Origin of the sequence: Reinekea blandensis MED297 (assembly GCF_000153185.1) — a bacterium.
GTDB lineage: Bacteria > Pseudomonadota > Gammaproteobacteria > Pseudomonadales > Natronospirillaceae > Reinekea > Reinekea blandensis.
This window is the reverse complement of record NZ_CH724149.1, coordinates 1,004,071-1,061,741: the sequence shown is the minus strand read 5'-3', so window position 1 is coordinate 1,061,741 and position 57,671 is coordinate 1,004,071. Positions and strand designations below refer to the sequence as shown.

The 57,671-nt window shown below is 52.6% G+C and carries 48 protein-coding genes and 2 tRNA genes (1 of these 50 running past the window's edge); 17 read left to right on the top strand and 33 right to left on the bottom strand.

Annotated features, from left to right (window positions below; all coding sequences use genetic code 11):
* The 4 genes in view from napA to MED297_RS04895 are tightly spaced (at most 17 nt apart) and all read right to left on the bottom strand, a layout consistent with a single transcriptional unit that may run on beyond the window.
* On the bottom strand, window positions 1-154 hold the beginning of the coding sequence (gene napA / locus MED297_RS04910; protein WP_008042858.1) for a nitrate reductase catalytic subunit NapA. Its footprint begins 2,342 nt before the window's first position; 154 of the gene's 2,496 nt are visible here — the first part of the coding sequence; the start codon lies at window positions 152-154; the stop codon falls past the left edge of the window.
* Window positions 155-171: 17 nt separating this feature from the next.
* Window positions 172-504: a chaperone NapD gene (locus MED297_RS04905; protein ID WP_008042856.1), complete on the bottom strand. Its 333-nt coding sequence runs from the start codon at window positions 502-504 to the stop codon at window positions 172-174.
* Window positions 488-1,036 carry a ferredoxin-type protein NapF gene (gene napF / locus MED297_RS04900; protein WP_008042855.1) on the bottom strand — a complete coding sequence of 183 codons (549 nt, stop codon included), beginning with the start codon at window positions 1,034-1,036 and terminating at the stop codon, window positions 488-490. The genes MED297_RS04905 and napF overlap by 17 nt, the downstream gene beginning before the upstream one ends.
* Window positions 1,037-1,049: 13 nt before the next feature.
* Entirely contained in the window at window positions 1,050-1,190 is a 141-nt protein-coding gene (locus MED297_RS04895; RefSeq protein ID WP_008042854.1) for a periplasmic nitrate reductase, NapE protein, read from the bottom strand.
* Between the two features lie 155 nt (window positions 1,191-1,345).
* Between MED297_RS04895 and MED297_RS04890 the strand changes: the two genes are divergently transcribed.
* The 5 genes from MED297_RS04890 (at window position 1,346) to MED297_RS04870 (ending at window position 7,563) form a co-directional block, all read left to right on the top strand.
* Window positions 1,346-3,034: a type IV pili methyl-accepting chemotaxis transducer N-terminal domain-containing protein gene (locus MED297_RS04890; protein ID WP_008042853.1), complete on the top strand. Its 1,689-nt coding sequence runs from the start codon at window positions 1,346-1,348 to the stop codon at window positions 3,032-3,034.
* Window positions 3,031-3,672 (top strand): two-component system response regulator NarL, encoded by a 642-nt coding sequence (gene narL / locus MED297_RS04885; RefSeq protein WP_008042852.1) that lies wholly within the window; start codon window positions 3,031-3,033, stop codon window positions 3,670-3,672. The genes MED297_RS04890 and narL overlap by 4 nt, the downstream gene beginning before the upstream one ends.
* Window position 3,673: 1 nt before the next feature.
* Window positions 3,674-4,903 (top strand): molybdopterin molybdotransferase MoeA, encoded by a 1,230-nt coding sequence (moeA, locus tag MED297_RS04880; protein WP_040556453.1) that lies wholly within the window; start codon window positions 3,674-3,676, stop codon window positions 4,901-4,903.
* Window positions 4,904-5,010: 107 nt separating this feature from the next.
* The gene (locus MED297_RS04875; RefSeq protein WP_040556660.1) at window positions 5,011-5,652 is read left to right on the top strand and encodes a hypothetical protein; all 642 of its coding nucleotides are present in this window, start codon (window positions 5,011-5,013) and stop codon (window positions 5,650-5,652) included.
* A 186-nt stretch (window positions 5,653-5,838) separates the two neighbouring features.
* A complete protein-coding gene (locus tag MED297_RS04870; RefSeq protein ID WP_008042849.1) occupies window positions 5,839-7,563 on the top strand; it encodes a putative bifunctional diguanylate cyclase/phosphodiesterase in 1,725 nt (574 codons plus the stop codon).
* Between the two features lie 29 nt (window positions 7,564-7,592).
* On the opposite strand, the gene gap is transcribed toward MED297_RS04870, so the two are convergent.
* Window positions 7,593-8,588: a type I glyceraldehyde-3-phosphate dehydrogenase gene (gene gap, locus MED297_RS04865; RefSeq protein WP_008042848.1), complete on the bottom strand. Its 996-nt coding sequence runs from the start codon at window positions 8,586-8,588 to the stop codon at window positions 7,593-7,595.
* 285 nt (window positions 8,589-8,873) lie between these two features.
* Between gap and MED297_RS04860 the strand changes: the two genes are divergently transcribed.
* Window positions 8,874-9,116 (top strand): hypothetical protein, encoded by a 243-nt coding sequence (locus MED297_RS04860; protein ID WP_040556452.1) that lies wholly within the window; start codon window positions 8,874-8,876, stop codon window positions 9,114-9,116.
* Window positions 9,117-9,132: 16 nt separating this feature from the next.
* Here the strand turns inward: MED297_RS04860 and MED297_RS04855 are convergent, their stop codons facing one another.
* The 7 genes from MED297_RS04855 to MED297_RS04825 all read right to left on the bottom strand — a co-directional run bounded on the left by MED297_RS04855 (window position 9,133) and on the right by MED297_RS04825 (window position 18,525).
* Window positions 9,133-11,142: a methyl-accepting chemotaxis protein gene (locus tag MED297_RS04855; RefSeq protein WP_008042844.1), complete on the bottom strand. Its 2,010-nt coding sequence runs from the start codon at window positions 11,140-11,142 to the stop codon at window positions 9,133-9,135.
* Between the two features lie 96 nt (window positions 11,143-11,238).
* The gene (locus MED297_RS04850) at window positions 11,239-11,850 is read right to left on the bottom strand and encodes a carbonic anhydrase (RefSeq protein ID WP_008042842.1); all 612 of its coding nucleotides are present in this window, start codon (window positions 11,848-11,850) and stop codon (window positions 11,239-11,241) included.
* Between the two features lie 126 nt (window positions 11,851-11,976).
* On the bottom strand, window positions 11,977-13,158 hold the full coding sequence (gene prpF, locus MED297_RS04845) for a 2-methylaconitate cis-trans isomerase PrpF (protein WP_008042841.1): 1,182 nt from the start codon (window positions 13,156-13,158) through the stop codon (window positions 11,977-11,979).
* Window positions 13,155-15,770: a Fe/S-dependent 2-methylisocitrate dehydratase AcnD gene (gene acnD, locus MED297_RS04840; RefSeq protein ID WP_008042840.1), complete on the bottom strand. Its 2,616-nt coding sequence runs from the start codon at window positions 15,768-15,770 to the stop codon at window positions 13,155-13,157. The genes prpF and acnD overlap by 4 nt, the downstream gene beginning before the upstream one ends.
* Window positions 15,771-15,782: 12 nt before the next feature.
* Window positions 15,783-16,907, bottom strand: coding sequence for a bifunctional 2-methylcitrate synthase/citrate synthase (gene prpC, locus MED297_RS04835; protein ID WP_008042838.1), 1,125 nt, complete (start codon window positions 16,905-16,907; stop codon window positions 15,783-15,785).
* Window positions 16,908-16,995: 88 nt separating this feature from the next.
* The gene (prpB, locus tag MED297_RS04830; RefSeq protein WP_008042837.1) at window positions 16,996-17,865 is read right to left on the bottom strand and encodes a methylisocitrate lyase; all 870 of its coding nucleotides are present in this window, start codon (window positions 17,863-17,865) and stop codon (window positions 16,996-16,998) included.
* 12 nt (window positions 17,866-17,877) lie between these two features.
* Complete coding sequence (locus tag MED297_RS04825; RefSeq protein ID WP_008042836.1) at window positions 17,878-18,525, bottom strand: GntR family transcriptional regulator; 648 nt, start codon at window positions 18,523-18,525, stop codon at window positions 17,878-17,880.
* Window positions 18,526-18,811: 286 nt separating this feature from the next.
* Between MED297_RS04825 and MED297_RS04820 the strand changes: the two genes are divergently transcribed.
* Window positions 18,812-19,126, top strand: a complete 315-nt coding sequence (locus MED297_RS04820) for a helix-hairpin-helix domain-containing protein (RefSeq protein ID WP_008042834.1) — start codon at window positions 18,812-18,814, stop codon at window positions 19,124-19,126.
* 535 nt (window positions 19,127-19,661) lie between these two features.
* Here the strand turns inward: MED297_RS04820 and MED297_RS04815 are convergent.
* The 3 genes from MED297_RS04815 to MED297_RS04805 all read right to left on the bottom strand — a co-directional run bounded on the left by MED297_RS04815 (window position 19,662) and on the right by MED297_RS04805 (window position 20,541).
* A tRNA-Pro gene (locus MED297_RS04815) sits at window positions 19,662-19,738 on the bottom strand.
* Window positions 19,739-19,742: 4 nt separating this feature from the next.
* Window positions 19,743-19,832, bottom strand: a tRNA-Ser gene (locus MED297_RS04810).
* Between the two features lie 115 nt (window positions 19,833-19,947).
* A complete protein-coding gene (locus MED297_RS04805) occupies window positions 19,948-20,541 on the bottom strand; it encodes a nitroreductase family protein (RefSeq protein ID WP_008042832.1) in 594 nt (197 codons plus the stop codon).
* A 97-nt stretch (window positions 20,542-20,638) separates the two neighbouring features.
* Here MED297_RS04805 and MED297_RS04800 point away from each other — a divergent pair, with 97 nt between their 5' ends.
* Window positions 20,639-22,096: an adenylate/guanylate cyclase domain-containing protein gene (locus MED297_RS04800; protein WP_008042830.1), complete on the top strand. Its 1,458-nt coding sequence runs from the start codon at window positions 20,639-20,641 to the stop codon at window positions 22,094-22,096.
* 3 nt (window positions 22,097-22,099) lie between these two features.
* On the opposite strand, the gene queF is transcribed toward MED297_RS04800, so the two are convergent.
* The 3 genes from queF to MED297_RS04785 are packed head-to-tail and all read right to left on the bottom strand — an operon-like array spanning window position 22,100 to window position 24,668.
* Window positions 22,100-22,927 carry an NADPH-dependent 7-cyano-7-deazaguanine reductase QueF gene (queF, locus tag MED297_RS04795; protein ID WP_008042828.1) on the bottom strand — a complete coding sequence of 276 codons (828 nt, stop codon included), beginning with the start codon at window positions 22,925-22,927 and terminating at the stop codon, window positions 22,100-22,102.
* 34 nt (window positions 22,928-22,961) lie between these two features.
* Window positions 22,962-23,732: an ABC transporter permease gene (locus tag MED297_RS04790; RefSeq protein ID WP_008042827.1), complete on the bottom strand. Its 771-nt coding sequence runs from the start codon at window positions 23,730-23,732 to the stop codon at window positions 22,962-22,964.
* Between the two features lie 12 nt (window positions 23,733-23,744).
* Complete coding sequence (locus MED297_RS04785; protein WP_008042825.1) at window positions 23,745-24,668, bottom strand: ABC transporter ATP-binding protein; 924 nt, start codon at window positions 24,666-24,668, stop codon at window positions 23,745-23,747.
* Window positions 24,669-24,740: 72 nt separating this feature from the next.
* On the opposite strand from MED297_RS04785, the gene MED297_RS04780 reads away from it, so the two are divergent.
* On the top strand, window positions 24,741-25,628 hold the full coding sequence (locus MED297_RS04780) for a TIGR01777 family oxidoreductase (RefSeq protein WP_008042824.1): 888 nt from the start codon (window positions 24,741-24,743) through the stop codon (window positions 25,626-25,628).
* Between the two features lie 8 nt (window positions 25,629-25,636).
* On the opposite strand, the gene MED297_RS21770 is transcribed toward MED297_RS04780, so the two are convergent.
* The 6 genes from MED297_RS21770 to glk form a co-directional block, all read right to left on the bottom strand.
* Window positions 25,637-26,344 carry a DUF4032 domain-containing protein gene (locus MED297_RS21770; protein WP_154650836.1) on the bottom strand — a complete coding sequence of 236 codons (708 nt, stop codon included), beginning with the start codon at window positions 26,342-26,344 and terminating at the stop codon, window positions 25,637-25,639.
* Window positions 26,345-26,419: 75 nt separating this feature from the next.
* Window positions 26,420-26,866 carry a hypothetical protein gene (locus MED297_RS21765; protein WP_008042821.1) on the bottom strand — a complete coding sequence of 149 codons (447 nt, stop codon included), beginning with the start codon at window positions 26,864-26,866 and terminating at the stop codon, window positions 26,420-26,422.
* A gap of 146 nt (window positions 26,867-27,012) precedes the next feature.
* Window positions 27,013-28,107, bottom strand: coding sequence for an ABC transporter ATP-binding protein (locus MED297_RS04770; protein ID WP_008042820.1), 1,095 nt, complete (start codon window positions 28,105-28,107; stop codon window positions 27,013-27,015).
* 287 nt (window positions 28,108-28,394) lie between these two features.
* On the bottom strand, window positions 28,395-30,590 hold the full coding sequence (gene malQ, locus MED297_RS04765) for a 4-alpha-glucanotransferase (RefSeq protein ID WP_008042819.1): 2,196 nt from the start codon (window positions 30,588-30,590) through the stop codon (window positions 28,395-28,397).
* Window positions 30,591-30,831: 241 nt separating this feature from the next.
* Window positions 30,832-34,065: a glycoside hydrolase family 15 protein gene (locus tag MED297_RS04760; protein WP_008042818.1), complete on the bottom strand. Its 3,234-nt coding sequence runs from the start codon at window positions 34,063-34,065 to the stop codon at window positions 30,832-30,834.
* A 61-nt stretch (window positions 34,066-34,126) separates the two neighbouring features.
* Complete coding sequence (gene glk, locus MED297_RS04755) at window positions 34,127-35,125, bottom strand: glucokinase (protein ID WP_008042816.1); 999 nt, start codon at window positions 35,123-35,125, stop codon at window positions 34,127-34,129.
* 456 nt (window positions 35,126-35,581) lie between these two features.
* Between glk and hexR the strand changes: the two genes are divergently transcribed.
* From hexR to aceF, 4 genes are all read left to right on the top strand, one after another.
* Window positions 35,582-36,442 (top strand): transcriptional regulator HexR, encoded by an 861-nt coding sequence (hexR, locus tag MED297_RS04750; protein ID WP_008042814.1) that lies wholly within the window; start codon window positions 35,582-35,584, stop codon window positions 36,440-36,442.
* 116 nt (window positions 36,443-36,558) lie between these two features.
* Window positions 36,559-38,007 (top strand): pyruvate kinase, encoded by a 1,449-nt coding sequence (pyk, locus tag MED297_RS04745; RefSeq protein WP_008042812.1) that lies wholly within the window; start codon window positions 36,559-36,561, stop codon window positions 38,005-38,007.
* A 258-nt stretch (window positions 38,008-38,265) separates the two neighbouring features.
* Window positions 38,266-40,926, top strand: a complete 2,661-nt coding sequence (gene aceE / locus MED297_RS04740) for a pyruvate dehydrogenase (acetyl-transferring), homodimeric type (protein ID WP_008042811.1) — start codon at window positions 38,266-38,268, stop codon at window positions 40,924-40,926.
* A 21-nt stretch (window positions 40,927-40,947) separates the two neighbouring features.
* Window positions 40,948-42,882, top strand: a complete 1,935-nt coding sequence (gene aceF / locus MED297_RS04735) for a pyruvate dehydrogenase complex dihydrolipoyllysine-residue acetyltransferase (protein ID WP_008042809.1) — start codon at window positions 40,948-40,950, stop codon at window positions 42,880-42,882.
* A gap of 603 nt (window positions 42,883-43,485) precedes the next feature.
* On the opposite strand, the gene MED297_RS04730 is transcribed toward aceF, so the two are convergent.
* Together MED297_RS04730 and galU are read right to left on the bottom strand one after the other, a co-directional pair.
* Window positions 43,486-44,466, bottom strand: a complete 981-nt coding sequence (locus MED297_RS04730; RefSeq protein ID WP_008042806.1) for a hypothetical protein — start codon at window positions 44,464-44,466, stop codon at window positions 43,486-43,488.
* A 237-nt stretch (window positions 44,467-44,703) separates the two neighbouring features.
* Window positions 44,704-45,543, bottom strand: a complete 840-nt coding sequence (gene galU / locus MED297_RS04725; RefSeq protein WP_008042805.1) for a UTP--glucose-1-phosphate uridylyltransferase GalU — start codon at window positions 45,541-45,543, stop codon at window positions 44,704-44,706.
* Between the two features lie 292 nt (window positions 45,544-45,835).
* Here galU and MED297_RS04720 point away from each other — a divergent pair, with 292 nt between their 5' ends.
* The 3 genes from MED297_RS04720 (at window position 45,836) to MED297_RS04710 (ending at window position 47,867) form a co-directional block, all read left to right on the top strand.
* Complete coding sequence (locus MED297_RS04720; RefSeq protein WP_040556450.1) at window positions 45,836-46,645, top strand: DUF1338 domain-containing protein; 810 nt, start codon at window positions 45,836-45,838, stop codon at window positions 46,643-46,645.
* 91 nt (window positions 46,646-46,736) lie between these two features.
* Entirely contained in the window at window positions 46,737-47,102 is a 366-nt protein-coding gene (locus tag MED297_RS04715) for a VOC family protein (protein ID WP_008042797.1), read from the top strand.
* An 18-nt stretch (window positions 47,103-47,120) separates the two neighbouring features.
* Window positions 47,121-47,867, top strand: coding sequence for an NRDE family protein (locus tag MED297_RS04710; protein ID WP_008042795.1), 747 nt, complete (start codon window positions 47,121-47,123; stop codon window positions 47,865-47,867).
* A gap of 15 nt (window positions 47,868-47,882) precedes the next feature.
* On the opposite strand, the gene MED297_RS04705 is transcribed toward MED297_RS04710, so the two are convergent.
* The 7 genes from MED297_RS04705 to MED297_RS04675 form a co-directional block, all read right to left on the bottom strand.
* Window positions 47,883-48,698: a carbon-nitrogen hydrolase family protein gene (locus MED297_RS04705; protein ID WP_008042793.1), complete on the bottom strand. Its 816-nt coding sequence runs from the start codon at window positions 48,696-48,698 to the stop codon at window positions 47,883-47,885.
* Window positions 48,695-52,570, bottom strand: coding sequence for a YhdP family phospholipid transporter (locus MED297_RS04700; protein WP_008042792.1), 3,876 nt, complete (start codon window positions 52,568-52,570; stop codon window positions 48,695-48,697). Before MED297_RS04700 ends, MED297_RS04705 begins: the two co-directional genes overlap by 4 nt.
* A gap of 28 nt (window positions 52,571-52,598) precedes the next feature.
* On the bottom strand, window positions 52,599-54,059 hold the full coding sequence (gene rng / locus MED297_RS04695) for a ribonuclease G (RefSeq protein ID WP_008042790.1): 1,461 nt from the start codon (window positions 54,057-54,059) through the stop codon (window positions 52,599-52,601).
* A gap of 13 nt (window positions 54,060-54,072) precedes the next feature.
* Entirely contained in the window at window positions 54,073-54,675 is a 603-nt protein-coding gene (locus MED297_RS04690; protein WP_008042788.1) for a Maf family protein, read from the bottom strand.
* Window positions 54,675-55,160 (bottom strand): rod shape-determining protein MreD, encoded by a 486-nt coding sequence (gene mreD / locus MED297_RS04685; RefSeq protein ID WP_008042786.1) that lies wholly within the window; start codon window positions 55,158-55,160, stop codon window positions 54,675-54,677. Before mreD ends, MED297_RS04690 begins: the two co-directional genes overlap by 1 nt.
* Window positions 55,157-55,984, bottom strand: a complete 828-nt coding sequence (mreC, locus tag MED297_RS04680; RefSeq protein WP_083779334.1) for a rod shape-determining protein MreC — start codon at window positions 55,982-55,984, stop codon at window positions 55,157-55,159. Before mreC ends, mreD begins: the two co-directional genes overlap by 4 nt.
* A gap of 71 nt (window positions 55,985-56,055) precedes the next feature.
* Complete coding sequence (locus MED297_RS04675) at window positions 56,056-57,093, bottom strand: rod shape-determining protein (protein ID WP_008042784.1); 1,038 nt, start codon at window positions 57,091-57,093, stop codon at window positions 56,056-56,058.
* A gap of 250 nt (window positions 57,094-57,343) precedes the next feature.
* On the opposite strand from MED297_RS04675, the gene gatC reads away from it, so the two are divergent.
* A complete protein-coding gene (gene gatC, locus MED297_RS04670) occupies window positions 57,344-57,631 on the top strand; it encodes an Asp-tRNA(Asn)/Glu-tRNA(Gln) amidotransferase subunit GatC (RefSeq protein WP_008042782.1) in 288 nt (95 codons plus the stop codon).
* Window positions 57,632-57,671: the final 40 nt, after the last annotated feature.

Here is a 57,671-nt window from a genome sequence, read left to right as displayed (position 1 = left end):
CGCAGAACCGGCACGGCGCCTTATCCCATTGGATCCGGTTATCTTCACTGCTGGCAATCAGGTTAGTGGCCTGAGTTGGCAGTGAGATACCGGCGACCGAGGCAGCAGCGGCAGCGGCCTGTGCTTTTACCACGTCTCGACGGGTCAGTTTCATATCTGTTTCTCCTGTTATTATTGTTCCGCGACCTGAACTGTCAGGCCCTCGGGTGTCTCAATGGTTTCGTTCAGGGAATCGGCTGATTCGGTGTGATGGGCGATCATGGCGGCGCTCAACACGCCGTCCATCGCCTGGATGATTTCAATCTGGACCATCACTTCTCGGGCGGTCGGGGCGCTGATCAGCAAGACACTTTTGCCTTGCGCGTCGTCCGCGACAATTTCAACACCAGTGAGCTGCGCCATGCCCTGTATGACGGAGAGCCGATGCTCGGGTAACACATGCACAATGACACTGACGATGTGTTCCTCCTCCTGGCGGGGCGTGACCTTAACGGCATTCTTCATGTTGCACTCTCTCATTAGACGTTTGGTTAACGGGTTGAATGGCAATCGCATCGGTTGGGCACACCGAGACGCAAGCGCCACAGGCTGTGCACTGGCTGGCATCCAGTTCCGGACTGGGCACCGCGCTGGTCATCGGAAAGCGGATGGCGCTGGTTTCACAGGCATCCTGACAAGAGCGACAGCTGACGCCCTGCTGCGGCAGGCATTGGTCATTGACCTGCCATTGGCCGACCGGCCAGGGGTCTGCATCTGACTGCAATGCACCCGGTTCACAGGCCTCCACGCAGTCGCCGCAGCCAATGCATGCATTGTTCTGAAAAGACAGTTCGGGAAAGCCGCCATCTCCACGTACGATGATGGCTTCCGGGCAGGCAACCTGGCACTCGCCACAGCGTGTGCACTGGTCAACAAAGGCGCTCTCAGGCAAGGCGCCCGGCGGACGCAGCACCGGTGTCGGCGACGCACGGCCGCTGGCCTGTGACGCCAAGGAGCGAAACAGGCCTCGTCGACTGGTTGCGGTCTGTAGTCCCATAGCGCGCGTCCGATCAACCAAACAGTAGCTGTGACATCCAGATGGCAAAACCGTAACCGCCAACCAGAACCACAGTCAGAAACGGGAACAGAAACACCACGATAAACAGAAACATCTTCAGCTCACTGGATTTTTCACGCTGAGAATCAGACATATTTGCCACCTGTTTTATGTAAAGGAATTGTTATGAGGCCATAGTAGTCACCCCGGAGAACGGTTGCGTACCACTGAGGAGGTACCCCCATTGTTCAGCATCAACCTCAGATGAGTTACGCTGAAGCGGCCCTTGGATTAGAGTAAACTGAGTGCATGTTGAAATTTGCCCGTTACCCTGTTGCCAGCTTGCTGATCATCGGACTGATCACCCTGGCCGCCCTTGCGGCGGTGTCCGGTCTCTATACCCTGTGGATGACCACTGTGTTGTCGGGCGATGCCAAAGCCGTAAACCTATCGGGTTCTTTGCGCATGCAGTCCTATCGCATTGCTTATCTGCTTGAACAGGATGCGCCTCAGGAACACATCGCCTCGCTGCTGGACACCTTTGAAGAACGCTTAACCTCCGCGGCATTGAAGGGACAGATTCCATCCGATCACCCACACTTAACCGCCGCGTTTTCCACCGTTGAGCAACGCTTTGAGCAAATGCATACAGCGGCCATTGAAACACCGGAGATCTACCTGCAAGAGGTCGATGCCTTTGTTGAAGACATCGATACCATGGTGGCGCAACTGGAAAGCTGGTCGGAAAACAAAGTTCAGAACCTGCGCGAACAACAAATCCTGATTACTCTGCTGTCTCTGTTGGCCGCCATCCTGTTTGCCATCATCATTAACCGTCGGGTGGTGTTGCCTTTACAACGCTTAATCAGAACGGTGCATCGCATTGGCCGGGGAGACCGATCGGCGCGGGTAGATTTTCAGGGGCGAGATGAGTTCGGGCGCCTGGCCTCGACGTTGAACCGCATGGCCGATGAAATTTCCCAAGTGCATGGATCGTTGGAGTCCACCATTCAGGAACAGACTGCGGAACTGTCCCGAAACAATCGGATTCTGGAATTCCTGTTCACTCTCAGCCAACGACTGAGCACGGAAAAACCCGACATTACGGCGCTGAAACACCAGTCCGTCGAAGAGCTGCGGTTGATCTGTCCGGAGCATTCGATCAACTGGCATCAGCAAATGTATGAAACATCGCCCCAAGGCTATGTCGTCCGTTGCGACGCGGATCAATCTTATCTGATTTGCGAACAACGTAACGGTTTAACCGCTTGGCAAAAACAACTCCTGCAAACCGTCAGCGACCTGTTTGACAATGCCATCAGCCGCATGGGGGCTTATGACCACGAGAACCGAATCGCCCTGTTAAACGAACGCTCTTCCATCGCCCGAGAACTGCACGACTCGTTGGCACAACAACTCAGTTATCTGAAAATTCAGGTGGTTCGACTGGTCAAACTGCGTGAGCGACAAGCCGATGAGGAGACACTGAACAGCATCATTGATGAACTGCGCGACGGGCTGAACTCCAGTTATCGCAAACTTCGGGAACTGTTGGTCACCTTCCGATCACAGCTGGACGAACCCGGGCTGTTGCCGTCGGTCAAAGCCGCCATTGATGACGTGAACCGGATGTCGCCCAACTGTCAGATTCATCTCTACATCGAAGATAACTGGCCGGAAACCCTGACACCCAGTCAGGAGATTCACTGCATGCACGTCATTCGCGAAGCCATAACAAACGTCGTAAAACACGCCAAGGCGGAGAACGCTGTTGTGTCGATGAAACGGCTGCCATCGAATACCCTTCAGGTAACGATTAACGATGACGGCATCGGTTTCGGTGAGACGCTGACTAAACCCATGCACTACGGTTTAGACATCATGGCAGAACGCGCTATTCGAATTGGCGGTAACATTGACTATAAAAACCTGAATCACGGTGGCGCCGGTGTGACGCTCACCTTTCCACTTAACGCTTCTGAAGAAGACCGCTTATGACTGACATCATCATCATCGACGATCACCCCATGTTACGTAAGGGGCTGTCTCAATTACTGGACCTTGAAGACGACTTGCATCTGGTTGCCGAGGTAGGGGAAGCTCAGGACGCTGTGCGTATCGTCACCGAGCACGAACCGGATCTGATTCTGCTCGATCTGAATATGCCCGGGCAAGACGGACTGCAAACACTGAACAAACTGCGAGATGCCGGCGTCGATGCCCGGATCATCGTATTCACCGTATCCGATGATCAGGCCGATATTCACCGTGCCATACACAACGGTGCCGACGGCTATCTGCTAAAAGACATCGACCCGGAAGAGTTTCTCGAATCCATCAAACGCTGCATGCAAGGTGAACAGGTTGTCAGCCCCGGGATTCAGGATGTGGTGCGCAGCGCCCTTTCCAAGCGTCTGCCGGAAAACCTGCACCCGGCGTTGCGGGATTTAACGGATCGGGAAAAAGATGTTTTACGTTTGATTGCCGCCGGTTTGCCCAACAAATCCATCGGCCAGAACCTGGATATTGCTGAAGGAACCGTCAAAGTTCACGTCAAGCGGGTACTGTCTAAACTCGGTCTGCGGTCTCGGGTTGAAGCCGCGATTTTTGCTCACGAACATGCGAGGGAGCTCTGATATGGGATGCTGTGATCAACCGGGCCTTATGCCCTTAAATGAGGGCCTGGAAAAACTGCTGGCCGGCGTCATCCCGGTGACAGAAACCGAATCGGTCGCACTGGCCGACGCGGCCGGGCGCGTGCTCGCCGAAGATATTCGCGCGGATTCCTCCGTCCCCGGGTTTGATAACTCCGCCATGGACGGATACGCCATTCGTCTCGACTCGATCGCTGTGGACCAGCCCATTCCCGTTCAAGGAAAATCCTTCGCTGGTGCTCCGTTCCGGCAACCACTGGAACCAGGCAAAGCCGTTCGCATTATGACCGGTGCGGCCATCCCCGACGGAGCCGACTGCGTCATCATGCAGGAAAACACCCTAGCCGAGAGCGATACTATCCGGTTTCTCAAACTGGCTGAACCGGGCAACAACATCCGCCGGGCAGGAGAAGACATTGCGATTGGCGATACCGTCCTAACTCGCGAAACCCGACTGAACGCGGCCCACATTGCACTACTGGCGGCCACTGGCCGCGAGCGTGTCGACGTTTTCCGTAAAACCCGGGTGGCGTTAATCTCTACCGGTGACGAACTGAAGACGCCGGGTGTGCCATTAGGTTTCGGTGACATCTACAACTCCAATGGGCCAGCTCTGACGACTATGCTGAACCGACTCGGCGTCGAACTGATCGACTATGGCATTCTGCCCGATGACCGGGAGACCTTCGTCACCACCTTTTTGGAGGCGGATCGGGCCTGCGACTTTGTCATCACGTCCGGAGGGGTTTCGGTTGGTGAAGCCGACTACACCAAGGATGTGCTCGAAGAACTCGGTGATATTCGTTTCTGGAAACTGGCCATCAAACCGGGTAAACCCTTTGCGTTTGGCAAATTGCCCAACAGCGTGTTTATCGGCTTGCCCGGCAATCCGGTCTCAGCCATGGTGACCTTCCATGTGCTTGGCAGCCAGGCCATTCGTCAACATCAGCATGTTGGTTATCGCCCCATGCAACAACTGAAAGCACGGAGTGTTGATGACATTCGCAAAGCACCGGGGCGCATGGATTTCCAACGGGGTCACTGGCAACTGTCTGAAACAGGTGTCGACGTCCGTCTGACCCGTTCCGATCAGGGTTCGCACATTCTGACCAGTCTGGCCAATGCGAACTGCTACATCGCACTGGAAAAAGAACGCGGTCAGGTTCTGTCTGGCGAAGAGGTGACTTTGTGGCTGTTTGACGACCTGATTTAACGATAAGACCTGAGCACGCCAAGACGCTTTCAACAGGCTGCTAGTGGTGACTGATCCATTCAACGTTGACGTCTCGTACCAACGGGACGTTTTTGGATCTGAGCACCATGAAATACAGCAAACTCCCCCTGATCATTCTTACTATCTTCATCGCCTTTACGGTGGCCAGTGAACAGGGCTTAATTCCCAGCGGGTTAACGCTGCTGGAACAACTGCGCGCACAAGTCGGCGAAAACTGGTTTTGGTTAGTGGTGTTCTGCATTTTCCTGGAAGCGCTGGTGGTCATCAGTCTGTACTTCCCAGGACAATACATTGCGGCATTGCTGGTTATTTTATCGGGACCCTCATGGCAGGATATCGTACTGCTGAGCGTCGCGATGGTGATAGCGACGACCCTCGGTTCCGTGATCAACTATGTTGCTGGCCGACTCCTGTCAAACGTCGATCAGGATCAGGCAAAACCAATGTCCTTCAAAGCCTTACTTCCGGCACTGATTCATTCCAGTGGTCTGGCCATCTTTACATTTAACTGGGGACTGCAAAAAGGCACGCCCAAGCTATTGGTCGCAGCATTCCTGTTGAACCTGCCCTACTACCTGCTCATCGTGGTCACGACCGTTGCGTTCGGCGAGGAGATCATTGCGGCCACCGACAACCCTCTGTTGCTGGGCAGTGCACTGACTTTATGGCTGTTGGTATCACTTTGGCGCGACTTTGGCCGCAAACCTCGGCAGACGGTCAATCCTTGAACGTCTGACGACTCATCGGAGACACTGAAAATTCCTTAACGTTGACCACTTAGCCATTCACTGTTTGAGATTCATAACGCGCGCACACTCGACCGTTAATTTCCGTGCAAAACAGTGCAAACGCACTATCCTCAGAATGATTTTATTCTCTTTTTGATAAGGAAACGCTCAGAGGAAGGTCTCACTTTGGATATTTCAGATACCGCACAGTTCCAGGCATTCATCGATGCTATTCCCAGTCCGATTGCACTGAGCGATGCACGACGAAACGTTGTTATGATCAATACAGCGTTCAAGCAGGTATTTGGCTATGAAATGTCAGACATCCCTGATCTCGAACAATGGTATCAACAGGCCTACCCCGATCCGGCTTATCGCCAAACCGTGGAAAGCCGCTGGCAACACCGGATGGAAGACTCCATCGGCAAGTCCAAACCGTTCAAACCCATTGAGCTGAAAGTCCGCTGCAAAAGCGGAGAAACCAAAGCAGCAAAAGTCAGCATGACGCAACTCACTCAAGGCGATCAAACGCTGAACGTCGTGTCGTTTGATGATCGATTGGAACAGGTTTATTTTCATCAACGACTTTGGCGACAAGCCAACTTTGATGGTCTGACAGATCTGCCTAACCGTCAATACTTTACGGAACGTCTGCACCAGGAAGTACTCACAAGCCGCCGGGCACAAAGAGCGTTTGCGCTTGTGCTTCTGAACATCGACAGCTTCAAGTCCATTAACGAAAATCACGGACAAAGTTGTGGTGATGCACTGCTGGTCGAAACCTCTTCTCGCCTGCAGGCATCAGTTCGTAATAGCGATGTGGTGGGTCGTATGAGCAGTGATGAGTTTGTTATTCTGGTTCGCGACATCGACCCTGATAAGCCCGATCAACTGCAAACACTCGCGCAAAAGTTGGCCAGTGCTATTGAGGCTCCGTTTTACATTGCTCAGGAAACGCTGACCATCACCTGTTCAATGGGCATTTCGATCTACCCGAACGACAGCGACTCACCGGATATTCTACTCAGCCATGCTAATCAGGCTCTGTCCCGTGCAAAACAGACCGGTCGCAGCGCCATTCATTTTTTTACCCAAGAACTGCACAACGAAATTCAGCGCACCCGTTATTTGAAGACCGCCATGCAGCAAGCTTTGCGTGATCACTCATTTGAAGTCTTTCTGCAACCGATCGTGCGCTGCTCTGACAGCCGCTGTGTCAAAGCTGAAGCACTGGCACGCTGGCGATTGCCAGAGGAAGGTTTTATATCTCCGGCGGAGTTCATTCCCATTGCAGAGGATAATCAGTTTATTCACGAGCTTGGTCACCAGGTGTTCACGAAAGTGACTCAGATGCTCAACCAACTGACCAAATCCGTTGACCCTGACTTTCAGATCTCCATTAACAAATCTGGAGCGCAGTTTGTTCAGGGCAGTTTGCCGACGCATCGGTTGTGGCCAATGGCCATGAAAAATCTGCGCTTACACAACCAGAACCTGGTCATTGAAATTACTGAGTCGGTTTTGCTGGACACCGCTGAAGAGGTCAACAATCGGATCAATCACTTTCAGAAGGCCGGGTTTCAATTTGCCATCGATGACTTTGGCACGGGATACAGTTCGTTTGCGTATCTGGCCCGGTTTCCGGCCAGCTTTCTGAAGATTGATCGACAGTTTATTCAGCAAATCCACAGCGACCAACAAATGCAGGTCCTTTGTGAAGCGATGATTGCGATGGCGCATAAAATGGATATGGAGGTCGTCGCTGAAGGTGTTGAAACCAATGAACAGTTTAAGTTACTCAACAGCCTTGGTTGTGACTATTGTCAGGGTTTCTATTTTTCAAAACCACTGGCTTTTCACGAGTTCGAAGACTGGCTGGAAAAGTCTGCGAACAAAAAAAACCGCGCCTAAGCGCGGTTTCTTACGAACAATGTAGCGGATTACTTGCTGATGTGTGCAGCCAGGTCCAGAACTTTGTTTGAGTAGCCGATTTCGTTGTCGTACCAAGATACAACTTTAACGAAGGTGTCAGTCAGAGACAGACCCGCTTCAGCATCGAAAACCGAAGTCTGAGTTTCACCGATGAAGTCCTGAGAAACAACCGCATCTTCAGTATAGCCCAGTACGCCTTTCAGCTCGGCACCAGAAGCGCGCTTCATTTCAGCTTTGATTTCGTCGTAAGTGGCTGGTTTTTCCAGGTTAACAGTCAGGTCAACAACAGAAACGTTCGCTGTTGGGACACGGAATGCCATACCGGTCAGTTTACCGTTCAGTTCTGGAATCACTTTACCAACGGCTTTAGCAGCGCCAGTTGAAGATGGGATGATGTTCTGAGAAGCACCACGACCACCGCGCCAGTCTTTCGCAGAAGGACCATCAACAGTTTTCTGAGTTGCAGTCGTTGCGTGCACAGTCGTCATCAGACCGTCTTTGATGCCCCACTTGTCATTCAGAACCTTAGCAACCGGTGCCAGGCAGTTTGTGGTGCAAGATGCGTTAGACACGATGTCCTGGCCGGCATAAGTTTCGTGGTTAACACCCATCACGAACATTGGCGTTGCATCTTTAGAAGGACCGGTCAGTACGACTTTCTTAGCGCCTGCTTCGATGTGCTTACGCGCAGTTTCGTCAGTCAGGAAGATACCTGTTGCTTCAGCCACGACATCAACGTCCAGATCGCCCCAAGCCAGGTTCGCTGGGTCACGCTCTGCCGTTACACGTACTTTCTTGCCATTGACAATCAGGTTGCCATTGTCAACTTCGACTGTACCGTTGAATCGACCGTGAGTTGAGTCGTATTTCAGCATGTACGCCATGTAGTCAACATCAATCAAGTCGTTGATACCAACAACTTCGATATCGTCACGCTCTACAGAAGCGCGGAAAACGAAACGACCAATACGGCCAAAGCCGTTAATACCTACTTTGATAGTCATGGGCTTTGTATCCCCTGTGGTGTGTGATTTGGATTAAGCTGTTACGTAGTAAAATTACAAAATTACCGCCAAAGGTCAACCGGTTACCCGCCTTTAATTGCCCTGAATCAAGTAAATATATGAAAGTAAACTACAAAACAGCCATTTTCTGACTATTTTCCGACCACCCAGTGTAGTCAAAGTTCCGCAAAACGCGATTCAAGGTTAAAAATGAAAACCCGATCGCTTAACCGTGGTTTGATCACGGCTACACTTTGCAATAAATGGATTTGTGGAGACTTAACGATGCCAGCACGTGATCCGCGAGATCCCCGCCACTTCAGTGAGTCGTTTCAGTTCATTCAATCACTGTTCCAGCAACCGGAGCCCAAGCGATCCCGATTCGTGGCGCTGCTTGGACACCTGCTGCGAGGTGTTTTCGTTCTGATCACACTGTTTGGTTTGGGGGTCCTGTTGTGGTTAGTACTGACCTTTCAACTGGAACATGCAGAGCTAACCGAAGCAGGACTCTGGGTTCCACGTCGATAAGCGCCTTAATGCGTCACTATTCGGAGTCCCGCTGTAGTCGGTATTGAGAAATCTCACGATTCACATCAGCAAAGCCACTGACCAGGTCAGCCACCGACCGATCATTGTTTTCGGTCGCTTCCAGAATGGTCTGTGAGCCATCCGCGACACGTTGCACATTACGGTTGATGTCCTCGGACACCTGTGACTGCTCCTCCGCGGCCGTGGCGACTTTTTCAATGGACTCATTCAGCCGATCCACCGATCGGAACAACTCCTGGATCATTTCCGAGTTTTCCGTCACTTTGGAGGCGGTGGAATCGGTTAACGCCTTGCAATGATCCATGGAACGGATGGCACGACCGCTACTTTCCAGCAAACCTTCAATCATCTCGCGAATTTCAACTGTTGAGCCTTGAGTGCGACTGGCCAGAGAGCGAACTTCATCGGCAACCACGGCAAAACCCCGACCCTGTTCACCCGCACGGGCGGCCTCAATAGCGGCGTTCAATGCCAACAGATTGGTTTGCTCGGCAATCGATTCAATGGTCTGAAGAATCTGATTAATTCCCGACGTTTTCTCAGACACCTCTTCAACAATACGAAACGTCTGATTAATTTCTTCATCCAGTTCACCCATGGATTTGGTAATCTGCGTGATTCTCGCCGAGCCTTGCTGGCCATGTTCCTGCACGGTCTTCGTTTCTTCGGCCGCCATTTGCATATCGGAAGCAATGACATGGCTGGTTTGAGACATTTCAGCCATAGCCGTCGCAATCTGATCGGTGTTGCCATATTGCGCCCGTGCGTCATCCAGAATGTGCACGCTGTTCTCTCGGATGGAGTCCACGACATGGCTCGACGAGAGTGCCTGCTCCTGAATCTGCATCAACGATCGGCTGATTTCCTGTACGTGAGCGTTCAGGGCACGAACAATCTGACTGATTTCATCGTGAGCATCGTCTTCAAGAAGATGATCAAATGACTTCTGATCAGACACATTATCCAGAAACTGTTGAATGGCATCGACACGCTGTGTGATGGACTGGCGCACCTTTCGTCCCAGCCAAAGGACTGGCAACATCACCACCAGGAATAACACCACCAGGCCATTTCTGAGCCACAAGGCCTCACTGGTATGCACTTGCGCCTGTGAAACCAGATCCGATCCGATGCGATCACTGAGCGCTTTGATATCGCCTATGCGCTGAGTCGCCATTTCAAACCAGTTCTGCGGCCCCTGAATGTTGGTCAGATCTTCCGCCGACTGAAAGGCTTCGGTCGCATTGGCGACCTGTGTCCAGGTGGGACTGGATCGCAACTGACGTAACGCATCAGCATCAGCAGGTCGGGCTTCGGAAAGAAAAACCTCTAAGCGGTTCGCCTCGTCCGCAATGTAACCGGACACGGCTTGTTTCCGCATTGCATTGGTCTGCCCGGAACTGAAAATGCCATTCAGTGCACCACGATACTGCCCGGCCCGTTCTTTCATCCACAGTAGCTGCAAACGGGAGTCCATCAGTACCCCATCTTCGGCGTTCGTAATCTGCACACCAAGGCGTCCAATTGCCGTCAGGGCGCGGCGATTCAGCTCACTGTAAAAAGCGAAAGCCCCATTGTCGGGGGACAGTTGATCCACTGCGTTGCGCACGCTCGATTTCTCCGCCAACTGCTCGCGGATGGGCTCGACTAACGCCTCAAACTCTTCGGCAGAAAAGGTCTGCAATTGCTGCGTATCAAACTCCAACAAGGCAACAGACGCCTGATCGGCAACCGCTCGCTGTGTGTTAACCCGATCCCGGCCATTGGCGCCATTGCTGCCGAGAAAACCGGCGGTGAGCCCTCGTTCCACAGCATGATTATGGGCCACGGCATCAAACAGTTCCGAAACAGTCACGATGTCTTCGACTAGCCGTGCACTGCGGACGCGATCGTTCAACTCAAACAACAGGATTACGAGCAGAACCACGGCCACCAACATAGGCAACAGTGTTGACAAAATCAGGGCGTGAGACACCTTCAGACGCTTAAGAAAGGACATCATCATCTCCAAGTTGACCAGTTAACAACTGACTATAGCTCATATCGACTGTTTTATAGCCAACTTGAGTCCGCTGAAGTTTTTAGCCGGATTGGAGAGAGATCAGCAAAAAAACTCGACTTCGCCCGAAGCGAGAGAGTATTGCGCGCCGACGACTTTGAGTCGACCGCTCTGTACACGCTGTTCAAGCATGGGAGAGGAATGACGAATCTGACTCACCGACGTGCGAACATTGGCCCGCATGGCTTTCACCGCCAGCGTTTCAGGTTGATCCACCAGGTCGGTTTCCATCAGCGTTTCAACAGACGGACGTATGCGAGAAACAATGGAGTTCAGATTGGTCGAGGGGGCCTGTTCCGGATGGGCGAGTGTGTCCAATGTCGCTTGAATCGCACCACAGTTCGTATGCCCAAGCACGACCACCAACGGCGTACCGTAGGATTCAACCGCAAACTCGATACTGCCCACACCCGATGGAGCCACGACATTGCCGGCCACCCGAATCACAAACAAATCGCCCAACCCTAAGTCGAACAGAATTTCTGCAGGCGCTCGGGAGTCACTGCAACCCAGAATCACGGCCCAGGGGTTTTGCCCGGTGACCAGTTTCTCCCGCCGTTGCTCGTTGACCATTTCGGAAAATAACGAGCGTCCCTCGACAAATCGGCGATTGCCGGTTTTTAATCGATCGAGGGCTTCGGTGGCAGTGATCATCTGAGACTCCTGAGTTTTTCTGCACAATTGGTGGCGTTACCGTGAGAGAACCTTATTCACGGCACGCAAAAACTCAAGCCCAGATTACTCAACAGTCTGTTGAATTAAACCAAACAACGACAACCATTAACCCGGAACACGAATCGTACCGGTCATGAGTAAACGTGCACTTCGACTCATCCGAACACGCTCCACCTGCCATTGATCACCATCACGATGCACCACCGCACCGACCCGAAGCGTGCCTGAGGGATGCCCGAAGACGACACTGTCGCGCTCGCCCGAACCGGCGGCCTCGTTCACCAATGTGCCCGGAATCACGGATGCTGCAGCGATCGCTACAGCGGCAGTGCCCATCATGGCGTGATGTAACTTACCCATTGATACGGCCCGGACCTGCAAATCGATATCGGTAGCAGCGATAGACTGACCCGAGGCACTGACGTAATCGCTCGCGGATGCGACGAATGCAATTTTTGGCGTGTGAGCCCGACTCTTGGCTTCATCAAGGTTTTGAATCAAACCCATTTTCAGAGCACCAAGGGCTCGCAAGGTTTCCAAACGAGCCAACTTGGTGGGGTCCTGATTGATATCAGCCTGATGTTCATCGCCCCGGAAACCGATGTCTTCAGCACGCACAAAAATGGTGGGAATACCGGCATTAATCAACGTGGCATCAACACGGCCCGTCTCTGCAATGTCAGTCGGAACCTCCAGTACATCCACCCGATGTCCGGTCGGAAACAAAGCGCCTTCGCCATCAGCCGGATCGAGAAACTCAATGGGGATTTCAGCGGATGGAAAGGTAACGCCATCCAAATAAAAATCCCCGGTTTCGACAACCTCGCCATTCGCAATGGGCACATAGGCAACGATGGTTTTCTGAATATTCTGTTGCCATATCCGAACCTCGGCGACACCTTGATCCGGAATCCGCGTTTTGGGAATCAACCCCTGCTCGATCGCAAAACTGCCGACTGCCGCCGTCAGGTTGCCGCAGTTACCGCTCCAATCGACGGCCGGCTGATCGATACTGACCTGACCGAACAGATAGTTCACATCGTGCTGTTCATCTTCTGCCGTCGAGAGAATGACCACTTTGCTGGTGCTGGATGTTGCGCCACCCATGCCATCGGTATGCTTCTGATAGGGGTCAGGAGAGCCGATAACCCGGAGCATAAGTTGGTCGCGTTCAGTACCCGGAACCTGTGCGGAAGCCGGCAAATCATCCAGACAAAAAAAGACGCCTTTGCTGGTACCTCCACGCATATAGGTGGCGCGAATCTGTTGCTGTCGTAGACCCGTCATGCACTCACCTGTTCGTTATCCGATAAAAAATCTTCCGCGAAACGTTGTAATACACCACCGGCAGAATACACCCTAACCTCTTCGGCCGTGTCAAGACGGCAGATGACGGGAACGTCCACCCGATCACCCTGCTGCCGATGAATGACCAAGGTTAACCACGCGCCGGGAGTGATGTCCCCGATCACATCAAAGGTCTCTGTGCCATCGATACCATAAGTATGGCGAGTATCACCCTCTCGGAACTGCAATGGTAAAACGCCCATGCCCACTAAATTGGTGCGATGAATGCGCTCAAAACCTTCAGCGACGATGACTTCAACGCCGGCCAGCCGAACCCCTTTGGCCGCCCAGTCCCGCGACGAACCCTGACCATAATCAGCGCCGGCGACAATAATCAGGTTCTGTCCCCGGTTCATGTACGACTCAATGGTTTCCCACATGCGCAGGGTTTTACCTTCAGGTTCCAATCGGGCGAGTGAGCCTTGAATGATCTCACCCTGTTCGTTCCGACACATTTCATTCAACAGTTTCGGGTTAGCAAAGGTGGCACGTTGCGCAGTCAGATGATCGCCACGATGCGTGGCGTAAGAATTAAAATCTTCTTCAGGCAATCCCATGCTCGCCAGATACTCACCGGCGGCACTGTCCGCCAGTATTGCGTTCGACGGTGACAGGTGGTCGGTGGTGATGTTGTCTCCGAGAACCGCTAACGGACGCATCCCCGTGAGCGTTCTGGGTTTAGCCAATGCCCCTTCCCAGTAGGGCGGGCGCCGGATATAGGTGCTCTTTTCCCGCCATGGGTATAGAGGGTCGGTGTCAGTGTCGGTCCGGTCGAGATCAAACATCGGAATGTACACATCACGAAACTGTTGCGGTTTCACAAAGCGCTGCACTATGTCATCGATTTCTTCATCACTCGGCCACAGGTCCGCCAGCCGGATATCGCGCCCTTGTGCATCCTGCCCGAGAATATCCCGTTCAATATCAAACCGCACGGTGCCAGCCAAGGCATAGGCAACGACCAACGGCGGTGACGCCAAAAACGCCTGTTTAGCGTAAGGGTGGATGCGACCGTCAAAGTTACGGTTTCCTGAGAGTACGGCCGTGGCATAAAGATCGCGGTCGATGATCTCCTGTTGGATGACCGGATCCAGTGCGCCACTCATGCCATTACAGGTTGTACAGGCATAGGCGACGATTCCAAAGCCCAGTGATTCCAGCTCCGACAGCAACCCGGCTTCTTCAAGATACAGACGCGCCACTCGTGAACCGGGCGCAAAAGATGACTTAACCCACGGTTTTCGAATCAACCCCAGTTCATTGGCTTTTTTGGCCAGCAACCCGGCGGCAACAACGTTGCGTGGATTGGATGTGTTTGTGCAGGACGTAATGGCTGCGATGATGACCGCACCATCCGGCAGCAATCCATCGGCTTCCTGTTGTCGTGCCAGTTCCAAACCGGTCGCCGGTCCTTCGGTTGCCAGCGAGCGCGTAGGTAATCGGCGATGTGGGTTCGAGGGGCCGGCCATCGTGCGCTCCACCGATGACAAATCAAAAGTTAAGACACGCTCATAGCGAGCCCCCGTCATCGCATCGGCCCAAAGCCCCATCTGCTTGGCATAAGTTTCAACCAACGCGACCTGCTCAGGTTCACGGCCGGTCAGGGTCAGATAATCCAGCGTTTGTTCGTCGATATAAAACAGGCCTGCCGAGGCACCAAACTCCGGCGTCATGTTAGAAATGGTGGCGCGATCGCCAATGGTCAGATCCCGAGCGCCCTCGCCGTAGAACTCCAGATAGGCGGAGACAACCCGCTCTTTACGCAAAAACTCCGTCAAAGCCAACACAATGTCTGTTGCCGTAATACCGGGCTGTCGCTTACCCGTCAGTTCCACACCGACAATGTCGGGCAACCGCATCATCGATGGGCGTCCCAACATAACAGTTTCAGCTTCTAACCCACCCACGCCAATGGCAATCACACCCAGGGCATCGACATGCGGGGTATGCGAATCGGTTCCGACACAGGTATCCGGAAACGCCACACCATCGCGTTGTTGAACGACCGGTGACATTTTCTCCAGGTTAATCTGGTGCATGATGCCGTTCCCGGCCGGAATCACATCGACGTTTTTAAAAGCGGTCTTGGTCCATTCAATAAAATGAAACCGATCTTCATTGCGACGCTCTTCAATCGCACGATTCTTATCAAAGGCATCCGCTTCAAAGCCGGCGTGTTCCACCGCCAGGGAGTGATCCACAATCAGCTGCGTCGGCACCACCGGGTTAACTGCTGCCGGATCACCTCCACGTTGTGCAATCGCATCCCGAAGCCCGGCCAGATCCACCAGAGCCGTTTGCCCGAGTATGTCGTGGCACACCACACGCGCTGGGTACCACGGAAAATCCTGGTCACGACGTCGTTCAATCAGTTGCGTCAACGCCGTGTTCAAATCCGTAGCGTCACAGCGACGAACCAACTGTTCAGCAAGCACCTTTGAGGTGTAGGGCAGCTCTGCCCAGGCACCGGCAGAAAGCGCATTGACGGCGACTTCGGCATCAAAGAACTCAAGTTCAGTACCTGGCAGCGGTTTTCGGAAATCAGTGTTCATAAAGACTCCTGCTTATCGATCATCCAAAGCAACAAAGGCGCGCGGCTCGGCACCAACGTAACCGGCACTGGGTCGGATGATGCGGTTATTGGCACGTTGCTCTTTAATATGGGCTGTCCATCCGGAGACTCGTGACATCACAAAGATGGGCGTGAACAAATCGGTTGGGATGCCCATATGGTGGTAAGTCGATGCATGATAGAAGTCGGCATTTGGAAACAGTTCTTTTTCTCTCCACATCACTTTTTCGCAACGTTCAGAGATGTCGTATAGCCGGGTATCCCCGACGGCCTCCGAGATTTTTTTAGACCATTGCTTAATCACAACGTTTCGTGGGTCACTGGTGCGGTAAACCGCGTGACCAAAGCCCATGATTTTATCTTTGCGTTCAAGCATCCCCATCAGCTTCTGTTCCGCATCGTCTGGCGATTCAAAAGAACTGATTAGTGCCATGGCCGCTTCGTTTGCTCCACCATGCAGTGGTCCTCGCAGCGTACCGATGGCAGCGGTAACCGCGCTGTAGATATCCGTCAACGTGCTCGCAGCAACACGGGCAGCAAACGTCGACGCGTTAAACTCATGTTCCGCGTACAGAATCAACGAGGCGTGCATGGTATCGATATGAAGCGACTCTGGTGACTTCTGAGTCAGTAGCGCCAACCAGTGCTCAGCAATCGATTGTCCATCCGATGTGGTGGCTATGCGCTGGCCGTTGAAGTGAAAGTGATACCAGTACGCCATAATGCCGGGAAACTTAGCGAGCATGTTTACGATGTGATCATCCTGCTCGTCGAAGCTCATTTCCTGCTCAATGGTGCCCAGTGCTGAACAACCCGTGCGCATCACATCCATTGGGTGAGCATCTTTCGGTATACGCTCCAGTATCTCGCATACCGCAGTTGGCAGTTCTCGCTTGGCCTGAAGTTGTTCGTGATAGCTGGACAGTTCCTGCGAAGTCGGCAGTTCACCGTATTGCAACAGGAACGCTACTTCTTCAAAACTCGCGTGTTCTGCGAGATCGGCAATGTCATAACCGCAATAGGTCAAACCGCTGCCGGACTGACCTACGGTACATAAGGCGGTGTCGCCCGCGACCTGACCGCGTAGCCCCGCGGTATTCGTAGACTTGGCTACCATAGTACTCTCCTTATTCTTGTTTTCTTATACTGGAACCGGTGACGTTCTCATTGCTGTTGTTTTTGACGCTACCGGCTTTGCTCAATGCTTATTTTTTGGCAAATAAGGCATCGAGTTTTTCTTCAAAATCGTGGTAGTTCAGCACATCGTAGAGATCCATTCGGGTTTGCATGGAATCGACAACGGCTTTTTGATCGCCATCTCGTTTGATGTGCTGATAAACGTTAAGAGCCGCCTGACTCATCGCCCGGAACGCACTCAACGGATACAACACCATGGCGCAACCCGCGTCAGCCAACTCCTGCTGATTAAACAGAGGCGTCTGACCAAACTCGGTAATGTTGGCCAATACCGGGACGTTCAATGCGTCGGTGAATGCACGATAATCTTCTAGCGTGTGCACGGCTTCGGCAAAAATGCCATCAGCACCGGCTTCAACACAGGCATTGGCTCGTTCAACGGCCGCCTGCAGGCCTTCCTGCTGGAAAGCGTCAGTGCGCGCCATGATAAAAAACTGATCATCTTTACGGGCATCAACGGCGGCTTTCACCCGATCGACCATCTCATCCTGGCTGACGATCTCTTTGTTCGGGCGATGACCACAACGTTTCTGCGCCACCTGATCTTCAATATGCACGGCCGCAACACCAGCTCGTTCCATTTCCATGATGGTCCGGGCAATGTTAAAAGCGCCGCCCCAACCCGTATCAATGTCCACCAGCAACGGCAAATCGCAGGCGGCGGTAATTCTGCGCGCATCTTCGACAACGTCGTTCATGGAGGTCACACCAAGGTCAGGCAGACCGAACGAGGAGTTTGCAACACCGCCTCCGGACAGATAAATGGCGGCATGACCGGCTCGCTCTGCCAGCATGGCACTGTAAGCGTTGACAGTGCCAACAATTGGTAACGGTGTGTGATCTTTCAGGGCTTGTCGGAAGGCTTTACCTGCGCTCATAGCGGCTCTCCATTATTGTGTGTTTGCGATGTAGCGAATGAGGTTTTCCCGAGCCGTTGCAATGTGGCGTCGCATTAACATAGCCGCCAGCTCGCCGTCTCGATTACTGAGGGCTTCGAAAATCTGAGTATGTTCTTTCATGGCACGTTCAGGCCGGGCTTTCTGATGTGCGGACTGATACCGATACATGCGCACCCGATGATACAGTTCATCGCACAGCAACTGTGTTAACCAGGAATTTCCGGCGCCCTGAATAATGTGGAAGTGAAAATCCAGGTCCGTGTCCTGCTGAATGTAGGCTTCGCCACTGTGCTTTTCGACGAACTGGCGATGCGTGGTCAACAACTCGCCCAATGCGGCAAGGTCATCGTCTGACATCCGTTCTGCGGCCAGTTCGCACGCCATGCCTTCGAGCCGCTCACGCAGTTCATAAATTTCAATCATTTCTACCGGATTAAAGTCCACCACCTGGGCACCGACGTGTGGGACTTTATTAACCATTTTCCGGCTTTCCAGCCGATGCAAGGCGTCGCGCAAAGGTCCACGACCCAACCCCAGTTCGCGGCTGAGGTCAGCTTCGCGCAACCGGGTACCCGGTAAAATGTCGCCTTTAACAATGGCTTCCAGCAAATGATGGTATGCCTGTTCAGTTTGAGTCATATTTTGTTAACAATACCTAAGTAATTGGCGTGACTTTACTGAGATTACTCGGAATATCAATCTATATTGTTAACAATTAGCCTAAGATGTAGTCAAACCCGAAGCTATCCCCTATCGCTTATACATAAACCCTACCAGCGACGCGCTACTCAAAAGATACTATAATTATACTTTTTATATTTATCTAAAACATAAGAATAATTTTGGTAACTTAGCTGCATCCAAGGACAAAGGATTTGTCAGCAAGTCTGGATCTAAACTTTTAACTCTTTTGAAAAGGATATTTATGAAGGCTTTTAACATCTTAGTCGCCACCGCTATTCTGACACTCATCGCTCCCGTCTGGGCCGAAAGCGATACCACCACGGAAACCGCACAGGCTGAAACCGTCCTGCTGTACGTCGACATTAACGGTGATGACGCCGAAAAGCTGGCAGACCTGATGAATGGAGTCGGTTTGAAAAAAGCTGAAGCCATTGTCAGCTACCGGGAAGAAAACGGTGCCTTTACCGCGGTTGAAGATTTATTGATGGTGCCCGGCATTGGACCGGCGACGCTTGAGAAAAACCGCGCGATCATTCGGCTCAGCGAAGTAAACTGACCGACAGACATTTCCGCCTGCCTCCCCAAGGCAGGCATTCCACTAGCTCTCTCCTCCTCCCTCTGAAAAACCTCGTTTCTCGAATAAACTCGCCGCAAACAGGTAAGCCGTTACTGATATTTCTCAGCCGGAGATTGGCCTACAGAAAAACAACGCACATACGTCATGGACTTAACCTTTATAAGGTAGCCACCGAACTGACAGTCATTCTGAGATATAAGAAAGTGATCGAAGCAAACGGACCCGACCCTGTAATGGGCGATACTAAGCTGACAAAACAGGAAGTTGGTCGGAGCAGAGGGATTCGAACGGGGCCGCCTTCGGACACGACCCTGAAATGGACGATACTAAGCTGACAAAACAGGAAGTTGGCCGGAGCAGAGGGACTCGAACGGGGCCGCCTTCGGACCCGACCCTGAAATGAGCGATACTAAGCTGACAAAACAGAAAGTTGGTCGGAGCAGAGGGATTTGAACGGGGCCGCCTTCGGACCCGACCCTGAAATGGGCGATACTAAGCTGACAAAACAGAAAGTTGGTCGGAGCAGAGGGATTCGAACCCCCGACCCTCTGGTCCCAAACCAGATGCGCTACCAAGCTGCGCTATGCTCCGACGTTGGCGGTGAGTGAGAGATTCGAACTCTCGATACGATTTCTCGTATACACGCTTTCCAGGCGTGCTCCTTCAGCCACTCGGACAACTCACCGAAGAGGCGCGCACTTTAATGGATAGTTTTGAAGATTTCAAGGTTTATCTTTCAAAAACAATGATTTAGCGAGTGTTAACTCTGAGTCAAATCCTCATCTGTGTCGAAAAGAATTTTAAGTCAGATCGACCTGTTCAGACAAGGTCGTTACGAAATCGGCGCGCTCTAACTCCGGCACTTTCTTTACATCTCCGACGGGACTGCCCACATAGAGCATGCCGACAATCTGCGATGACTCATCCAGGTTCAAACGCTGTCTGACCCCGGAAGAAAATGCCGGATGCCCGCTCCGCCACACCGCCGCATAGCCTAAACCATAAAGCGCCGACACCAGATTATTGGCGGCACACCCAGTCGCGATTTCCTGTTCCAAGCGGGGGACTTTAACGTGGTCAATGATCCGGGCGTAACAGACAATCACGAGCGGGGCTCGCAAGGGACCTTTGCGGATTTTCTCCAGTTTATGCTCTGGCAATGAAGTGCCATCAGCCAGTAATCCTTCCACAAACATCTCACCTAAACGCTCACGTTCGTCATGGCGGCATTCAATAAACCGCCACGGCCTTAACCACGCGTGGTCCGGCGCCCTAAATGCGGCCTGATAGGCTGTGGCCAGTTCCTCGTCGCTGGGCATCGGTTCCGACAGCTTCGGGTGCGAAACCCGAAACCGCAGGCCATCAACCAGCCCGGGATTCTGTTTAATTGTCATGATAATCCCATGATTTACAGTCTGTTTTGCAGTACATTATCATATCGATAACGTGCACCCCATTCATCACCGTTGGAAATACAGGTAACCAGTTCTTATGGCGACACGGCCGGCCAAACGACAACAACAAAACGGGAAGACACCCTCAGCGAAAAGCCGCAATCACTCAGCCACCCAAGAGCTTGAGTTGTTCGATGACTTTACCGTGCTGTCGATTTCAGCAGAATTCAACTCCAGATCCATCATTTATCTGACCCTTGCCGGAACACTGGTCAGCAGTATCACCTATGGCGGTATCTCTCAGTTTTACTCGCTGGTGGTCGCCTTTTGTCTTGCCTACCCGACATTAGTCCGCTTTGCCAGTCTTAGGTTGCGTCGTCGCTACCCGAAACAAGTCGGGTACACGCTGATTCTGTTTGATGCCTTCTTCATCGGTACGGTTTTGGTGGTCATGGGACTGCCCATCATACCGACCATCTTCATACTGATTATGGCCAACGCCAGTTTCATTGCCATGGGGCAGGCCCTGGCCTACATGCTGTGCCTGAGTTTCATGTCTGCAGGCGCCTTCCTGATGTTCTATTTCATTCCGAACTTTCAGATTACCGAACCGCCGCTGCTGACTTCACTGATTGCAGCCTTTGGTACCGGCTTGTACGTCGCCATCACGGCCTTCTATACCAATCAATCGGCCAGACGTCTGAAAGCGGCGCGTTTGGAAATGTATAAGCAAAATGAAAAGTACCGATCCTTATCGCGCAAGCTATCCAAATATTTATCGCCCCAGGTCTGGGAAAACATCTTCAGCGGGAAACAAGACGTTAAGCTGGAAACCAAACGCAAGCGTCTGGTGATCTTTTTCTCTGATATTAAAGGTTTCAGCGAACTGTCCGAGCAGATGGAATCCGAATCATTAACCGCGCTGATTAACACCTATCTGACTGAAATGAGTAAAATCGTCATGAAGCACGGTGGCACCATCGATAAGTTTATTGGTGATGCCATTATGGTGTTCTTTGGTGACCCGGAAACCAAAGGCGTAAAGCAGGACGCCGAAGCCTGTGTTGCGATGGCGATCGAAATGCGCAAACACATGAAGGTATTGCGCCAGCGCTGGCGCGCCCAAGGTATTCAACAGCCTCTCGAAATTCGCATGGGCATTAATACTGGATACTGTACGGTCGGAAACTTCGGTGCTGAAACAAGAATGGACTACACCCTGCTCGGCAAGGAGGTCAACCTCGCGTCGCGATTGGAGTCCTCCGCAGAACCTTCCGAAATTCTGGTGTCCTATGAGACCTTCTCACTGATTAAGGATCGCATTTTGTGCCGGGAAAAAGGACAGATCCGGGCTAAAGGGTTCAGCCGACCTATCCCCGTTTATCAGGTGGTGGACTTCCGCAAAGACCTGGGTGCCCGTCGCTCATTTACCGAGCTGGATCTTGAGGGTTTTTCCATGTCCATGGACATGGAAAAAATCCGTCAGTATGACAAAGATAAGATCATCGACATGATCGATAAGGTAAAAAGCACCCTGACGGATAAATCGATTTAAAGCCTACTGCCGGACCAATCGTTCGTTTTCCGGGTATGCGTCTGGCCGGTTCGATCGATAGGGATTAATATCGAGACCGCCGCGACGGACATATCGCGCGTACACCGTCAGTTCCTGGCAATCACACTGAGCCATCAGATCGACAAAAATCCGCTCCACGCACTGTTCATGGAACTCATTGTGCTGCCGGAAAGAAATCAGATAGGCGAGCAACGCGTCGTGATTGATTTTCGGCCCCCGATATTCGATCAGCACGCTGCCCCAATCCGGCTGGCCGGTGACCAGGCAGTTTGACTTCAGCAGATGAGAACACAGCCGCTCGTGAACCGGTTCACCATCTTCAATGCTCAAGATACTCGGATCGGCATGATACTGAGTCACGTCGATATCAAGATCATCAATGCACTGTGCATTCCATTGGTAAATATCGGCACTGTGTCCTGCCTGACCAAGCTCAACGACCGTCACCTTAACCGGAGCCTGAGCCGCAGTACTCAGATCTTCCGTTAAACGGTCCTGTACGTCTCGTGCAGAGGCAAATCGTGTCTGATTAAAGGTGTTCAGATACAGTTTGAATGACTTGGATTCAATAATATTTTTACTGTCCGCCGGTATGAAAAACTCGGCCAATGCCACCACGGGCTTACCCCGTTGGTTTAACCAAGACAGTTCATAAGCGTTCCAGATATCAACCCCCTGGAACGGCAGATCACCCGACACACCAATCTCATCGCGCTTATCCTGACGGGGGATCGGGAATAGCAATGAAGGCGTGTAAGTGTCAACATAAGCACTCTGTTTACCCAGTGGGGACTGTTCTGGCAAGGCCATATATACTCCGAAATCGTTAATTATCAGCCACAGATCAGCTACGCAGACCTCGACCTGTATTCAGCAGGTACATCGCCCAGCCACCTAACACCACGACAAACACAAACAGCATAAAATAAGCAAAGCCGATGGGAATGTCCGATACCCCGATAATGCCGTAACGGAAGGTGTTCACCATATACAAAATCGGGTTCAGTTTGCTGATCCACTGCCAAACGTCGGGCAACAGACTGACCGAGTAAAACACACCTCCCAAGTAGGTCAGCGGCGTAAGAATGAAAGTAGGCACAATGGTGACATCATCAAACTTAGTCGCAAAGATGGCGTTGATCAAACCGGCGATGGAAAACACGACCGCGGTCATCAGAATCACCGAGACGGTGATGGCCAGGTTCGAAATCGGTAAATGCGTAAACCACAGGCTTAACAGCATAACAATCAGTCCGCAGGCCAACCCTCGGGCGACACCGCCGACGACAAAGCCCGACAAGATAATCCAGTTTGGTACCGGCGAGACCAACAGTTCTTCAATCGACTTTTGAAACTTGTTGGAAAAAAAACTGGAACTGACATTGCCGTAACTGTTGGTGATGACCGTCATCATGATCAAACCCGGGACAATGAACTGCATGTAGTCGAAACCGCCCATGTCTCCGATACGGCGACCAATCAGGTTTCCGAAAATGACAAAATACAACACCATGGTAATGGCGGGCGGCAGCAACGTCTGAGGCCAGATGCGCAGAAATCGGCGTACTTCTTTATAGACAATCGATGTAAAAGCGACCCAATATGGATGCGTCATAGATACCTCGCGTTATTCAGATTCGGTTGTCAGGTCAACAAACAGTTCTTCCAGCCGATTGGTTTTAGGCCGGATGCTGATCGCTTCCAGGTCATGCTCGTTAAAGCAGGCGAAAACTTCGTTTAAGGTTTGTCCCTGACGGGTATGAAACTCAATACTGCCGCCTTCGACCAGGGTCGCGCCATAGTCCGATACCAGCGTCGGTGGCAGCTCAGTAATCGATGCCGTGAAATCCGCGACAAACGTCGATCGGTCTTTGTCTTTTAACAAGGCCTTGGTCGGCCCCTGAGCAATAATATTGCCTTTACCGATGATGGCCAGATTCGGACACAGGGTTTCGGCCTCTTCCAGATAGTGCGTCGTCAGAATGATCGTCGTGCCCTGCCGGTTCAGTTCATTCAGAAAGCGCCACATAGAGCGGCGGATTTCGATATCGACCCCGGCTGTAGGCTCATCGAGAATCAGTATCTTCGGCTCATGAACCAACGCTCGGGCAATCATCAAGCGTCGTTTCATCCCACCGGACAGCATGCGCGCTGCCGTGTCCCGCTTCTCCCACAGATCGAGCTGCTTCAGATAGGTCTCTGCGCGAGTCAGTGCCAGCTTACGAGGTAATCCATAATACCCGGCTTGTTGAACAACGATGTCCAGCACTTTCTCAAAAGCATTAAAGTTAAACTCCTGAGGCACGACACCCAGCGAGCGTTTCACCTGCTCCCGCTGGGAATCCAGATCGAACCCGTTAACTTTGACGGTTCCTGAGGTTTTGTTCACCAATGACGATACAATCCCCAGTGACGTCGACTTGCCTGCGCCATTAGGGCCAAGCAACGCGAAAAAGTCCCCTTGGGGGACGGTTAGATCGATACCATTGAGTGCTTTAAAACCGTTGTCATAGACTTTCACCAGATTGGATATTTCCAGGGCATTCGCCATATCGATATAGCCTTACTATTGAGATAATTTGCCGTCAGGCCCGTATAGGTATGTGCAAACAGGAGAATTTCAATGTCAAAACGTTATGCACTGGTCACCGGCGCGTCAGGGCTGTTGGGCACGCAACTCATCCCGGTACTGAAAAACCGGGGTTACACAGTCATTGGACTGGCGCATCAGCACAGACCCGACACCGATGTCGTGATCAACGACCCTGCTGAAGTGGCTGACATCAGCCAGCATTTGCACCTGGTCGTGAACCTGGCCGGCCTGCCCATCATGGGGCGACCATGGACCCGGGGTTACAAATCCCGCCTGCGTGAATCAAGAATCGGGTTGACCGAGCATCTGATTGGCGCGTTACACCAACAAGGCATTACTTGCGACCATTTCATTTCAGGATCAGCCATTGGTTATTATGGCGCTACCGAAGAAGACTGCCACGAGGATCAACCTGCCGGTGACGATTTCAGCGCCCGACTGTGCGCCGATTGGGAACAGGCAGCTAAGACCGCTGAAAAGCTGGGGGCTATCGTCACCATCGTCCGTACCGGTCTAGTCTTATCCAAAACCGGAGGGTTTCTGGAACCCTTTCGACTGCCAACCCGATGCGGGATGCGTATGGTCTTTGGCGACGGACAACAATGGCTGTCCTGGATTGATTACCGGGATTGGCTCTGTGCCCTTGAGTTCATCATTGAAAAACACGCCCGCGGCACCTTCAATCTGACGGCTCCGGAACCGGAGCGACAGGCTGGCTTTAGTAAGACGTTAGTGGCAAATCGTCCGGTTGCCATCCCCATTCCCTTACCGCGTTTTGTGTTCTACCCCTTGGGTGAAATGAAAACGCTGCTGATCGATGGCCAAAAGGCCGCGCCCAGCCATTTGCTCAAACTCGGGTATGAGTTCCAATACCCAACCTTGAATGCATCGCTGGCAGACCTGCCATTTCCAGCCTGATGTTCAGGTCAGTGATGACGTTGACGCAGGACATTATCGACATAGGACTGGGCGGCATAGGGCATCCCCACATCCTGGTGGCGTTCTTCACTGAGATACCATCGATGCTCAAGAATCTCGTGGAAGAGTTCGGCGTCGTCCAGCCCACCCTTCAAATCATGAGGGATAATCTGTACTGACGGGTTAAACACCTCTGAAATCCATCGGTAGGCGGCGACTGGCAGTGGCACATCACGTCCTTCTTGTTCAGAAAGGATAATGCGATAGCGGTTAAGGCTGTTTAACAGACGACGCGCCTGGTTTTCCTGAACCTGCAGCCCTGTCAAAGAAGCCAAACGACGTTTGTGATGCCAATGTTCCACCACCCGCGGCACCATCTTAACCTGCTTACCATTATCAACGGTGGTAATTTCCATTTCTTCAACGTCAAATCCCAGTTCATTCAATCGACCGATGCGTTTTTCGATCAGATACTGATCTTCAGGATCAAACACATCCGAACGGGTCAGTTCTGCCCAGAGATTTTCATATCGAACTAACAATGAATCTGCCAGATCAATAGGATCCAGTTGTCCTGGCAATCCCACAGAGGCATCAAGGTCCATCAAATCCCCGGCGATATTGGTGTGCGCCAGTTCCAGATCAAACTCTCGGCGGTGATCCGTCAAATCGTCCAATAACTCACCGGTTTCGGCATCCACCAGGTAAGCGGCCATCAGTCCGGCATCACGGCGGAACAAGGCGTTGGAAAAGGAACAGTCCCCCCAGTAAAACCGGATAAGTGAAGCGCACTAACAGCTCAGCCAAGGCATCCAGCATCTGGTACATCTGCTCTTTGGAAATCCCTGCTGGATAATGATCCGATATGGCAGCGCACCGACCATGTAGTTCGTTATCAATAAGCCGCGGTTTTCCATGCTCATCGCGTCATCGTTCCGGTCTTTTTGCGCCGCACCGACGTTTTCATCCCGATGAGTCACCAACCCAACCGGTTCCACCACCGGCAATCCGAGCTCTTCCAACTCTCGTAACACGCGATACTCTTTTTGAGCAATCGGTGTCGCCAGCTCTTTTAACGCATACACCTGATCTCTGTGCGAAATAAACTTAACCACATTGCGGTGAATACCGCGGGCTACTTCGACAAAGTATTCTTCCGGCCATTCATTTAAATGACGCGACCAGGGAAGACGCAAATCGGTGAAATAGTGACTCGGAGAAGCAATCTGAAATTTCATAGCTGACTCATTAATTTACAATCCGACTAGTGTAACGGCGGCAACCATAAATACCGATGGGTATTTCTCAGTTTTTTACCACTCGAGCTGATCGCGCGCACAAAAAAGCCGGCATAAAGCCGGCTTTTAACGGTAACGCCCTAAGTTTACAGACGTTCCTGAGTTTCACCGTCAAAGATGTGCAACTTGTCGGTATTGATGTGCAGATTAATGGTGCTGCCAATCTGAGGCGTCTTATGCACGTCCATCTTCGCGATGAACTCTTTCTGCTCATGATCCAGAGCCATGTGCACAACCACTTCGTGACCCAGTGTTTCAACAATCTTAACAACACCAGAAATATCAGCGGTATTTGTCCATTCATGCTCTTCCGCTTCGCGGACATGTTCTGGACGGAAACCAACAAAGACTTCTTTGCCCTTACGCGCATCGATGCCTTCTTTCCACTGAGCTGGAGTCGCAATGGTGATATCCGGGTGTACCAGCTGCTGACCATCGTCAGAGATCGTCATTTTCACCACGTTCATGTTCGGCGTACCGATGAACTGAGCCACAAAAACGTTGGCTGGCGAGTCATACAGATCCAGAGGAGAACCGACCTGACGCAGCTCACCGTCATGCAATACAGCAATCCGGTCACCCATGGTCATCGCTTCGACCTGGTCGTGCGTCACGTAAACGGAGGTAATTCCCAGACGTTTCTGCAGGTTTGCAATTTCCGCACGCATTTGAACACGCAACTCGGCATCAAGGTTTGACAACGGTTCGTCAAACAGGAAGACCGAAGGCTTACGTACAATGGCTCGACCCAGGGCTACACGCTGACGCTGACCACCGGACAGTGCTTTCGGCTTACGATCCAACAGATGAGCCAGACCCAGAGTCTCAGCAGCTTCCGTTACCAAACGATCAATCTCGTCTTTGGCCATCTTGCGCAGGCGCAGGCCGAAAGCGATGTTTTCATAAACCGTCATGTGCGGATACAGAGCATAACTCTGGAACACCATGGCCACATCGCGGTCTTTCGGGTGAACGGTGTTAACCACGCGATCGCCGATATAGAGTTTACCGTCGGTAATTTCTTCGAGGCCGGCAATCATGCGCAGCGTGGTGGATTTACCACAGCCTGATGGGCCAACCAGAACCATGAATTCCTTGTCCTGGATATCCAGGTCAAGACCTTTGATGATATTCACATCACCATAGCTTTTAATAACTTTATCGAACTTAATACTAGCCATTCGCTTCCACTCGTTTAGTCATAATCGTAACTTAAACCCCGAAACCTCAGTCACGGGACCTTCAGATGTCGCCCTTTCAGGGTCTTTTCATCTGTCCTGCTGCAGTTGTAGTTTTATTACAGCTCTACTCTGGAAATCAGTCGATCACCTGCATTATACGCGTAATTATGCAACCAATGTCCAGTGAAAATTCGGTTCAGATGACATACATCAGGCCGTATAAGTGAAAATCCGGCTAAACGCCGGACTTTTCCATATTTGCATTCAACGGTTCAACCCGTCGGTTTTCACACCGACTGGCGCACGCGATTGATGCTTTGACAGAAAGCCTGGATATCCTCGCGCTTGAACAGCGTTTTGCTGCTTTCGTTCAACTTCCGGCGCCAGTTCGGATACTCATCGCTGGTTCCGGGGATATTGACCGGTTTGTTAATCAACATCATATCTTCCAGCTGCACCGCGATAATCTGCGAGCGGCTGGCCGCGAGATGCTCGTGAATCGCAAAACAAAGGCCCTGTGTCATCTCCTGCAGATCATCCGGATTCGTCGATAATCCGACGGGCAGACGGCCATGGCGTTTCAGCGCCTCAAGAATCAGTCCTTTGGCTTTTTCACGGGCCGCGCATTCACTGAAATAATCATCATCGCTGGCAAACATGTTCAGTTGGCGGCGAAGATCCAGATCACTCTTGTTCCAGTAAGCCACCACGGTCGGCATGTCATGGTTACAGACGATGGCGAGCGCTTTTTCAGCGTAATCCTGAGGTTCGGTACAGCCCTGCTCCCCGATTTCAAAATAAAACACCTTGTTCGAGTACAGCTCGGCTTCCGGGAAATACCGGGTCACCTCTTCCGGAACGGTTCCGAGGTCTTCGGCAATGACCATACATTCATTCCGCTGAGACTCGAGGTTCAAAATACCCAGCATGTCGAAGAGGTCGTTGTACACGTAAGCGCCGAAAGCCGCACTTTTACCCGGCGGACACCACCACAAGCGGAGCAAGCCAAGCGCATGGTCGATGCGTAAGGCACCGCAGCCTCGCATGTTATTGCGCAAGAGGGTTATAAAGGTCTCATAACCTTCATGCTTGAGCTTCACCGGGTCCAGTGGCGGCAGCCCCCAGTTCTGGCCATTCGGCCCTAAGGCATCGGGCGGTGCACCAACGGCGGCATCGAGACAGAAACTCTCGCGATTCCCCCACACTTCCGCACCACCGCGATCGGCGCCGACCGCCAGATCGCGATACAGGCCAATCTTCATGCCCAGCTCCTGACAGAGCTGGTGAATGTTTTGCAACTGTTCGTCCGCAATAAACTGCAGATACATCCAATAATGGATGGCATCCGGATTGTCACTGGCGAACTGCGCCACGGCTTCAGATTTGTGATCCTGATAGGCTTCCGGCCAAACCGGCCAACCCCAGGCATTGATATCCTGAGCCTTGAAGTGAGCCAGCAAAGCGTCAAACAATGCCTGGTTGTAAAGTGGCTCGCCCTGCTCTTCAATAAAGGCTTTAAACGCCTGATCCCGTTCAGTGCCCTGATTAAGATGGTTCTTTCTGAACACTGAATACAGCATTTCAAAGCATTCAAACTTCAGCGCGCTGACACCCGGATAATGCACGTCGTCGGTCGCCCTGAGCTGCTCGACCCGGGCTGCAAACGTTTTACTGCCTACTTTGCGCTTCAACGCCGGCGATTCCTGAAACTCCGGAACAGCCTCGACATCCGTATAAAGCACATTCAAAAAACTGCGGTTGGAAGGACTGTAAGGACTGCAATGCTCCGGGCTGATTGGATACAACGCATGAATCGGGTTCAAACCGATCACATCGGCACCTTGCGCCGACATATCCCGGATCAACTGTGCCAGATCAGAAAAGTCACCCATGCCCCAGTTACGTTCAGAGCGCAAGGTATAAAGCTGAATGGCGGTTCCCCAGGTTTTATCACCACGGGTCATCGGTGCGTTGTGATAACTGGTTTTCGGCGTACAGATCAGCGGTGCCGACATCTGACGCTCGCCTACCGTGACGGTCAGTTGGTGATAGCCGAGCGGCAAGGTTTTAGGCAGCGGCAGAATACGGCGAACATGCTGGGTTTCACCCATCCAGTAATCACCGGTCTGCGTCAAGAAATCCAGATTAAACTGGCCTTCAATCTTGTCACCGGTTTCGGTGGTAATGACCCAGGTCCCGGCCTGCCAGAGTTCCTCAGTGGTGACATAGAGGTTAACGCCCCAGTAATCCCGCAATGGCGACAGAACCGTAATCGGCTCCAGCAAAACATGCCACTGATGTGTATCCAGTGCCCAGGCGTCGTGTCCCAGTTGATCGTCATTATCCAGATCGTATCCCATGGCCCGGAGGATCAATTCAATGTTTTCGAAAGGCACTTCAGCCTCACGACCAAGATAGTCGATGAAGCTTCGCGATATCTTCCTCAGATGAGCGACTTTAGACGACAGCTCATAGTTCGCCATTTAGAACCCCTTTAACGTTTCGACCAGACGCAAACCTGATCACCAGTTTATGAATCTTTACATTACCGCACAGTGTAGTGGAGCCCATGCGTTTAGACGCATTGGAAAAAGCCGGTGCAGGAAGGATTTTAGGGAGGGTGGAAAGTTCCACCCTCTGGGCGCAATGGTCCTCACTGCACAGGTGAATAGACCCAGACCTTCGTAATCCCAGACAAAAAATCTTACACTGCTCAGTTAACGATCAATGAACCGGCTCGCCCAACCCACCATCGGACAGCTGCTCCTGACGTCCCTGCTGCAACAGGTAGTTCAGTGCTTCGCCAATCCGACTGGCCACTCGCTGCGGCGGGTTCTGATAAAAGGCTTGCCAGGCCTGCCCACGAAACTGGTTGTAGTGGCTAGCCCGAGCAGGAAAGTTTTCAATCCAGTTCAAGCGAACCGCGTGGGAAATGATCACTTCCACGATCAGATAATCGTCCACCCTTAACTGCGGATTGGCCTGCGCTAACGCCATGATGGCGCGGAGGGCTTCAATCGTCATCTGGCGATAAGACGGTGATTCAATTTTGTTTAACAGTCGCTCAATGAGCAACGCAAACTGGGGCTCGCCCGCGGTCATGGCACTGAGTATGTGGTCAGACTCAATACGACTGCGCGAGTCGAAACGATCGCCAACGACAACGCCACGGCATTGCTTAAGTAGACGCCAAAGTTGTTCGTAAAAATCATCCTGAAGCCGTGGCATAACGCCTTGCTGCTCACGCCATTGCAACCAGTTATGCGCCCCGTTCAGAGTAGAGGACTCCTGGGTAGACGCATCAAGCGTCACGAGACTTTGTTGTGCATGCAGTGACTCAGTATTGAACAGACGATCAACTTCAGATTGGTAGTCAGACAGAATCCGCCGGACACGCGATTCAATGTCAGACGGGCATAGCGCGGTCAGTTCAGCAAACGCCACATCCGGCTCGACCGAGCGTTCGTGTGCAAGCTGCCCCATCATCAACATGGCCAGATGCCCCGGACGGATGCTTTTCATACCGCTCAACAGTTCGGGTTCACCTCGCATTAAGGAGGCAATCATAATCAGGATTTCCTGATTGAGAATGCCCTCTCGGGGATCGCGTGCGGTGTTTTGGCGAATCAGCTGTAGGATCTCTCGATTCTGCAGCGGTGTAGTTATCATCCCCTGATCAGAAAAGGCCCGCCCAACGACAATGATCCGCTGACGGGTAAGAATTTCGGCGACGCTGTCTTCCAACCCACTCCAGTGTTTGTCCAACAGTCCCGCACAATGTCGCATGACGCTCCACAGTTGATGCTCGGTTGCGGTTTCATACAGCTCAGTCGACAACAACCGCACACTGACTAATGGCGCCAATCCGGTTTCGAAATCCAACCCATAACGTTCTTTTAGGCGGGCCAGGCAATCCACCTGCTGATAAGGGTTCGCCGATTGCGCCAACGTCGCAACAAGTTGCTCAGTCGTCCAGTCCGGCTGCAGTAACGACAGAACTGACTCCGCTGAACTGACCGTCACCTGTTCATCAAAAGCCAACCATTTACGGCGGCGCCCTCCGATGACCAATCCGTGAGGCGGTAATTGATAGTCCCGTAAGTCGTCGATCTGCTCCATCGCCAGCTCGTTCAGCTGCTCAAGAACATGGACGCTTCGGGACTGCAGACCGGAAAGTCGATTATTCTGAATATCGCTGAGCAACTGCGTTAACCGAACCGAGTCATCAGCCGACAGCATCGCATGTGTAATATCCAGAACCATGACCGGATCTTTTGGTGATTGCCAATGGCGGGAAATGTACGCAAGCTCCGACTGCAACAGTTCGCACAACAGCGCGTTGTCACTGGCAAGATAAAACCGATCGCGATTGCTGAACTGCGGCAGGAATACCACCGTTTCCCCAGACAGTCGATACAGTTGAGAGGTTGCCAACACTCTCGGGTTCCGCTGGGGTCGACCGGTCAACCCGAGCTTCGGGTTCTGACCGACGGCGTGAAACACCCGACTCAGTTCGGTGGCATCAAAGACACGAATCGGTTCAATATCACGTGACAGACAGGACTCAACCCCCTGCTCAGCCAGCGCACGCTGAACGTCCGCATCCTCGGCTAAAATCGTCAGACCGATGTTGGTGACCGGTTGTTTTCCGATTCGGGCAAAACTGTTGATCGGGTCAATGTCCGAAGGGGACAGAACCCCGGCATCCAGCAGGCAACCCAGGGTATACAGAGACTGAGTCCAGACCAATGGCACATTATTGTTGGCTCGTCGTGGCTGCGAACCCGGCGCGGCCTTCTCGGCCTCAATGTGTTCCGCATCCACAAAATACAGTTCCGGCAACAGCATCAGGCCATCTTTTTCGACACGTAAACCATCCAGCAACGCCCGATAATGTCGAATCTCGTCCTGATCGACACGAAACAACGCATCCAGATACAAAAAGGCATAAAACAATGGCCATTGTGATTCGATGTTTTCGAAATTCTGCAGTTCATGACTTTCGTAATGCAACCGATCATGATCTTCCAATACGGTCTGATGGCCATCGCGTAAAAAGCGAGCACAACCGTAGGGTCCGGCTAACTTATCCAGCACCCGCGCGCGGGTCTGCTCAATGACCTCGGTTTTCTCAACGGCAAACGCCGGAAAACCGATGATCGAGAGACAGGCTGCGTCGACTTCTTTAGACAGGGATTCACGTGGCAATAAGCTTTCCAACGTCGAACGACAGCGGGCAATCTCATCGTCCATGACATGAATGGTGCCGATCTGCCCCTCGCTATCGGGTAACAGATTAAGACCCTGCATCGCCTGCAGTGCGGCTTTCACCATGCCAACGGATGACGCATTAATCTCCACCCGCCCGTTGTTGATTTTGTTGCCACGCTCCCAAATGCCATAGTCCGGCGTGCGATACCCGCGTCCGATATACCACACCAGATTCTGCACAAAGCTGACTTCATCAGGTTGTGAAACAATGGACAAACCGGACCGGGACATTTGGGCCAGCATCAGCAGGAACAATGAGGTTGCGTCCAACTGCAGATGCCCCCATTTATCGTCGTCTACGACAACCTCACCGGATTGTGTGTCGTATTTAGCATGCAGAGCATCCAGAGGGTTTTGTGTGTATTTGAATCGCTCGACCTTATGCGTCTGCCGCATCATGGCAGTCAGCAGTCCGCGCATCAGCCGATGCACACTGTCAGCTAAGCGCTGGGTGCGTGATGGAAAATGATCAAACTTCTGATACCCGACCCATAACCCCCAGACAGCCATGATGGAATACACATTGTCCCGGACCCAGGCATCGGTGTAGTCGCCATGACCATTGACATCGGTGCTGGCAGGAAATAATCCGGACACCGGATCCTGTCGGCAGAGAATGGTTTGCTCGGTCAGCTCGTACCACTGATCCAGTTCGGTCGTGAGGGTCTCGATTTCACTGCGGGACATGGATATTCCTAAGGGATTGGGTTTCGCAGCCGTTCATCGGCTGCGAAGAAACGGATAACAATTAATGGTTCAAGCGATGATTCAGCACAGCCGCTGAGCCAAGTAGACCCGGTTGCTGTGAAACCACGACATAGGTGGGAATGAGTTGCACAAACCCGGCCAGTCGAGCCTTATCTTCGAACCGAGCTCTGAACTCACTGGATTTAAAGTACTCAATGAACCTCGGCACGATTCCGCCGGTAATGAAAACGCCGCCTTTTGCGCCCAGCGTCAGGGCCACATCACCGGCATAGCTCCCCAAAATGGCGCAAAAGCGAGCTAACGCCGCACCGCAAAGTTCATCGCTGCCATCAAGTGCGGCCTTGGAAATCTCCGGCGCGGACAACGCTTTTTCTTCGCCAGCCATTGAAGACAATGCACGGTAGATGTTTTCCAGACCCATTCCGGAAATCAAACGCTCATTGGATACCCGATCATGTTTGGTCAGCAGGTACTGTAAGATCCCGATTTCAGTCTCATCGGTGGGTGCGAAGTGAGCATGTCCACCTTCGGTTTCCAGGGTGACCGGTTCATTATCGTTGAACGCCAATGCCGCAAGTCCAAGCCCGGTACCCGGTCCGGTCACAGCAATCGGCATACCGACCACCGGCTCACCACGACCGATCTTAATCAAGCCATCATCATCCAGTTGAGGAATCGCATTGGCGAGCGCATTGTAATCGTTAATAAAGGTGAGTGTTTTGAATCCCAGTGTCGCCTTCAGTTCGGACACTTTGAACGACCAGGTGTGGTTCGTCATGGTGATCTGATCCTGATCAGTCGGACAGGCAATCGCCATGACTGAGTGTTCAGGACGCGGATAGTCTGCCGCAGGGCCGGCCAGATAGGCTTCGATCGCATCCGCAATGTTAGCGTACTCCGCACCGTTCAGAGCGGTCGGAGCAATCAGATCGGCCTCCGTTAACTTGAGCGCCTCACCCGGCGCAATGGTGCGAATGGGTGTCAGGGCGAAGCGGGCATTCGTACCACCAATGTCTGCAATTAACCCGAGCTGTTCCATGATTGATGTCCTCATAACTTTTTAACTATTGTTGTTGCGTTCTAGTACCGGGTCCCGAAAGCGTCCAGTCACCGACCATCGGTTCGCATAATGCCGCGCCAGCGGAAACCGGAGCTTGCTACGGATCAAATGAACCGGACCCACACCGCCGCACCGGGAAATATTCTGACATTTAGGATGATTTTTCCGGTTGAAGCTTTATTATTGAGTAACTTTACTACAAAAAAGACAAAACCAAGAGACGGTAAGGGTTGGAATTGAGGTTGAATCAGCCTTAAAACTGCGTCACTTTCAAGATCTTAGCTGATCTGAGGATTAGCCCCGACCGGGATAGAGTCTCTACCGGGGGCGAATCGCCGAGAAATCTGTCAATAAGTTAAGCCAGATCACTTTACCGTTGAGTTGTGAATTTCCTACAATCTCAACGCAACGACACTATTCTGGAAAAAAATCACAATGAGCACCAACATTTTAGATCGTTTAAAGTCCAACCCCAGCTGCCTGAGCAAGAGTGAACGTAAGGTTGCTCAGGTGATACTGAACGATCCAAACAAAGCGATCCGCTCATCGATTGCCAGTCTTGCCAAGGCCGCTGACGTTTCAGAACCCACGGTTAATCGCTTCTGTCGCAGCCTTGAATGCACCGGCTTTCCGGATTTCAAACTCAAACTCGCACAGTGTCTGGCTACCGGCACGCCTTACGTCAACCGCAATGTTGAACCGAACGACCGGGTTGAGGATTACACCAGCAAAATTTTTGAAGCCACGATGAGTGCGGTTAGTGACGCCAAGCGCTCCATTGATGTCAATGCGCTGAGCCGAACCGTAGACGCCCTGTCGCAGGCTCGGCGAATCGGCTTTTACGGTCTGGGCGCCTCCGGCAGTGTCGCTATGGATGCTCACCATAAGTTCTTCCGACTGAATACGCCCTGCGCGGCCTACACTGATGCCTTACAACAGCGCATGGCCGCCGCTGCCGCAAAGCCGGGCGACGTAGTGGTCATCATTTCCATCACCGGACGTACCATTTCGCTGGTAGAAACCGCCAAAATTGCCAGAGAATCCGGGGCAACGGTGATCGCGTTGACAACACCTCACTCTCCTCTATCGGAGAACTGCCATATTCTGTTGGGTGTGGACAGCCAGGAAAACACCGACATCTATATTAATATGACATCCAGAATTGTGTATCTGACGATACTGGACGTTCTGGCAACGGGAGTTACACTGAAACTCGGCCCTGAGTTTCAAAGCCATTTGAAGCGGATAAAGTCGGTACTGTCCGAAATGCGATTCAGTACCAGCAACAACGAGTAGCAACTGACATAAAAGCCCGCCACGGGCTTTTATTGTTTCAGTCCGCCCTAAAAGGGTTTCGGCTCCGACTGAAGCCCAAAACAGTAACGCCACCCTAATGAACACACAGGTTGACCATGAGAAGAACCAAAATTGTTACGACTCTGGGCCCGGCCACTGACCGGCCCGGCGTATTGGAAGAACTGATTCTCGCCGGTGCTAATACCGTCCGGCTTAACTTCTCCCATGGAGACGCCGCCGATCACCGGCGACGGGCAGAAGCCGTGCGAGAAATTACCGAACGCCTGGGATTACCTCCGGTCGCCATCCTTGCCGACCTGCAAGGTCCCAAAATTCGTATCGCGCGCTTCAAGGACAACGCCAAGGTTGAACTTCAGGATGGTCAGTCGTTTGTCCTGGACGTTGATTTTGACAAAGCCTCCGGCACTGCAGAACGCGTGGGCATCGACTACCCGGAGCTGGCCAAGGACAGTAAACCGGGTGACGTATACCTGCTCGATGATGGCCGGGTTCGGGTGACGGTAGACTCCGTTGAAGGCAATGCCGTCAACACGACCGTCACTCAAGGTGGTGTGTTATCAAACAACAAAGGGATCAACAAGCTCGGCGGCGGACTTTCGGCGGCGGCGCTGACCCCCAAAGATAAAGAAGACATTCGTATTGCTGCAGACATCGGCGTGGATTATGTCGCTGTGTCGTTCCCAAGAAGCGCTGAGGACATGCACCAGGCTCGTGAACTGTTGCGCGCTGCCGGTTCGACCGCTGAGCTGGTCGCAAAACTCGAACGTGCCGAGGCGGTACTGGATCACGATAATCTTGACCGAATCATTCTGGCTTCCGACGTTGTCATGGTCGCTCGTGGCGATCTGGGGGTTGAGATTGGAGACCCTGAACTGATTGGTGTCCAAAAGCACATCATCAAACGTGCCCGAAGCCTCGACAAAATTGTCATCACGGCCACTCAGATGATGGAATCGATGATTGCCAACCCGTTCCCAACACGTGCAGAAGTCTTTGACGTTGCGAATGCGGTTCTCGATGGCACCGATGCCATCATGTGTTCTGCGGAAACGGCCGCCGGCCAGTACCCGATTGAAACCGTCAAAACCATGAGCGACATCTGTCTCGGGGCTGAAAAACATAAATTGACGACCGAATCGAAGCACCGAATCGGATCGGAGTTTAAGCGCATCGACGAGGCCATGGCCATGTCGGTGATGTATGCGGCGAACCATCTGCGTGGCGTTAAAGCCATACTGTGCATGACCGAATCCGGTTCGACACCCAAATGGATGTCGCGCATCAGTTCGGGGCTGCCGATCTACGCGTTAACCCGCCATGCGGCTACTCAACGACGCGTCTCACTTTACCGTGGTGTGGAAGCCATTGGCTTTGATGACACCAGCGAACCGCTGAACCAAATTAACAAACTGGCCGTAGACGAAGTGAAGCGTCGGGGTATTGTCCGCGATGGTGATCTGGTGATTCTCGCGTATGGCGATCACCAAGGTGTTCATGGCGGCTCAAATACATTTAAGATTGTAAGTGTCGGTAATATCCTGTAAAAAGGCGCCACAATTTATAAATCTCACGAAACGGCAGCCTATGGGTTGCCGTTTGTCGTTTCAGGGCCGGAAAAAAGCGAAATTTCGCCAGACAGGCCAACATCGCTGGATGATGGATCCATGCTGGAAACGAAAAAGTGACAGAGTTTTGTTGAACCAAATTCAACACAGAAAGTTTCAATATAGCCTGCTAAGCTTGTTTGAATTTTTTAACACTTACTAACGGTTACATATCCGTTATCAGTTGGGGAAGTCTTTATGGAACACGATATAGATCCTATTGAAACACAGGAATGGCTGGATGCACTGGCTTCCGTGCTTCGTGAGGAAGGCAATGACCGTGCGCAATTTCTGCTGAAGCGCCTTTCAGATGAAGTGTCCAGTTCGGGCGAAGATGTACCTTTTGCCATCAACACGCCTTTCCGCAATACCATCCGTTTAGATGAAGAGCCCAAATACCCTGGCGATAATGAGCTGGAACGCAAAATCCGCGCAATGATTCGCTGGAACGCCGTTGCCATGGTGGTTCGAGCCAACAAGTCCGGCGACGATCTGGGCGGACACATTTCCAGTTTCCAGTCATCTGCGACCCTGTACGATATCGGCTTTAACCATTTCTGGCGCGCGCCAACCGCCACTCACCCGGGAGACATGGTGTACTTCCAGGGTCACATTGCGCCGGGCATCTATGCTCGCTCGTTTGTTGAAGGCCGCCTGACCGAAGAGCAGTTGGACAATTTCCGCCGTGAAGTCGATGGCAAAGGTCTGTCCTCCTACCCTCACCCATGGCTGATGCCGGATTACTGGCAGTTCCCAACCGTTTCCATGGGTCTGGGCCCGATTCAGGCAATCTATCAGGCGCACGTCATGCGCTACCTGGAAAACCACGAAAAAATTGAAAAAGGCGGTCGTGTCTGGGCCTTCCTCGGTGACGGTGAAATGGACGAACCGGAATCGCTCGGTGCCATTTCCCTGGCCGGCCGTGAACACCTCGACAACCTGAACTTCGTGATTAACTGTAACTTGCAGCGGCTGGACGGTCCGGTTCGCGGTAACGGTAAAATCGTTCAGGAACTGGAAGGCATGTTCCGCGGCGCTGGCTGGAACGTGGTCAAAGTTATCTGGGGTCGTCATTGGGATAAGCTGTTTGCAGCGGATAAAAAAGGTCTGTTGCAGAAGCGTATGGATGAAGTGGTTGATGGTGAGCTGCAGGCCTATAAATCCCACGGCGGCGCGTACACGCGTGAACACTTCTTCGGTAAATACCCTGAACTGGCAGAGCTGGTCAAAGACCTGTCCGACGAAGATATCTACCGTCTGAACCGTGGTGGTCACGATCCTTACAAAGTCTACGCGGCCTTCCAGAAGGCGGTAAGCGACAACAACGGTCAGCCAACCGTTATTCTGGCTCATACCGTTAAAGGTTACGGCATCGAAGCCGGTGAAGCGAAAAACATGACGCACTCACTGAAAAAGCTGTCGGTTGACGATCTTAAAACCTTCCGTGACCGCTGTGGTGTGCCGATTTCCGATGAAGATCTTGAAGCCGGTAAGATTCCATTCTACCGCCCGAGCGAAAACAGCCCGGAAATGCAGTACATCCGCAACCACCGCAACAACCTGGGTGGCTACCTGCCAATGCGACGGGCCAAAGCGGAAGACAAACTGGAAGTACCGACATTGGAAGACTTCAGTGCCGTCACCAAAGACTCCGGTGACCGTGAAATCTCCACCACCATGGCGTTCAACCGCGTCCTGACGCAGTTACTGAAAGATAAGAAAATCGGTAACCGTATCGTGCCGATTGTTCCGGACGAAGCCCGTACCTTCGGTATGGAAGGCATGTTCCGCCAGTTCGGTATCTATTCTCCGTGGGGACAGACCTATATCCCGCAGGATAAGAACCAGGTCATGTGGTACAAAGAAGATGTCAAAGGGCAGATTCTGCAGGAAGGTATTAACGAGTCCGGCGCCATGAGCTCCTGGATTGCCGCGGCAACGGCCTATTCCACCTACAACTATCAACTGGTGCCGTTCTATGTGTACTACTCCATGTTTGGTTTCCAGCGTATCGGCGACCTGGCTTGGGCTTCTGGTGATTTACAGGCTCGCGGCTTCCTGATCGGTGCGACGTCGGGTCGAACGACCTTGAACGGTGAAGGCTTGCAGCACCAGGACGGTCACAGCCACATTCTGGCCGGCACGATTCCGAACTGCGTTACCTACGATTGCAGCTATGGCTATGAACTGGCAACGATTGTTCAGGACGGTTTGAAGCGTATGGTTGAAGATCAGGAAAATGTCTTCTACTACATCACCACACTGAACGAGAACTATCAGCACCCGGGCCTGGTTGACGACAAGATGGCCGACGGCATCAAGAAAGGCATGTACTTGCTGGAAGATGGCGTGAAAAAAGGCAAAAAGACCGTTCAGCTGATGGGGTCTGGCTCCATCATGCAGGAAGTTCGTGCCGCCGCTGAAATGCTGCGCGACAACTGGGGCGTACAGGTCGATGTCTGGGCTGTGACCAGCTACAACGAGTTAACGCGTGAAGCACTGGATGCCGATCGTGAAAACCTGCTGAACCCGGAAGCCAAACCACGTGAATCTTACGTCACTGAAGTCATGAAAGGCCGTCGTGGTCCGGTAATTTCAGCCAGCGACTACATGAAGAACTATGCGAACCAGATTCGCAAATGGGTTCCTCAGGAATATCACGTACTGGGTACCGACGGTTTCGGCCGATCCGATTCCCGTGCACAGCTGCGTCACTTCTTCGAAGTCGACCGCAACTGGATCACTGTCGCGGCTCTGAAGGCTCTGGCTGATGAAGGCACCATTGAAGCGAAAGAGGTCACCGCCGCGTTCGAGAAACTCGGTCTGGATACCAACAAACCTAACCCAGTGACAGTGTGATAGCAGAATTAGGAGTTTTTCATGACAACTGAAATTATCCGGGTACCCGATATCGGTATGGATTCTGCCACCTGTATTGAGGTGAGCGTTAAAACCGGGGATACCATCGAAGTCGATGACACCATCGTGGTACTCGAATCCGATAAAGCCTCCATGGACGTACCCGCCCCAATGGCCGGAAAAGTCGTCCAGGTGAAAATCAGTGAAGGTGACAGTGCGGCTGAAGGTGACGAACTGATTTACATTGAAACCGCAGACAGTGGCAGCGATGACAACTCGCAAGACGAGTCCGAGGCCAAGCCTGCTGCCAAGGAAGAGCCTAAACCAACCCCGGCTGCATCAAAACCAGCGGGTGCAACCGGTGGCGGCGTAAAACCGGTCAAAGTACCGGACATTGGCATGGACAGCGCCAGCGTCATCGAAATTGCCGTCAGTGTCGGAGACACCATTTCGGAAGAAGACACCCTGATCGTTCTGGAGTCCGACAAGGCCTCAATGGACGTCCCGTCTCCGGACGCAGGTGAAGTCGTTGCGATCAAGGTTAACGAAGGTGACTCCGTCTCAGAAGGGGATGTCATCATCGAACTGAAAGCTGCCGGCGACAGTTCAGAGGAGGCTCCTGCGCAACCGGCCAATACAGAGTCAGCTCAGGCGGCCCCTGGGGCAACATCACCCAAAGCTCCGTCGGCGCTGGAAGAGGTGAAAATACCGGATATCGGGATGGACAGCGCCAAAGTTATCGAAGTCTCGGTTAAACCCGGTGACGTTATCGCCGAAGAAGACACGATTGTGGTACTGGAGTCAGATAAAGCCAGTATGGACGTCCCCTCCCCGGCCGCCGGTGAAGTGATCTCAGTCTCGGTCAACGAAGGCGATGATGTCTCCGAAGGCACCCTTGTACTGACGATTAAAGCCGAGGGCTCTGAACCAGCGGCACCGGCAGAAGCCGCTGATCAACCCAGCAAGTCATCGTCACCAGCGCCAGCACCGGCTACTGAGTCATCTCAGGCACCCGTTATTTCGAATGCCTACGAAGACGCTCCGATCCGACCAAGCAAAAATGTACACGCCGGTCCGGCCGTCAGACGCCTGGCTCGTGAGTTCGGTGTCGACCTGGCTAAGGTGCCTGGCAGCGGTCCACGCAATCGCATTCTGAAAGACGACGTCGCGGGTTGGGTGAAGAAACGCCTGCAAGAGCCTCAGCAGCCTGCGGCCGGTGCCGGTTTACCAACGGTGCCCGATCAGGATTTCTCCAAGTTCGGTGAAGTCGAAATCGTTGACATGAACCGCATCCAGCAGATTACTGCGGTTAACATGGTGCGTAACACACTGGTCGTTCCACACGTCACTCAGTTTGACGAAGCCGATGTCACCGACACCGAGGCGTTCCGTCAATCACTGAAACCTGACATGGAAAAACGCGGTGTTAAAATCAGTCCGTTGGCCTTTATTGTCAAAGCCTGTGCCTCAGCGCTCGAAGAGTTTCCGAAGTTTAACGTGTCGTTGATGGCCGATGGCAAACGCTATGTCCAGAAGCACTACATCAACATCGGAGTGGCCGTAGACACGCCTAACGGTCTGATCGTACCGGTCATCAAAGATGCCGATAAAAAATCGATCTGGCAGATCGCTGAGGAAATCATCGATTTCGCCAAGCGCGGTCGCGACGGCAAGGTGAAGCCTGCTGAAATGCAAGGTGGCTGCTTTACGGTTTCCAGTCTCGGTGGCTTAGGCGGAACGGCCTTTACACCGATTGTGAACACACCTGAAGTCGCCATTCTCGGGGTTTCCAAGAACTCCGTGAAACCGCATTGGAACGGTTCGGAATTTGTACCACGTACCTTTACTCCGTTGTCGCTCTCTTATGACCACCGGGCGATTAACGGCGCCGATGCTGCGAAGTTCACGACCTATCTGTCCACTGTCCTTGCGGACGTGCGTCGATTGGTTCTGTAACCCTGTCGTTATCTGATCAATAAACCGGCTTCGGCCGGTTTTTTTATGCCGCAAACCTGATTCGTCGCACCAGATAACACCGTCAGTGCTTCCAGATGATACTTTGCTGATAGCAGTTAACAGACCTTCAGAAGTCTCATACAGTAGGCATCAGTTCAACGCACAGCAGACATGAAGTCTGACAGAGTTGAATTAAGGGCACCTCTAATAAGTCTGATGGAGCTCTGCGGAGCCTGAACCGTTCAGTGGTGAGGTTCAATAGCTGGATAATAGTTATTCTATATCCGGCTATTGATAACGATGTCCACTGGGCTGTTCAGACCCGCCCGAAGGGGCTTTCAGAAAAAGCGCCTGTCGTTGTTCCGGTTATTGCAAAGGTCCCGACATTCACTGCAAACCGCGCCTAGACAGCCACTTTTTCTGAAAGGCCAGAGCCCCATCAGACTTATTAGAGGTGCCCTTAAAGGAGCTGTTTGCCCAAGGAAGGCAGGTTTCACGGATGGAACTTCAGGGATGGGCATCAGGACGATGCTTACAAGGCAGTTAGAAAAGGGGCGAATGACTCAATCATTCGCCCCTTTTTCAGTTCAGAAAGCCGCTAGCTTATTCTTGTCCCGCCGATAACAGTTCTTTGTTTGCGCAACTGATATGAATCGCGCTTTTACCAGTCAGGGCCTGAGCAGTTATGGAAGGAACCTGATGCACCCACTTAAAATTCCAGTGGCCTTGCATTTGGTCAATCTGTTGAAACGCCAGAGTTTCCTTTAACATTTCAAGTTGCTGATGAGTGCAGCAGATAATAATCCGGTTAAAGGCCAACGCCTTTCGTTCAATGATGGTCATCAGGGAGATAAACATCTGATCGATCAATCCGCTCAACTCGCCTTTCTCGATAATCTGAGCATTGTCCTTACACATTTCATGAGTAAACCATTGCGACTTACCCAAGGTTCCGCCAATACGACTCATCAGATTTTCATGCAGTAATGCGTCACGAGCGACGCCGTTTAGCTCTGCAATAGAAATCAGAGAAAAAGTAACGGTGCGTTGCGAGATCTGTTCAAACAGCGCCTTGAGTTTGGTCAGCGACACACTTTCTTCCGGATCTTTGGACTGCAGGAGCTTTTGTGCCTGCCACATAATCAGGCTGATACCGCATAACCAGTTTCCCGTTGGTACTTCCAGCGATACCAGCTTTCCCGTAGGCCGATTGTTCTGCGCGAAAAAGTCGGCGTACTGTGTTTTTTGAACAACCTGTGCCTTCTGGATTTCCGATTGATACTCGGGATAAAGCTCAGCGCTGGGGGAGAAAACAAAACAGGCGTCGTTGGTCAAAAATTGTTCTGCCAAAAAGTCAGCCCAACGAACGGTCGGCTGCTTTACGTCAAATGACAGTTTCGGCACCGACTCGAGACTTTGAGCAAAAGCCTCCCGTTCATCAGGGTCGGTCGAATCCGCCATCATCTCACCGTTTAACAGAATGCTGGTATGTTTAAATGCTAAATTAGGCATTTCTTGTGGATTAAACAGCGGAACGGACACCGTTGAATCGCCGAGCAGTTTTATGGAATCGATTCTACTCATTCTGTGCTTTCTTATCGTTGTTATCAGGGTATGGGCTAATTTAAAACAAAACAGCGTCTAAAAAAACGAGAAATTAGACCTTTACTTGACTCAACAACGGGGATTTTCGATAGCCATTAAACACTGACTAAGAAAAATGCGGAAACTAAAATAAATCCGACTAGGAGAGAGAGAAAGGATAGGACCCGATCAACGGTTTGCCAATCGGGTCCTGTACGTCATGAGCAAAATAAAGGATTACCCTTTGCCTTCTGCATAAATGTTCTCAAAACAAAAGTTAGTCGCTTCAACAAACCCCTGAACGGAACCACAATCAAAGCGTTTTCCCTGAAAACGGTAAGCTAGGACAACACCATCCTGAGCCTGGGTTTTCAAAGCATCCGTGAGCTGAACCTCATCATTGACACCCGGAGGAGTCACTTTCAGGATATCGAAGATATCGGGCGTCAGGATGTACCGACCGATAACGGCCAAGTTGCTTGGAGCGTCTTCTTTTTTGGGTTTCTCAACCATGTCGGAGACCCGATAGAGGCCATCCTTCATCTCTTCTCCGGCGATAACCCCATACTTATGAATTTCATCTTCCGGCACTTCCATAACCGCGACAATGGAACAGCGGAACTGCTTATGCACCTTCACCATCTGAGCAAGCACGCTGTCTTCGCCCTCTGTGTTTACGCACAAATCATCGGCCAATACCACGCCAAAGGGCTCGTTACCGACCAGTGTTTCACCGGCAAGAATGGCATGTCCCAGGCCCTTCATTTCTTTCTGACGGGTGTAGGAAAACACGCCCTCGTCCATCACGTGACGGATGGAGCTTAAATACTGTTCTTTTGAAGAACCGGAGATCTGATGCTCCAGTTCATATGAAATATCGAAGTGATCGGCAATGGCACGCTTTCCCCGGCCGGTGACAAAACCGACATAATTCAAACCTGCATCAATGGACTCTTCCACGCCGTATTGAACCAGCGGCTTGTTCACCACCGGCAGCATTTCCTTTGGCAAAGCCTTGGTCGCCGGCAGAAACCGGGTTCCATAGCCACCTACCGGGAATAGACATTTTCGTATCATACTTCCTTATCCTTTTTCACTCAGGGTTAACCATACTCTAGCAAGACCCAAACCAAGTCGGGTAATCCGCCCTCACCTTACGAATGACGGCTTTGGCATCAACAGCCATGACTAAAATTGTGCAACATTGTGCACCATTTTAATCAGTCGCACTAGAAAAGCGCATGTCCCTTTCAGTAAAGAAACTGACGTTACGCTGTTACCGCCGAGCCCCTCCGCTTCGGTAGTCTGTCTGCAGATTCCGAGAAACAAACGGCGCCATAAAAACAAACCCGAATGGGGGGAGATTTGAGTGACTATTAACGATTTCTACAAACATCTCTGGAACGATTACATCCAAATGACTCCGCAGGCTGAAACCATTCGCCAGGCGCTCCTCGATCGAGGAGAGCAGGTAAGAAATGATCACGTGGCCTTTCGAACCTTCAATATTGGCCCGATGCGGCTTGAAAAACTGGAGCCTTTCATCTTAGAACTGGGGTATCAACGTTACGAGCCCTACCATTTTCCAGCGAAAAAGCTGGACGCCTACGGCTATATTCCTCCGTCAAACGACCTGCCAAGAATTTTCATCAGCGAGCTTCGGGTTCAGGAGTTAAGCGGAACCTCGCAGACGATCATCCAAGGCCTGGTTGACCAGGTCGACGAAGCGCAAATCAATGATGCCAGCATTTTCTGGCGTGGCCCGCTGTGGCAGGTTCCGAGCTATTCTGACTATCAGACCCTGGCAGAAGAAAGCGAATATGCGGCCTGGTTAAGCATCATTGGTCTGCGGGCTAATCACTTTACAATTGATATCAACGCTCTGTCGCAGATTACGGAAGTATCGGAAATGAACTCTCTGATTGAATCGCTCGGCTATTCGATTAATGACAGTGGCGGCCGGGTAAAAGGCTCACCTGAAGTCCTGCTCGAGCAATCCTCCACCATGGCCAGCAAACAGGCCATGACGTTTGCCGGGGGTGAACAGCACGAGGTAACCACCTGTTATTACGAGTTTGCCAAACGGTATCTGGATCATGATGGACAGCTGTATCAAGGTTTTGTTGCGGCCAGCGCCGACAAGATTTTCGAATCGACCAACATGAAAACCACCGGCTGACGCTTCCCCGAATGCTCCACCCTTTGGGCGTTGTGCTGATCAACGCCCTGTTTTACTCTCAGCCTCACACTCCTGTTTGAAGACACTGCTTGTGACTTACACCCCGGTAAACACCCTGCTTTGGCTCGACCTGCCCGTGCTCAATCTGGAACGCGCCCTGGCCTTTTACAGTGCGGTACTCGACAGCTCGCCGCTGCATCGCGATCTCACCGCCGGCAATGCGACCTTTCAGCTGTCGCCTCAGGGCTCTGGGCTGACCTTAATCCGAGCCGACAGCGTTGAGCCTTCTCAGGTGACACCTTATCTGAACTGCCATGGCCGCCTCGATCAGGCACTGGCTCAAGTACGCCTGCATCAGGGGAAAATCCTAAAAGAACGGCATTCGATGGAACCCTTTGGCGAACGCGCCGTCATACTGGATTCTGAAGGAAACCGATTGGCGCTGCACAGCGCCTGAAGAGAGTATGAATCCAATATGTGCTTAGCTGTCATTGATTATCAACCGGATCGCACCGTACCGGTTCGCATTGTCACCAACCGCGATGAGTTTCGCGACCGACCGGCCCGTGATATGCATTTATGGCCGGACCAGCCCATCGTCGCCGGTCAGGACCTGAAGGCCGGAGGCACCTGGATGGGCGTAACAACGGATCGACGGTTTGCCCTGCTGACCAACATTCGACCCGGTTATGTCGGTGTTCAGGGGGAAAGAAGCCGAGGTGATCTGGTGGTCAGTTTTCTCGCCCATCAGGATACCATCGAAACCTTCCACGCCAACATACGCGCTGAAATTCAGAACTATGCGGGGTTCAACCTGCTGCTCGGGGATGCACGCCGGGTGTTCTGGTTCAGTTCCGATCATCCAGACGGTCAATGGCTGGCTCCGGGCATACACGCGTTGTCGAACGACGCCCTGAACACGCCCTGGCCGAAAACCGAGCTGGCGCGTGAGCAGATGGTGCAGCAAGGTCAACAGGTGGATCAGGGATCAACTCAACACACCATACTGGGCTCAACCCAAACAGCCCCCATCGCCAGCTTGCCAAACACCGGTATTCCACCGGACTGGGAAGCCCGCCTGTCGGCACAAACCATCATCGGCGAAGGCTATGGCACCCGAACGCGCACCCAGCTCGCACTCAGTCACGACCAGGCGCTGCTGATTGAGACGCAACTCAATACCGCAGGAAAGTCTGAACGAGAAGTAAGGTTTACCCTCTAATCGGCGTTTATAGCTTTACAGACGCCGATTCGCATTGACCGGAAGTGTATTGCGGATGACCTGATCTGCCGCCGGATCAAGCTTGAAGAAAGCCAGGCCCGGATCCAAACCTATGGACTCAACACGTCCCCAGGCATCGACGATCATGGAATGCCCCCAGGTCGAACGCTTGGCGTCGTGGTCACCGCATTGGTTCACTGCAATCAGGCTATAGCCGTTTTCAATGGCACGGGCGCGGCACAGGGGCTCCCAATGCGCCTCACCGGTTTTTGCCGTGAAGGCCGAGGGCAATGTGACGAAGTCGGCTCCCTGATCGTTCAGTGCCCTGAAAAGCTCCGGAAAACGCAAATCGTAACACACGGATAAACCTAACCGACCCCAGGGAGTCAACAGTGTGACCACCTTGTCACCGCCACTGTAGCTGTCCGATTCCCGGTAAGCGCCCTGTCGGTCGCCAACCTCGGCATCAAACAGGTGAATCTTGTCATAGAAGCCAACCAACTCACCATCGGCATCCACCACATGGCAGCGCGCCCGAGGCAGCCGATCTTCATCCGTCATCACCGGTACGGTCCCGGCCACAATCCAGACCTGATAACCTTTTGCCCATTGACGTACCGCCTGACCTACCGAACCATCAAAGGCACGCTCCTGATCGGCCAAGGCGGACTGATCTTTAACCCCGAACAACGCGAAGGTTTCTGGCAACACCAGCATCTGTACATCCTGCAGATCGGCGTTTGCCAGTTGTTGGTCAATCCAGTTCAGGTTGTCGTTTAGGCTATCGGTACTGGTCATCTGAACGGCGCAAACAGTAAAAGGTTGTGTCATGGTGTCACCACTCCATCCGGTACCACCTGATTGACCCGGTCAGTCACAGAGGGACCGTCTTCTCCAAGATTGTTGTCGAACACGCGGTAAAACCGGGTGACCGGGTCATTAAAGGATCCGGTAATGTGCATTCGAGCGGAACTGAGCCGCTCCAGCTCATTATTAAATACCCGTTCAGTCACATAGATGGCCGCCGCTGCCTGTGGTGATACACCCGCCAACAACGCCACCAGAGGGAAAGTGGACGATAGCGGCACCGTAAAGACCATATCGATGTCGACTTCGTCCGCTAACAGGTCCGCGTCCCCACTGAACTTAAACTTTGTCGCGGAACCATCAATAATGAGCTTTTCACCAACACGGGCAAAACCGCGATCAAAAATCAGCTCGCCTTCTACCATGTCAAAGGTGATACCAGACTGCAACAGATCGGAGAAATCCAAGGCCAGCCGCTGAATCACCCGGGTAAAGTTCAGCAGGCCGATCAGTTTCAGACCTTCATAATCATCGATCTGGACGATAGAGCCCCGGTTCAACCGCAGATCAATGCCACCGCGGATGCGTTTGAAATCAAAAAAGGCGGGCGAGCCCTGCCAGTCGATGGCCATATCAAACCAGCCGCTGGTGCTGGACAGAACCGGAGCATATCCCCAGGTATTCAAGACCTGCTGTATATCACCTACAGCGACCCGTCCGGTATATCGGGACAGGTGTTCACCGTCAGAGAATGACCACACCAGTTGCCCGGTCAGTTCCGCGCCGGTCATTTCTCCGGTCACATTCTGGACGACCATGGCACTGTCCTGGCGTTGCACTTCGCCGCGCCAACTGCCCAGATCGCGCTGATTCCAGATGAGCTTGTTAATCTGAACCTGCATGGGCGGGACATCGGTCGGACGAAATGCCTTCAATGGGTCGAGTTCATCTTCAAAAGCGACCGTTGACGGCTCTGTGGTCAGGTTCAGCCAATCAACGTCGACAAACAGTTCCGCATCGTCATGGGGTATCAGCACCTGACCCTGCCCTTCATTGGCATCAAACTCCGTTAACCAGGCATCGTCATTACGCAACAAGGTCAGATGCGCATTACCCCAGTCTTGCGCCAGATAGCTCAACCGGTCTGACCGGATGTCGACAGCCTGAATCAGCGCTTCGAATGAAACCTGGGCGTCATCGGCATTCGATTGTTGGTAGAGCTCCCGAGTCTGTTGAATGGCTTGCCACCAGGCACTCGCATCAAGATTGTCCGAGCGAATATCAAAATACACACCCTCATCCCCCCTAACGTTTAAGGGGCGTTGATAAGCCACGGTTCCACGCCGTATGGCGCGATTCTGATCCAGTTCAAAATAACTCTGAAGCCGCTCATCGGCCGACGCTTTGATCATTGTCCAGTTCCGTTCATCAAGAACCACCTCGAGGCTCAAAGGCCAGTCCATGCCTGCCGATTTGTTCATCGGTTCAGGAAAGTCCAGAGCCATCGTCGACAGATCACTTTTGGATCGAATCAGCGTTCGGCCATTGTTCACCTCCACGGTAGTGTCATGTGAGACAATGGCCGGGTTATCAGTCAGGTAGGCGTCTGAGAAGCGTTCGCCCCAGTAACGAATGGCAGTCTCTCCGGTTACGGTCAGGTCCAATTGCGCGCCGTCGCCACCCAGTGGCGCCTGAAACCCAACACGTTGTACCAGCCCATCGTGCTTCAGCTGTAAGCCCTGGCTTTGTAAGCCCTGTTCGAGATTGAACGACAGCGGTCCCGCTATTTCAGTCAAAGTCAGGTCTAAGTTCCCGAGGTCGGCGGACACCCCTTCTAATCGGGATTCGATGGCCACCTGAAAGTCTTCAGGGGCGGATAACGGTACCGACAACTGCAGGTTCCCGGATAGCGGCCCCTGCGCGGTCCAGGTATCGAGCAGACCATTCAGGTTCGAACTCAACGGACCACGCTGCAGAAAACCCAGAGTGTCTGAAGCATCGGCCGAGAGCGCGAGGTCCAAAGACAGGACATTCGTCGCAAACGGCAAATTAAGATGGTAATCAGAAATCAGGAAACCCGGGTACTCACCCGCTTGACCACTGACCGCCAACCCCTGACGGTCCAGGCTGAGCTGGCCATTTAAATTGAAGGCTGACGCCCAGTCATCCAGAAACCGAACCTGGCCCTGCTGAACCTCTGATTCCAGAAAGAACTGACTCCGGTTCCGGCCGTTCACATCGACGGCCGACAGATAGTTCAAATGAACCAGCGGAAAGCGGGCCTGCTCAATCCGGTTGCTCATCCAACTCAGTGTCGATTCTGCAACATTGGCGTTGTCCGCTAACGCGAGTGCCCACGGGTACGATACGTCCTGTGCCGTCAACTGGACGTCGACCAACGCCTCCCGACCGGCTTGCCGATTGACCAGAAACGGGGAAATTGATGACCAGTTGACCTGAACGGACTGAGGCGTGCCAGTACGCCCGTCAACCGCTGAACGCCCTGACTTCAGGATCACCTCACCCGCCCCGCGGGCAAACAAGCCCTGACCCGGCGCGCTGGACCATTCCAGTTCAGCAGCGGTGACTTCACTGTCGAACGGCTCTGCGTAGAGACCCGGTAAATGCAGTTGCGCATTCGGTGAAGTCGCCTGTAAGCGCCCACGAGAACCTTCGACGCGGATATTTCCGGAGAGTTGCTGAAGACCGGGCACCCCTTTGTGCGCCTGGAAGCGCAGATCGTCAATTTGAGCACTCAATTTCAGAGACTCGGCGTTGCCGCCGGTCATGGTCATCACCCCTTGCTCGACAAACCCCTGCGGCGCCAGGTTTCGCCAGAAGCCGTTAGGATCGTCCAATGCGAGAAAGGCTCCCACCAGATCAGCTGGCAATGAGTCCCACTCCACTTTCAGTCGATCAGCACGATAGTCCAACTTGGCCTGAGTGGTTTCAAACTCACGATCACCTATCTGGTAATCGGACAGGTTTAACCAGGTTTCGATGCCATTTTCCCGTCGTTCGACATAGCCTTCGAAATGCGCACCATTCAGCTCAATGACGTCGTAAGTGCCTGCATAGGTCAAAGACTCGGTCGTCAAACGCACCGTCAGATCCCGCCATTGACTACCGTCCAGGTTTAACCAGTACTCGCCCGCCATTTCAGCGCGCCCGATACCGTCGGCCACCTCTTGCAGCCAAGGGGATAAATCGATTGTGCCATGGCGCAGATACAACCGGTTTTTGGTGTTCTGAATCTGACTGGTCTCGAGCTGTAACTCGATCGGCACGTCGATCTGATTGGCCCGGATACTTGCGCGAGCCACCAGAAAGTTCTCACTGCCATAGCCCGCCAATTGCCCATCGTGCAGAATCAGCTCAAAACGCGGCAGCTCTAACGGACGGACCGCAAGCCGGGTATTAACGAAATTCACTTCCTGCTGCCGCTGAAGCAGCGCCAGCAACTCGCTCAGCTCGACCCGGCCGCCACTGCCGCTTAACCCCTGCAGCGACCAGCCTTCGCGTGTTTCAATCAACTCAGCCTGAAAGTCGGTCAACTCAAAACGGATAAAGGATAAACCGCCGCGTGAAATCGACTCGTAAATGCCCGGCGCCAGCGTCATTTGGGCAACTCGGATGTCATCACCCAGCGTCACATCGGACAAATGAACAACCGGATTGAAGCGCACCCACTCCCCATGCAACTCTCCGATGGTGACCGGGGTGCCGAGCTGTCCGGACAACCAGACTTCGATTTCCGGCTGAATGCGATCGATATAGGGGAAAAATTGTCGACCCAGAGCGAGGTAAGCCGCCAACACCAGAACCCAGAAAGCGGCAACTTTGAGCAGCGCGTTTCGCGCGGCTGTCCAGAATCGAGATTGGAACATGCTGGCCATGCCTGTGCGCCGTCAGTCGGCCGGCTGACTATTGCAGAATGACATCGAACTGCTCCTGAGTGTACATCGGCTCCACCTGGAATCGGATCGGCTTACCGATAAACTCCTCGAGATCGGCAACATTCGAAGACTCTTCGTCGAGCAAACGATCGACCACCGACTGAGAGGCGAGCACCAGATACTGGTCGTTATTATAGGCACGTTCTTCGCGGAGGATTTCACGGAAGACTTCATAACAGATGGTCTGCGCCGTTTTCTGACGTCCCTTACCCTGGCAGACACTGCAGTTTTCCGTCAGCACATGCTCCAGGCTTTCACGAGTCCGTTTGCGGGTCATTTCAACCAGCCCAAGTTCCGACACGCCGGTCACTTTGCTTTTCGCATGATCCCGTTCGAGGTGCTTCTCCAACATCCGGTGAACCTGTCGACGGTGCTCCTCGTCTTCCATATCAATAAAGTCCAGGATAATGATGCCACCCAGATTACGCAGACGAAGTTGTCGGCAAATCGCCGAAACCGCTTCGAGATTGGTTTTAAAGATGGTTTCTTCGAGATTCCGATGCCCGACAAACGCCCCGGTATTCACGTCAATGGTGGTCATCGCCTCGGTTTGATCAATAATCAGATAGCCACCGGATTTCAGCTCCACCTTGCGCGACAGCGCCCGGGATATTTCATCTTCGACAGCAAACAGGTCAAACACCGGTCGCTCACCGGGATAATACTCAAACAGGTCAACCACTTCCGGTGTGTACTTGGTGACAAAATCCTGCACTTTGACAAAGGTCTCTTTCGAGTCGATACGGATTTTTTCAACATCGACTCGGATCATATCGCGCGCAACCCGCAGAAAAAGCGGCAGATCTTCATAAATCATGGTGGCCGGTTCGTTTTCCGTCATTCGCTCCTGCAGAACCCGGAAAACCCGCTTCAGATAATTCATGTCCGAGCGAATCTCACCCTCACCCACACCCTCGGCCGCTGTGCGCAGAATAAAACCACCCTGCTCAATCTCTTCCAGCGTCTTGGTATGGTCCACCAGTTTTTTCAGACGATCGCGTTCTTCTTCTCCATCAATGCGCTGAGAGACCCCGATGTGATTTGACGCCGGCATGAACACCAGATAACGCGAAGGAATGGACAACGCCGTGGTCAACCGTGCGCCTTTAGTCCCGATAGGATCTTTAATCACCTGAACCACCAGGGCTTGTCCTTCACGAACCAATGATTGAATCGGCTTATGCGACTCATGGTCTGTACGGTCATGATCAATATCAGACGCATGAATAAACGCCGCCCGTTCCAGGCCGATATCAACAAAGGCCGCCTGCATTCCGGGCAACACCCGGACTACCTTACCTTTATAGATATTCCCGACGATGCCGCGGGTCTGACTGCGTTCGATATAGACTTCCTGCACGGCGCCGTTTTCAACCAGCGCTACGCGGGTTTCCATGGGGGTGACATTGACCAGTATTTCAGACGTCATTCGATTCTCGCGTTCACTGTTCGTTAGATGGTACTAAGCGTAAGCGACCCTGCCAGATCGGCAAGCCCGCCTGGCCCAGCAGTCGGGCGGTTTCATGTAAAGGAAGACCCACAACATTACTGTAACTGCCACGGATTTCTTCCACAAAGATGGCGCCCAGCCCTTGAATACCATAGCCACCGGCTTTGTCGGCTGGTTCTCCGGTCTGCCAGTAATGTTGAATATAGTCTTCCGTCAGTTCTGTAAAGGTGACGTCGGTACAGACACGTGTTTCGAACAGTGTCTGCTGGCTGACCAACGCCACAGCGGTAAAGACTTGGTGTGTACGACCAGACAGCGTGCGCATCATCGCCTGATAATCAGCCTCGGACTCCGGTTTCACCAGAATCTGACCGTCGATGGCGACCGTGGTGTCCGAACCCAATACCCACTGAGCATCGCTACGCTGAGCCAGGCCAGCCTGGGCCTTTTCCAGCGCCAGGCGAGACACATAACGATCGGCGGCTTCGCTGCTGCGAACCGATTCGACAATGTCAACGGAATGCGTCTGAAAATCCACACCCAGGGAAGCCAGCAGTTCGCGGCGACGAGGTGATTGAGAAGCTAAAACTAACATTATTGCACCCGGAACTTGATCTGTAGCGTTCGCAGCAAGCCATAGACCCAGGGCCATACGACGGCCGAGGTGAGTGCGGGCCAGATATGTAGCTCACCCGAGACCACGGACATCAGCCAGACCTTCAGCCACTGCGCGACAATGTGCGTCACACCTAAAATGAGAAACACCACCATGGCCTGTTGCCCTAATGGATACATTCTCAGACGCGCATGTAACAACAAAACGGTATAGGCCAGACCGGAATACACAAAGGCATAGAGCCCGAGCGTCGTGCCGGCCAACGTATCAAACAGGATACCGACCCCAAAGGAGACGAAGATGCCGAAGCGTTCCGGCAACACCAATACCCAGAAAATGATCAGCATGCCCACCCAATCCGGACGAGCAATTTCGAACCGCCCCATCGGTATCGCAGCAAGAAAAAAACCGACAAAGAAGGTAATAATGATCAGCCAAAGCCCATGCGGTGGTTTCTGTTTCACGAAGCCTCCTCCTGAAACACCATCAGCAGATTGCGGGATCGACCCAGTTCAGCCAATGGCCGGGCCCGGATCCGGGCAAAAGGCTCACCCGGGTCATGTTCAATGGCGACGACCTCAGCGACCGGGTACCCCGGCGGAAATCGATTTGCCAAGCCAGATGTCACCAACAGATCGCCCACCCGGATGTCGGCCGTATCAGGCACATATTCCATTTCCAGACTGGTCAGATCGCCCGTCCCCACTACAACGCTGCGCATACCATTGCGGTTAACATAAACCGGCACCGCGAGATTCACATCGGCCACCAGCGCAACTCGTGACGTCAACGAATCCACCTGAACAACCAAACCGAACAAGCCATCGGCATCAACAACTGACTGCCCGACGTAAACGCCATCCTGGGCGCCGCGGTTAAGTATGACCTGAATGCTGAATGGATCAGGATCAACGCTGACCAGTTCCGCACTGATGTAGGTCGATTCCAAACGGGCGGTGGCATCAAGCAAGCGTCGAAGCCGATCGTTCTCAGCTTCCAACACCGCGAGCTGCTGTGCTTTTTGCTGCAGGACGATCAGCTGACTGCGTAAGGTTCGGTTCGATTCAAGCAGTTCATTACGTTCGGAAAAGGTTTCCGACGTCCAGGAAAGCAGGTCAGACGGCAGCGACACCAAAGATTGAACCGGCGAGATAACATAAGAGACCGCCTGTCGAAGGCGGTCAGTCTGGGTAAAGCGGTGATCCAGAAACATCAGCATGATCGATATTGCAATGGCAACAGCAAACCGATACCCATGCTGTGGACCGACGGCAAATAAAGATTTGATGGCAATGTCTCCAGTTGACTAGCGAATTACCCCAGTGCAAGGCTGCTTCGCACTGGGGTCAGGGTCAGACCTTATTCAGAGCTGAAAAAGTCGATGTTTGCTTCGTCCATCATTTCCAGGGCGCGGCCGCCGCCACGCGCGACACAGGTCAGCGGGTCATCGGCAATGAGTACCGGCAGTCCGGTTTCCTCACTCAGCAACCGGTCGATATCGCGCAGTATGGCGCCACCACCGGTCAGTACCAGTCCACGCTCGGCAATGTCGGCTGCCAACTCCGGAGGCGTCTGCTCAAGAGCACTCTTCACCGCCTGCACGATAGCTGAAAGACTTTCCTGCAGTGCTTCGAGCACTTCGTTGCTGTTCAGCGTGAAACTGCGGGGGATCCCTTCGGCCAGGTTTCGACCACGAACATCGATCTCGCGGATTTCAGTTCCAGGGTAGGCACAACCGATTTCGATCTTAACCCGCTCTGCCGTCGCTTCACCGATCAAAGACCCGTAATTGCGGCGAATGTAAGAAACGATCGCTTCGTCAAACCGATCCCCACCAACACGTACGGACTCGCTGAAGACGATGCCATTCAAAGAAATGATCGCAATCTCGGTCGTACCACCACCGATGTCAACCACCATGGAACCACGCGCTTCTTCGACCGGCAAACCCGCACCAATCGCAGCGGCCATAGGCTCTTCAATCAAATAAACTTCGCGAGCACCGGCATCGTATGCCGATTCCCGAATGGCCTTACGCTCCACCTGGGTAGACTTACAAGGCACACAAACCAACACCCGCGGGCTTGGCGCAAACCAACTGTTCTCATGTACCTTGGCAATGAAATGCTGCAGCATTTTTGCGGTAACGGAGAAGTCGGCAATGACCCCATCTTTCATGGGGCGAATAGCCTGAATACTGCCGGGCGTTCGACCCAACATACGTTTGGCTTCCTCGCCAACCGCAGCGACCGTCTTTTGTGTGCCGGCCGTGCGAACTGCGACAACCGAGGGTTCATTCAAAACAATATCTCGGTCACGCACGTAAATAAGTGTGTTCGCCGTTCCTAAGTCGATCGACAAATCACTGGAAAAGAGTCCTCGGATTTTTTTAAACATTTTTTAACCGCTTTGAACCTTGGTAACTGGCATAGAAACAGCCCTGCAATGTATCAACGGCGGGGTTTTTGAGCAAGGAGTAAATGTGATAACGTATGCCCTTATCACGGTTTTTCCGGCAATTGCGCAGTTTTCATTCAATCCGTGATGAACCGGACCTCAAACCACTATCTTTCCTGAGCAAAAAGTCATCGGATCGGCTTCGAGCCGCTCTGTTTGCTCAGATTATGACTTTAGGAGACAACAAACCATGAGCCTAGACCGCTCTCAGGTTGAAACGGTCGCCAAGCTGGCGCGTTTAAAAGTTGAAGACCAGGAACTGGACAACTACGTCAACAGTCTCAACAGCATACTCGATCTGGCCGATCAGCTGCAGGCTGTGGATACCGAGGGTGTTGAACCTCTGGCCAACCCACTGGACGCCACTGCTCGCCTGCGCCCCGATACGGTGACAGAAACCAATCAGCGCGAAAAGCTGCAGAAAAATGCGCCACAGGCCGAAGCAGGCCTGTTCCTTGTCCCTAAAGTCATTGACTGAGGTTCGGATCATGCACGATAAACACTCAAGCAACTGGGCC

Excerpts from the sequence above, each read along its gene's own strand:
- rng (WP_008042790.1), bottom strand. The coding sequence starts at position 54,059 with ATGACGTCTGAAATACTGGTCAATGTCACCCCCATGGAAACCCGCGTA.
- MED297_RS04700 (WP_008042792.1), bottom strand. The coding sequence starts at position 52,570 with ATGGCCAGCATGTTCCAATCTCGATTCTGGACAGCCGCGCGAAACGCG.
- prpC (WP_008042838.1), bottom strand. The coding sequence starts at position 16,907 with ATGGTAGCCAAGTCTACGAATACCGCGGGGCTACGCGGTCAGGTCGCG.
- MED297_RS04730 (WP_008042806.1), bottom strand. The coding sequence starts at position 44,466 with ATGAGTAGAATCGATTCCATAAAACTGCTCGGCGATTCAACGGTGTCC.
- pyk (WP_008042812.1), top strand. The coding sequence starts at position 36,559 with ATGAGAAGAACCAAAATTGTTACGACTCTGGGCCCGGCCACTGACCGG.
- narL (WP_008042852.1), top strand. The coding sequence starts at position 3,031 with ATGACTGACATCATCATCATCGACGATCACCCCATGTTACGTAAGGGG.
- aceE (WP_008042811.1), top strand. The coding sequence starts at position 38,266 with ATGGAACACGATATAGATCCTATTGAAACACAGGAATGGCTGGATGCA.
- MED297_RS21770 (WP_154650836.1), bottom strand. The coding sequence starts at position 26,344 with ATGGCCGCTTACCTGGTGGATGCCGAAACCGGTGAGTTATTGGACGAT.
- MED297_RS04710 (WP_008042795.1), top strand. The coding sequence starts at position 47,121 with ATGTGCTTAGCTGTCATTGATTATCAACCGGATCGCACCGTACCGGTT.
- gatC (WP_008042782.1), top strand. The coding sequence starts at position 57,344 with ATGAGCCTAGACCGCTCTCAGGTTGAAACGGTCGCCAAGCTGGCGCGT.
- MED297_RS21765 (WP_008042821.1), bottom strand. The coding sequence starts at position 26,866 with ATGAAATTTCAGATTGCTTCTCCGAGTCACTATTTCACCGATTTGCGT.
- MED297_RS04820 (WP_008042834.1), top strand. The coding sequence starts at position 18,812 with ATGAAGGCTTTTAACATCTTAGTCGCCACCGCTATTCTGACACTCATC.
- prpB (WP_008042837.1), bottom strand. The coding sequence starts at position 17,865 with ATGAGCGCAGGTAAAGCCTTCCGACAAGCCCTGAAAGATCACACACCG.
- MED297_RS04790 (WP_008042827.1), bottom strand. The coding sequence starts at position 23,732 with ATGACGCATCCATATTGGGTCGCTTTTACATCGATTGTCTATAAAGAA.
- glk (WP_008042816.1), bottom strand. The coding sequence starts at position 35,125 with ATGGAACAGCTCGGGTTAATTGCAGACATTGGTGGTACGAATGCCCGC.
- queF (WP_008042828.1), bottom strand. The coding sequence starts at position 22,927 with ATGGCCTTGCCAGAACAGTCCCCACTGGGTAAACAGAGTGCTTATGTT.
- MED297_RS04895 (WP_008042854.1), bottom strand. The coding sequence starts at position 1,190 with ATGTCTGATTCTCAGCGTGAAAAATCCAGTGAGCTGAAGATGTTTCTG.
- aceF (WP_008042809.1), top strand. The coding sequence starts at position 40,948 with ATGACAACTGAAATTATCCGGGTACCCGATATCGGTATGGATTCTGCC.
- MED297_RS04860 (WP_040556452.1), top strand. The coding sequence starts at position 8,874 with ATGCCAGCACGTGATCCGCGAGATCCCCGCCACTTCAGTGAGTCGTTT.
- MED297_RS04675 (WP_008042784.1), bottom strand. The coding sequence starts at position 57,093 with ATGTTTAAAAAAATCCGAGGACTCTTTTCCAGTGATTTGTCGATCGAC.
- galU (WP_008042805.1), bottom strand. The coding sequence starts at position 45,543 with ATGATACGAAAATGTCTATTCCCGGTAGGTGGCTATGGAACCCGGTTT.
- napF (WP_008042855.1), bottom strand. The coding sequence starts at position 1,036 with ATGGGACTACAGACCGCAACCAGTCGACGAGGCCTGTTTCGCTCCTTG.
- MED297_RS04855 (WP_008042844.1), bottom strand. The coding sequence starts at position 11,142 with ATGATGATGTCCTTTCTTAAGCGTCTGAAGGTGTCTCACGCCCTGATT.
- MED297_RS04690 (WP_008042788.1), bottom strand. The coding sequence starts at position 54,675 with ATGTTAGTTTTAGCTTCTCAATCACCTCGTCGCCGCGAACTGCTGGCT.
- hexR (WP_008042814.1), top strand. The coding sequence starts at position 35,582 with ATGAGCACCAACATTTTAGATCGTTTAAAGTCCAACCCCAGCTGCCTG.
- malQ (WP_008042819.1), bottom strand. The coding sequence starts at position 30,590 with ATGGCGAACTATGAGCTGTCGTCTAAAGTCGCTCATCTGAGGAAGATA.
- MED297_RS04875 (WP_040556660.1), top strand. The coding sequence starts at position 5,011 with ATGAAATACAGCAAACTCCCCCTGATCATTCTTACTATCTTCATCGCC.
- MED297_RS04705 (WP_008042793.1), bottom strand. The coding sequence starts at position 48,698 with ATGACACAACCTTTTACTGTTTGCGCCGTTCAGATGACCAGTACCGAT.
- MED297_RS04905 (WP_008042856.1), bottom strand. The coding sequence starts at position 504 with ATGAAGAATGCCGTTAAGGTCACGCCCCGCCAGGAGGAGGAACACATC.
- MED297_RS04770 (WP_008042820.1), bottom strand. The coding sequence starts at position 28,107 with ATGGCTAGTATTAAGTTCGATAAAGTTATTAAAAGCTATGGTGATGTG.
- MED297_RS04785 (WP_008042825.1), bottom strand. The coding sequence starts at position 24,668 with ATGGCGAATGCCCTGGAAATATCCAATCTGGTGAAAGTCTATGACAAC.
- prpF (WP_008042841.1), bottom strand. The coding sequence starts at position 13,158 with ATGACGGGTCTACGACAGCAACAGATTCGCGCCACCTATATGCGTGGA.
- MED297_RS04825 (WP_008042836.1), bottom strand. The coding sequence starts at position 18,525 with ATGACTCAAACTGAACAGGCATACCATCATTTGCTGGAAGCCATTGTT.
- MED297_RS04805 (WP_008042832.1), bottom strand. The coding sequence starts at position 20,541 with ATGACAATTAAACAGAATCCCGGGCTGGTTGATGGCCTGCGGTTTCGG.
- MED297_RS04760 (WP_008042818.1), bottom strand. The coding sequence starts at position 34,065 with ATGTCCCGCAGTGAAATCGAGACCCTCACGACCGAACTGGATCAGTGG.
- acnD (WP_008042840.1), bottom strand. The coding sequence starts at position 15,770 with ATGAACACTGATTTCCGAAAACCGCTGCCAGGTACTGAACTTGAGTTC.
- MED297_RS04800 (WP_008042830.1), top strand. The coding sequence starts at position 20,639 with ATGGCGACACGGCCGGCCAAACGACAACAACAAAACGGGAAGACACCC.
- gap (WP_008042848.1), bottom strand. The coding sequence starts at position 8,588 with ATGACTATCAAAGTAGGTATTAACGGCTTTGGCCGTATTGGTCGTTTC.
- MED297_RS04780 (WP_008042824.1), top strand. The coding sequence starts at position 24,741 with ATGTCAAAACGTTATGCACTGGTCACCGGCGCGTCAGGGCTGTTGGGC.
- MED297_RS04890 (WP_008042853.1), top strand. The coding sequence starts at position 1,346 with ATGTTGAAATTTGCCCGTTACCCTGTTGCCAGCTTGCTGATCATCGGA.
- moeA (WP_040556453.1), top strand. The coding sequence starts at position 3,674 with ATGGGATGCTGTGATCAACCGGGCCTTATGCCCTTAAATGAGGGCCTG.
- MED297_RS04850 (WP_008042842.1), bottom strand. The coding sequence starts at position 11,850 with ATGATCACTGCCACCGAAGCCCTCGATCGATTAAAAACCGGCAATCGC.